Origin of the sequence: Micromonospora sp. NPDC050980, assembly GCF_040653835.1 — a bacterium.
Classification (GTDB): Bacteria; Actinomycetota; Actinomycetes; order Mycobacteriales; family Micromonosporaceae; genus Micromonospora.
Genome location: NZ_JBFAGS010000007.1, coordinates 57672 through 114907, shown reverse-complemented (window position 1 = coordinate 114907; position 57236 = coordinate 57672). Strand labels below are relative to the sequence as shown.

Genomic DNA, 57236 nt, shown 5'->3' with positions numbered 1-57236 from the left:
GGCCGGTCCAGCCGAAGAGCTGCGGATAGAAGCGTTTCGCGTCTTCCAGGCCGGGGGTGGCCAGGTCGGTCCAGCAGGGTGTGCCGGGCTCGACACCGTTCACGGTGACCCCTCTCGCCGGGAGCGGCCACGCCGGCCCGCCCTGCCGGCATCGTGGCACCGTGCGGTCGGCCAGCGGGCCGGAACCGGACAACTGGTCAGGTGAAGCGGCGTCCCTCGTCCCGCCGGTAGGCCCAACCCGCGACGGCGGCGAGCACCAGCACCCAGAGCACCAGCATCACCAGCGCCTTCGGGTCGGGCTGCCAGCCGGTGACCGCCGCCCACATCAGCTCCACGGCGCCCCGGGTCGGCAGGTAGGGGGCGACCACCCGGACGAAGCCGGGCGCGTCGTCCGGCCCGGAGAGCAGGCCGCCGCCGAAGGCCAGCGGGAAGAAGAGCACCTGTGCCACCACGATCGCGGCCTTGCTCGGCAGTGAATAGCCGATCGCCAGGCCGAGCAGGGTGAACGGCACCGAGATCACGGCGACCGCGCCGAGCCCGAGCAGGAACTGCGCCGCGGTCACCCGGGCCGCGGTGGCCACCGCGGCGATCACCACCACCGGCACCATCGACAGGTAGGTCAGGACCAGGCCGGCCAGGATCCGCCCGGCCAGCCGCGGCGCCGGCCCGGCCGGCAAGGTCCGGGTGTACGGGTTCCAGGGCTGGTCACGGTCCTCGGCGACACCCACGCCGTACTGGAAGATGTTGGCGCTCATGGTCGCGAACGTGACCATCGCGGCGGTGGCGTAGGTGGCCGCCGTGGGGTCGTCGCCGGCGAACGGCACCACGAAGAAGAGCATCGCCGCGGCGGGGAAGAACGCGCTGCCGACCACCGCCACCGGAATCCGGATGATCTCCAGGAGCTGGTAGCGGGCGTGGACGAGGGTGAGCGGCACGGCGGTCTCCTAGGCGGCTGCGGACGCGGGCCGGTCGTCGGCCGTGATGGCGAGGAACGCCTCCTCCAGCGAGGTGGGGCGCACCTCCAGGTCGCGGAACGTCGCACCGGTGGTGACCAGGTCCCGGACGAGCTGGTCGGCGTCGGTGGTGAGCAGGTGGACCCGCCCGTCCTTGCGTTCGGTGGCGACCACTCCGGGCAGCGCCGGCAGGTCGTCGGCGACCAGGCTGACCCGGCGTACGCCGACGATGCCGCGGACCGCCGCCACCGAGTCGTCGGCGAGCACGCGACCGTGGCCGATCACCACGACCCGCTGGGCCAGCGCCTCCACCTCCTCCAGGTAGTGGCTGCTCAGCAGCACGGTGCCGCCCTCGGCGTGGAAGCCGCGGATCGACTCCCAGAGCGCGTGCCGTGCCTCCACGTCCAGCCCGGTGGTCGGCTCGTCGAGCAGCACCAGCCGGGGCCGGCCGACGAACGCCAGCGCCACCGCCAGCCGGCGGCGTTGCCCGCCGGAGAGGCCGCCGGTCTGCCGGCGGACCTGGTCGGTGAGGCCGAAGCGGTCGAGCAGCTCGCCCCGGGGCACCGGGTCGGGGTGGTGCGCGGAGACGAAGTCGACCACCTCGCCGACGCGCAGCGTGCCGGGCAGGCCGGTCTCCTGCGGGGTCACCCCGAGCTGCCGCCGGCTGGCCGGGTCACGCGGGTCGCCGCCGAGCAGCTCGACCCGGCCGGCGGTCGGGCGGCGCAGCCCCACCAGCAGGTTGATCAGCGTGCTCTTGCCGGCGCCGTTCGGGCCGAGCAGACCGACCAGCTCACCGGCCCGGACGGTCAGGTCGACCCGGTCCAGTGCCAGCACCTCGCCGTAGCGGCGGCTGACCTGTTCGGCGCGGGCCAGGATCATCGTGGCTCCTCGGACGACGGGGCTTGCCGTCCCTGTCTACCGTGCCGATGCCAGCCTTGCCGCCCCAGGGCGCGCAGCCGCCGTCGCCGCCCGCCCCGCTGGGGCCGGCGGCGTCCGGGGATCGGGTGTACGCCGGGGCGGTGCTGTTCAACACGTCGAAGCCGGCGCGGGCGAACGCGCACGCCGGCGGGTCAGCCGGCCAGCGGGGCGGGCAACGGCTCCCGGTGCAGCACCGCCAGCCGGGAGACGGCCCGGGTCAGCACCACGTAGAGGCGGTGCAGGCCACGTGGCTCGGCGGCCACGATCGCGGCCGGCTCGACGACCACCACGTGGTCGTACTCCAGTCCCTTGACAAGCGTCGCCGGGACCACCGTGACCCGCGCCGCGGCCTCGACGTCGTCGGCGGTCGCGGTGTCGACGCCCGCCTCGGCGAACGCCGCGCGGAGCGCGTCCACCGTGTCGTCGGCGGCGATCACCCCGACCGAGCCGTCGTGCGCGAGCGCCGCCCGCACCTCGGACACCGTCGCGGCCGTCAGGTCCTCGACGGTACGCACGTCGAGCGCGCCGTCGTGGCGCAGCGACCGGGCCGCCGGCACGTCGACGGCGAGTGCGGGCAGCAGCCGGTTCGCGAACGCCACCACGGCGGCCGGCACCCGGAAGCCGACGCTCAGCGGCACCACCGCCGCGTCCGGCTTGCCCAGGTGCGCCAGGGAGTCGCGCCAGTCGGTCGCGGCCCAGGGTGCGGTGCCCTGGGCCAGGTCGCCGAGGAGCGTGAGCGAGCCGTGCTCGCTGCGGCGGGCGATGGCCCGGCACTGCATCGGGGAGAGGTCCTGTGCCTCGTCGACCACCACGTGGGCGAAGCCTGCGGGCCGTTCCAGCAGCCCGGCGGCCTCGTCGATGAGCACCGCGTCGGCGGTGGTCCACCGGGTCGCCTTCGCGGTCCGCCCGACCTTCCCGGCCCGGAACAAGTCCTGCTCCTCGGCGGTGAGCAGGCCGTCGGCGGCGGCGGCGAGCGCGTCCGCGTCGGTACGCAGCCGGTGCAGCAGCCCGTCCGGGGTGAGCGCCGGCCAGACCGCGTCGAGCAGGTCGGCGACCGGCCCGATCCGGCTCATCCGACGCAGCCAGGCGTCGCTCGGTGACTCGGCGCGGCGGGCCTCGGCCTGGCGTTGCAGCAACCCCACCACCCGCGCCCGGACCCGCTCCCGGCCGACGGCGTAGGGCAGGCCCTCCGCGCGGGTCTCGGCGACCACCCGATGCAGCGGGTCGAGGCCGATCCGCCAGCGGAAGGAGCCGTCCGAAACCATGATCGGCTCGGCCGGCGTACCGATGTGGGCCTCGACGGCGCGGCGCAGCACCTCGGCCATCCGGACGTCGTGCTTGAGCGTGGCGGCGGCCGGGTCGTCGACCGCGCGGACCGGCACCCGCGCGACCAGGTCCTCGACGGTGGCCTGCTCGACCTCGACCTCGCCGAGCGCGGGCAGCACCGCCGCGATGTACGACAGGAACGCCCGGTTCGGCCCGACGATCAGCACGCCGGACCGGCGCAACCGTTCCCGGTGCAGGTAGAGCAGGTAGGCGGCGCGGTGCAGCCCGACCGCCGTCTTGCCGGTGCCCGGCGCGCCCTGGACGCAGATCGAGTCGCCCAGGTCGGCCCGGACCAGCTCGTCCTGCTCGGGCTGGATGGTGGCGACGATGTCCCGCATCGGGCCGACGCGGGGGCGTTCGATCTCGGCGGTGAGGATCCGGCTGGCGGTGCCCAGCTCCTCGCCCCGGTCGAGGTGCTCGTCCTCGAAGCTGGTCAGCACGCCGGCGTTGAACCCGAACCGGCGGCGCACCGCGACGCCCTGCGGGTCGCGGGCGCTGGCCCGGTAGAACGACCGGGACACCGGCGCGCGCCAGTCCAGCACCAGCGGCTCACCCAGTTCGTCGGTGACGTGTCGCCGCCCGACGTGGTAGTCCCGCCCGGCGTGGTCCGGGTCGTCCGGCCCGAAGTCGAGCCGGCCGAAGAAGAGCGGGGTGCTCGGGTCGTCGGCCAGCTCCTTGACCCGGCGGGCCATGTGCCGGCCGAGCTGTTCGGCGGTGTACGCGTCGCCGGCCACCTTGTCGCCGGTGGCGAAGAGCGCCTCGGCGCGTTCCCGCATCCGGCGCAGCGCGGCGCGGGAGGTGTCCAGGTGGGCGCGTTCGGTGGCGAGTTCGGCGTCGAGGTTGGTGGTGTCGCTTTGCGTTGCGGGCACGGTGAACTCCCAGGCTCAACATGATGCTCGCTCGCGTGTCCGGGGCGGTTGGCCTGCTCCCGGCGCGGGGACGTCCGCTGCGGTGCATGCTCACCGCGGCCGTCGGGCGGTCAACCACTATACGGAGGCGCCGATCGGTGCCGCCACCGAATTAGACGGTGTGGCCTGAGCCGCCACGGCGCTGCCGCGGGTGTCCGTCGCCCGTCGACGCGGGATCATGGGGGCATGACCGAGGCGCGTCCGGAACAGCATCGGGTGACCATCAGCGACCCACAGGTGATGCGGGCGCTCGCCCATCCGGCCCGGATGGCGATCATGGAACATCTCAGCGCCGGGGAGGGTGGAGCGACCGCCACCGAGTGCGCCGAGATCGCCGGCCTCTCGCCCAGCGCCACCAGCTACCACCTGCGCGAGCTGGCGAAGTTCGGCCTGGTGCGGCAGGCGGCCGGCCGGGGTGACGCGCGGGAGCGGGTGTGGGAGGCGGTGAACCCGTCGTACTCCGTCGAGGCGGGGCCGGATGCCGACCCGGAGACGCACGCCGCCGAGGCGGCGCTGGTGGAGGCGCACCTGGTCCGGGACGCGCAGCGGGTCCGGGACTGGATGCGCCGGGCCCCGCACGAGCCGCGCGAATGGTACGAGGCGACCTGGTTCAGTGACAGCGTGCTGCTGCTGACCGCCGAGGAGTTGGCCGAGCTGAACGAATCGGTCCGGGCGCTGACGTCGCCGTACCGGCAGCGGAACCGCACGGACCCGCCGGCCGGGGCGCGGAAGGTGGCGGTGCAGTACCGGGCGATGCCGATCGACTGAGCGGGGCTTGCGTGCCCAGGTGTGAAGGATTATTTTCGAAGTATGTCCTTCACACCTGGGTCGTCGCGTTGGTCGGACGTCTGGCTCGCCACCACCGCCCGGGGCGTCTCCAGCTGCGGCGACTTCCTCGCCGCCACCGCGCTGACGCTGGCGCTCCAGTCCGCCGGGGCCGGTGGGCTCGCCGTCTCCGGGCTGCTGCTCGCCGCGACGCTGCCCCTGGTCGCGCTCGCCCCGCTTACCGGTCGCCTCGCCGACCGGGTGGACAGCCGCGTCCTGCTGGTCACCGCCGGCCTCGTTCAGGCCGGGATCTGCGTGGCCCTGGCGTACGCGAAGGATCCGGTCCTGGTCGTCGCGCTCGTGGCGCTGCTCGCGACCGGCCTCGCGGTCACCCAGCCGGTGCTCGCCGCGCTGGTGCCGGTGATGGTCCGCGCCGCGGACCTGCCCCGGGCCGGCGCGCTCAACCAGACCGCCGGCACCCTGGGCGCGCTCGCCGGGCCCGCGCTGGCCGGGCTGCTCGTCGGGCAGTTCGGCACCCGGGTGCCGCTGCTCGTGGACGCGGTCAGCTACCTGGCGTTGGTGGTGGCCGGGCTGCTCATCCGTACCCGCCGGGGTGGCCGTGGGGTGGCGGCCGACGTCGCCGGGGCGGCCACGCCCGGGTGGCGGCTGCGGCGCGACCCGCTGCTGTTGGTCATGGTCGGCAGCGTGGCCGCGGTGGTCGGCGCGGTCGGGGCGATCAACGTGATCGAGGTCTTCTTCATCCGGGAGACCCTGGACAGCTCCACCATCGTGTACGGCCTGGTCACCGGCTCCTGGACGCTCGGCATCGTGCTCGGCGCCTGGCTGTTCGCCCGGGTCGCCCGCCGGCTCGCCGACGACGGCGCGCTGCTCGGGGCCGGGCTGGTGCTGCTCGGCGGCTGCTGCCTGGCGGTGCTCGCCTCGGCGGCGGTGCCGTCGGCGTGGCTGCTGGTGCCGATCTGGCTGCTGGGTGGCGTGGGCAACGGCGGCAACAACGTCTTCGACCAGTTGCTGCTTGCCCGTCGGGTGCCGGAGGTAGCCCGGGGGCGGGCGTTCGCGGCCTTCGGCGCGGCGGTGCAGGGTGCCGGGATGGGCGGCTACCTGGTCGGCGGACTGCTGCTGGAGGTGGCCGACCCCCGGTCGCTTGTCGCCGCTTGCGGGGTGGTCGGCCTGCTGGTGGTGGTAGCGCTGGCCTGGCCGGTCCGCCGCGCGGTACGCGCCGAGCGCGCCCCCGCCACCCCCGCGCCGCACCCCGCCGCGCCGTCCCCGATGGGGGTGGGCGGTTAAGCGGGGCCCCCTCCTCTACCGAATGCGTTAATAAGGGGCCCCTCCTTTCATCCGGTGCGGGCGGGGATACGGTCGGGCCATGGCCGAACGCATCGCCCGCCCCCGGGTGGGGCACATCCAGTTCCTGAACTGCCTGCCCATCTACTGGGGGCTGATGCGGTCCGGCGCGCTGCTCGACGTCGACCTGCACAAGGACTCGCCGGACCGGCTGAGCGCCGACCTGGTCCGCGGTGACCTCGACATCGGCCCCATCACGCTTGTGGAGTTCCTGAAGCACGCCGACGAGTTGCTGCTCCTGCCCGACCTGGCGGTCGGCAGCGACGGCCCGGTGCTCTCGGTCAACATGGTCTCCACCCGGCCGCTCGGTGAGCTGAACGGCGCCCGGGTCGCGCTGGGCTCCACCTCGCGCACCGGGGTGCTGCTGGCCCAGGTGCTGCTCGCCGAGCGCTACGGGGTGCACCCGGAGTATTTCCGCTGCCCGCCGGACCTGACCCAGATGCTGCTGGAGGCCGAGGCGGGGGTGCTGATCGGCGACGTGGCGCTGCGCGCGCTCTACGAGGCGCCGGGCAAGGGCCTTGCGGTGACCGACCTCGGCGCGGCCTGGCACGAGTGGACCGGGCTGCCGATGGTGTTCGCCGTCTGGGCGGTCCGGCGCGACTTCGCCGCCGCCCACCCGGGCCTGGTCAAGGAGGTGCACGAGGCGTTCCTGCGCTCGCGTGACCTGTGCCTGGCCGAGCTGGACCAGGTGGCCGAGGCGGCGGCCCGGTGGGAGCCGTTCGACGCGGCGACGCTTGCCACCTACTTCCGTACGCTCGACTTCTCGTTGGGCGAGCGGCAGGTGGCCGGGCTGCGCGAGTTCGCCCGCCGGGCCGCCGCGTACGGCGAGGTGCCGGCGCTGCCGGCGGGCGGCCCGCAGTTCTTCCAGGGCTGAGCGCCCGGGGCGCGGGTCAATTCGCCGGGCGCAGCAGCGCCTCGGTGATCTGCTCGCAGGCCTTCATGCCGTAGTCCCACCCGCCGACGCTGAACGGGCTCTTGACCATCACGCCCATGGTCCAGGTGTCGCCGATCGCCAGGCAGTTGACGTGGTATTCCTTTTCCTTCTGCCGGTCGATCCAGCCGTTCTTGATCGCGATCTTCTGTTGCTGGGCGGCCGGGAACGCCTTGCGGATGCCGAAGTCACCGACGCCACGGACCAGGCGCATCTCGTTGAGCAGCCACTTCGTCCACTTCGGCCCGGCGGCCCGGCCGTCGTCGATGCAGAGGCCGAGTCGCGCGGTGTCCCGGGCGGAGAGCAGCGTCCGGCTCCAGCCGCCGTCGGCGGCGACCTTGCTGTCGGTCAGCTTGCAGATCGAGATCAGCCGTTTGATCGAGGCCGCGCTGCCCACGCTCTCGTAGAACTGCTGGGCCCGGGTGTTGTCGCTGTCGCGGATGATCTGGGTGGCGTCGGCGAGTTTCGCGTCGCTCGGCGTCCGGCCGTCCTCGGCGCTGCGACGCAGGTAGTCGGCGACGACCCAGGACTTGATCAGGGACGCGGTGGTGCTGGTCTCGCTCATGTTCGCCGAGCCGATGATCTTACCGGTGCGCTTGTCCAGCACGGACCAGGCGTACCAGCCCTTGAGGTCGAGATCGTCGAGATTCTGGGCCTGGAACGGCAGCGGCTCCAGCGACGGCGAGGGCACCGGCTCCGGGCGGGCGTTGCGGTCGGTGGGCTGCGCGGTGGACCGTTCGCCGGCCGGCTCGGGACGCGAGGCGGCGGTCTGCCGCAACGGCGACCCGGGGACCAGTCGCAGCGAGAGAAGCAGCAGGCCGACCAGGGCGACGGCGACGGCGATGAACGCGAGCGGGCGGTGACTGCTGCCGGGCCGACGCCGGGCCCCGGCCATCAGAGCTTCCCGACCGGCTGCTGCGGCACCTTGAGCGCGGCCCCGGGCTGCGGGGTGACGAGCTGCGTGGCGACGCTGGCGCACACCTTGGACCCGTAGGACAGGCCGGCGCCGCGCGGGTAGCGCATCATCACCGCGAGACTCCACTTGTCGGTGACGGCCAGGCAGTTGACGTGCCAGTTGCCGTCGTACACGAGTTGGGTCCAGCCGTTCTTGATGCTCACCGGGCCCTGGGACTTGATCGAGGCGGGCAGGCCGTCGACGATGCCCCACTTGCCGCCGCCGGACCTCGTCTGCTGGCTGTTGATGCTGCCCCGGACGTTCGCCATCTCGTCGAGCACCCACTTGGTCCACTTCGGCCCGGCGGCCTTGCCGTCGGCGATGCAGTCGCCGAGCCGGGCCGCGTCCCGGGGGGACATCCGGGTGAAGCTCCACCAGCCCTCGAACGAGGGCACGTTGCCGGGCTTGGTGTCGGTGAGACCGCAGATCTTGACCGCGCGCTGGAGCACCGGGTTGAGCTTGCCGCCGGGCTGCGGCTTGTAGGACCCGCCGGCCGCCCGGTAGACCCGGTTCGCGCCGTCGTCGTCGCTGTCCCGGATGGCCACGCTCGCCGCCTTCTTCAAGTCGGCGGTGGGCTCCTTGTCGCCGAGCTGGCGCAGGTAGTCCGAGACGATCCAGGTCTTCAGCATCGACTCGGTGGAGCTGGTCTGGCTCATGTTCTTCGCGCCGGTGACGACTCCGGTCTTGCGGTCCATCAGCGCCCAGGAGAAGAACTCGCCCTTGAAGTTCACCGAGACCGGCGCGTCGGCCAGCGTCGGGGGCGGCGGTGCGCTCGGGCTGGGCGCGGGCACCTGCTCGGCGCCGGCGCCGACGCCGCCGAGGCTGCTCAGGCCGGCCGGGCCGGAGAGCTTCGCGTACGCGGCGGGCACCAGCAGGCCACCGCCGACGAGGACCGCCACGACGGCGAGCCCCATGGTCACGCGAGGTCGCATGAGTGGGTGAACTCCAGATCTCTGGCCGGGGGGACCGGCGCTTGCGCATGTGTTCGGCCCGATCGCCGCGGGGCCGGGGGACGGTGGCCCGTAACGGTGGCGATCAACGGCAGCCGATCGGTGTGCCGGGGGAAGTCTACTTCCGGACCGGCCTTCCGCCAGATCCCGACACCCGGCAACTCGCCAGGTCGGCGGGATAATGAACCGCTATGCCATCCTTGGGGGGTTTCATCTTCGACAAGTGGTCGACGTCACATCCATTTGCGCAGGTCGGGAGTGACCACGGCGCGCGTTCGACCCTTCACCGAAGGTGTCTCCGGAATCCTGTTACACCCTCTGGTGTCATTCGGCGCGAGCTGTAACACTGGCTTCATGTATGGCAATGACTTCGCCCCGCCCGAGGACGCTCCGGGCGGCGGCCTGCTCGGCGAGGTGGAGGCCGCGGAAGCGGCGCTGCGCGAGGCGGCGGCGCGGGCCAGGCGGGGCGGTCCGCCACCGGACGACGACGCCGAAACCTACTTCGCCGACGTGATCGACGCCGACCAGAAGATCGAACCCCGGGACTGGATGCCGGAGGCGTACCGCAAGACGCTGATCCGGCAGATCGCCCAGCACGCCCACTCCGAGATCATCGGCATGCAACCGGAGGGCAACTGGATCAGTCGGGCCCCCTCGCTCAAGCGCAAGGCCATCCTGCTGGCCAAGGTGCAGGACGAGGCCGGCCACGGGCTCTACCTCTACGCGGCGGCCGAGACGCTCGGCATCAGCCGCGACGAGCTGGTGGACCTGCTGCTCGACGGCCGGCAGAAGTACAGCTCGATCTTCAACTATCCGACCCTCACCTGGGCCGACGTGGGCGCCATCGGCTGGCTGGTGGACGGCGCGGCGATCGTCAACCAGGTGCCGCTGTGCCGCTGCTCCTACGGGCCCTACGCCCGGGCCATGATCCGGGTCTGCAAGGAGGAGTCGTTCCACCAGCGCCAGGGCTACGAGATCCTGCACACGCTGGCCCACGGTACGCTGGCCCAGAAGGCGATGGCCCAGGACGCGGTCGACCGCTGGTGGTATCCGTCGCTGGCCATGTTCGGCCCGCCGGACGGCGACTCCACGCACAGCGCGCAGTCCATGGCCTGGAAGATCAAGCGCTTCTCCAACGACGAGCTGCGTCAGCGTTTCGTCGACATGTGCGTCGGCCAGGCGGAGGTGCTCGGGCTGAGCATCCCCGACCCGGGCCTGCGGTGGAACGACGACCGCCAGGCGTACGACTACACCCAGCCCGACTACGACGAGCTGATGCGGGTGATCAAGGGCAACGGGCCGTGCAACCGGGAGCGGATGGCACACCGGCAGCGGGCCCACGCCGACGGCGCATGGGTGCGGCAGGCCGCCGCGGCGTACGCCGCGAAGCGAGCGGAGCGGACGGACCGGAAGGAAGCGGTAGCGGCATGACCGAACGCACCGAGCGGAGCGAGGGCCGTGAGGGCATGCCCGACCAGCCCCGCATGACCAGCCAGTCCTCGCCCCTGTGGGAGGTCTTCGTGCGGGCCCGGCGCGGCCTGTCGCACACCCACGTCGGCAGCCTGCACGCCCCCGACGCCGAGCTGGCGTTGCGCAACGCCCGTGACCTCTACACCCGCCGCCAGGAGGGCGTCTCCATCTGGGTGGTGCCGGCGAGCGCGATAACCGCGTCCAGCCCGGACGAGAAGGACGCCTTCTTCGACCCGGCGGCCGACAAGGTCTACCGCCACCCGACGTTCTACGAGGTGCCGGACGGGGTGTCGCACCTGTGAGCAGCCTGTTCGATTTCACCCTCGGTCTCGGCGACGACGCGCTGGTCGCGGCGCAGCGGCTCGGCGAGTGGACCACCCGCGCGCCGGAGATGGAGGAGGACATCGCGCTGGCCAACATCGCCCTCGACCAGCTCGGCGCGGCCCGGCTCCTGCTCACGTACGCGGGGGAGTTGGAGGGCACGGGCCGGGACGAGGACGCGCTGGCCTATCTGCGCGACGACCGCGAGTTCCGCAACTGCCTGCTGGTCGAGCTGCCCAACGGCGACTTCGCGGTGACCATGGCGAAGCTGTTCTTCCTGGCCGCCTGGCAGTTGCCGCTCTACACCGCGCTGGCCGGCTGCGCCGACGAGCGGCTGGCCGCGATCGGCGCGAAGGCGCGCAAGGAGTCGGCCTACCACCTGGACCACGCCTCGCTCTGGATGCGGCGTCTCGGCGACGGCACCGACGAGTCGCACCGCCGCGCCCAGGACGCGGTCGAGCAGGTGTGGCCGTACGTCCACGAGCTGTTCGTCGCGGACCCGGCGGCGCCGGTCGACCCGGCCACCCTGCGGGCCGGCTTCGACGCCACCGTGGCCGCGGTGCTGGACGAGGCCACGCTGACCCGCCCGGAGACGGGCTGGGCGCCGGGCGGTGGCCGGGACGGCCTGCACACCGAACACCTCTCCTACCTGCTGGCCGAGATGCAGGTGCTGCACCGCGCCCACCCCGGGGCGACATGGTGACCACGGTGACCGACGCCAGGGCGGCGGTCGCGGCGGTGGTGGACCCGGAGATCCGGGTCGTCACCATCGACGAGCTGGGCATCCTGCGCGCGGTCGAGCGGGAGCCGGACACCGGCCGGGTGGTGGTCACCATCACCCCCACCTACACCGGCTGCCCGGCGATGGACGTGATCCGGGCGGACATCCGCCGGGCGCTCGCCGCCGCCGGGCATCCGGACGCCGAGGTCCGCACGGTCTATCATCCGGCCTGGAGTACCGACTGGATCTCCGACGCCGGCCGGGCCAAGCTGTCCGCCGCCGGCATCGCCCCGCCCGCCCGGCGCGGTGACGACACGGTGGTGCCGTTGACCCTGGCGGTCCGCTGTCCGCGCTGCGGCTCCCCGGAGACCACGCAGGTCAGCCGGTTCGGCTCGACCGCCTGCAAGGCGCTGTGGCGCTGCCGTTCCTGCTCCGAACCTTTCGACCACCTGAAGGCGCTGTGACTGTCACCATCACCCGCCCGGTCCGCCGTCGGCCGACCTTCCACCCGTTGCCCGTGGCCGCCGTCGACCGGCTCACCGACGACTCGGTGTCGATCACCTTCGCGGTGCCCGAGGAGCTGCGGGAGACGTTCGCGTTCCGGGCCGGGCAGCACCTCACGGTCCGCCGCCCGGCCGTCGCGGACGACCCGGAGGCCGAGGAGGCGCGGCGGTCGTACTCGATCAGCTCCACCCCGGACGAGCTGGCCCGGCACGGCCGGTTGCGGATCGGGGTGCGGGAGGTCCCCGGTGGGGCCTTCTCCGCCTACGCCTGCGGCGCGCTGCGCGGTGGCGACACCGTCGAGGTGCTGCCGCCGCTCGGGCACTTCACGTCCGCGTTCACCCCGGACCGGGTCCGGCGGTACGGCGCGGTGGTCGCCGGCTCCGGCATCACGCCGGTGCTCGGGCTGGCCGCGACCGCGCTGGCGGTCGAGCCGGAAAGCACGTTCACGGTGGTGTACGGCAACCGCACGGCGAACACGGTGATGTTCGCCGAGGAGCTGGCCGACCTGAAGGACCGCTATCCGACCCGGTTGCACCTGGTGCACGTGTTGTCCCGTGAGATGGGCGAGTCGGCGCTGCTCTCCGGCCGGATCGACGCCGACCGGTTGACCCGGCTGCTCGACACCGTGGTGCCGGGTGACGAGATCGAGGAGTGGTTCCTGTGCGGCCCGTACGGCATGGTGGAGGACGCCAAGGCGGTGCTGGCCGGGCGTGGGGTGCCGGACAGGGCGGTGCACACCGAGCTGTTCCACGTGGACCCGGCGGCGGAGCCGGCGCGCCGGCCGGTCGAGCGGCCCGGCGCCGGGGCCGGCACCGAGGTGACGATCGTGCTGGACGGGCGCTCGTCGAGCTTCACCATGGGCCGGGACGAGCGGGTGCTGGACGCGGCGTTGCGGGTGCGGGGCGAACTGCCGTACGCCTGCAAGGGCGGGGTCTGCTCCACCTGCCGCGCCCGGGTCACCGACGGTGCGGTGACGATGGCGCGCAACTACGCGCTGGAGCCGGACGAGGTGGCCGCCGGATATGTGTTGACCTGCCAGTCCAGCCCGGTGACGGACAAGCTGACGGTCGACTACGACGCCTGACTTGTGACCCACGGCCGGTGCCTGCTGGAGGCGGCGGAGGCGATGGGGCCGCCGGTGGCGAGCCCGGGGATGGGCTGACCCGGCGACTGGGGTCCTCGTCACCGAGCGGCGGAGTGGCGTGTCCGCCGTCGGGGCCGCGACGTAGGCTCGGAGGCGTGACGGTGAGCCGGGAGATCGACGACATCCTGCAGCGTGGCGCGGACGGCGGGCGGATCACGCCCGGGGAGGCCCTGCTGCTCTACACCGAGGCGCCCTTCCACGCGCTGGGCGAGGCGGCCGACGCGGTGCGGCGGCGCCGCTATCCGGACAACATCGTCACCTACCTGATCGACCGCAACATCAACTACACGAACGTCTGCGTGACGGCGTGCAAGTTCTGCGCGTTCTACCGGGCGCCCAAGCACGCCGAGGGCTGGACCCACCCGACCGAGGAGATCCTGCGCCGCTGCGGGGAGGCGGTCGAGCTGGGCGCCACCCAGGTCATGCTCCAGGGCGGGCACCACCCGGACTACGGCGTGGACTACTACGAGGAGTTGTTCTCCTCGGTCAAGCGGGCCTACCCGCAGCTCGCCATCCACTCGATCGGCCCGAGCGAGATCCTGCACATGGCGAAGGTCTCGGGCGTGAGCCTGGACGAGGCGATCGCCCGGATCAAGGCGGCCGGCCTGGACTCGATCGCCGGCGCCGGCGCCGAGATGCTGCCGGACCGGCCGCGCCGGGCGATTGCGCCGCTGAAGGAGTCCGGCGCGCGCTGGCTCGAGGTGATGGAGTTGGCGCACCGGCAGGGCCTGGAGTCGACCGCGACCATGATGATGGGCACCGGCGAGACCAACGCGGAGCGGATCGAGCACCTGCGGATGATCCGGGACGTGCAGGACCGCACCGGCGGGTTCCGGGCCTTCATCCCGTGGACCTACCAGCCGGAGAACAACCACCTGAAGGGCCGCACCCAGGCGACCACGCTGGAATACCTGCGCCTGGTCGCGGTGGCCCGGCTGTTCTTCGAGACGGTGCCGCACCTGCAGGCGTCCTGGCTGACCACCGGCAAGGACGTCGGGCAGCTCGCTCTGCACATGGGCGTGGACGACCTCGGCTCGATCATGCTGGAGGAGAACGTCATCTCCTCGGCCGGCGCACGGCACCGGTCCAACCTGCACGAGCTGATCGGCATGATCCGGTCGGCGGACCGGATCCCGGCCCAGCGGGACACGCTCTACCGCCGGCTCGCGGTGCACCACACCCCCGCCGACGACCCGAGCGACGACCGGGTGGTCTCGCACTTCTCGTCGATCGCCCTGCCGGGCGGCGGCGCCGGCCGGTCGCTGCCGCTGGTCGAGGTGAACTGACCGTCCGCGTGGGTCACCGCACGGTCGGTGACGCTCGGCACTCGGCCGAACGGTTGATGACCGCTGGGTGAAAGGGCCCTTCCGGCAGGCCGGTCGTCCGGCCGCCGGGAGGGGCGCAGGGGAGCAAGAGCGATCAATTCGGACCAGCTTTAAGCGATCCTTAGGTGTGCAGGTGGTGAACCCCTGTCGCAGGGGATGGCGAGGAAGATCGTGGACCGCTAATGTCCCCGCCCGTACGCTTTCCTGCACCCCACGGGGGGAACCACTTCCATGATCAACCGTAGTCGCGTGCTCGCCGGTGCCACCGGTGTCCTCGCCGCCGGCCTCTTCACCGCGCCGGCGATGGCCGAGCCCAACTCGGCCGACCTCGCCATCGAGGCCACCGGCACCACGATCGCCGTGGGCGCGCCCGGCAAGACCGCCGGCGTCTCCCTGCTGAACAAGAGCAAGGTGGACGTCAAGGGCATCCTCGTCGGGCTGGACATCAGCAAGCTCGACACCACCAAGGTGGACATCGACGAGTCCGGCTGCAACAAGCGCGAGGACGGCATCATCCTCTGCGGCATCCAGGGCGACACGCTCAAGGCCGGCGCGGACGTCGACTGGGGCTTCCCGCTGACGCGCAAGGGCACCGGGGTCGGCGACGCCGGCGAGATCAGCGCGATCATCCTGCACGACGGTCCGGACCCGGACGAGTCCAACAACGAGGTCACCGTCAAGGTCAAGGTCGAGGGCACCGGCCCGGACCTGACCGTGGTCGCCGCCGACGTGGACAAGGCCGTCAAGGTCGAGGGTGACAAGATCTCCGTGGTCGGCGACCTGCACGCCGGTGAGACCGCCCAGCTCATCTACACCACCTGGAACCAGGGCGACGCCACCGCGGCCGGCCTGAAGATCGCGGTCAAGCTGCCCAAGGGCGTGATGTTCGCCGAGGCCGAGCAGGGCTGCGTGGACGACGCTGCCAAGTCCTCCCGGGTCTGCACCTACCAGAACCTGGACCTGATTCCGGAGTCGACGGACAAGCCGGGCGACGACCAGATCGCCGGTGGTCGCTTCTACCACCTGCTCACCGTCGGCAAGGACGTCAAGGCCGGCAGCCTGAGCGGCGGCAAGGTCACCGTCGAGGCCCTGGGCGTCCAGTCGCTCACCGCCCGCACCCCCGGCCGCAGCGCCCTGCCGGCGAACGCCGAGGCCGCCACGCCCGTCGAGGTCGACGCCACCGACAACACCGACGCGTACGCTGTCGTGGTCGCCGCCGCCCCGGGTGGTTCCGGTGGCGGCTCGGGTGACGACGAGGGTGGCCTGCCGGTCACCGGCCCGCAGGCCGGCCTGCTCGGCGGCGTCGGCGTGGCCGTGCTGGCCGCGGGTGGCGCGCTGTTCCTGGCCGCCCGTCGTCGCCGTGTGGTCCTGGTGACCCCGGGTGACGAGAAGCCGGTCGCCTGACGATCGTCCTCCATCGGCCCAGGCGGGCCGTTCACATAACGCACCGCGGCAGGGGCGGGATGGGTGACCATCCCGCCCCCGCTGTTTGTCGAGGAAGACGGGAATCCCACCCGCCCAGCGCTGGCGCTACGCCGCGCCGCTCCGGTACCGTCCGTTCGTTCCCGTGCCTGATCGGCACGTCCCTACCCCCGGGGGAACCATGACCAACCGTTACCGAGCCACGCTGGCGCGCGCCGGCGTGGTGGCCCTCCTCTCCACCGCCGGCCTCGGCGCGGTCACCGGACCGGCGCAGGCCGCGGGCGAGGCGGAGCTTCAACTCATCCCGCTCAGCTACCAGTTGGCCAAGGGCGTCGACGAGGCCAAGGCCAAGCCGTTCAAGTTCCAGGTGAAAGACACCACCGGCACCGTCGACGCCAAGGACGTCCGGGTCACTGTGGAGACGAAGCGCCTCAAGCCCCACAAGGTGGGCGTGCTCGTCCCGGACGGCTGCGAGGTGACCGGCACCAGGTTCTCCTGCCTGCTCGGCGACCTGGCCGCCGGCACCACCGAGGACTTCGGCATCCCACTCTTCTCCACCGGCGCCAAGGGCGCGGCCGGCACGCTGAAGGTCTCGATCAGCGCGGCCAACGGCGACGGCGTCCTGGACTCCGTCGACCACGACATCACCGTCACCGCGCCCGGCTACGACCTCACCACCTGGGTGCAGGACGTGTACGCCGACGTGCAGGTCGACGGCGACTCCGTCGGCGAGGCGAACCTGCGTCCGGTCCGGCCGGGTGAGACCGTGCCGCTGGACTGGGCCGTCTTCAACAACGGCAGCCGCAAGGCCACCGGCATCACGTACGGCATCACGCTGCCGGCCGGCGTCACCTTCGCCGAGCTGCCCGAGGGCTGCGTCGAGCAGGTCCTGGGCACCGTGCAGGCGCTCTGCCAGGACCGTGGCGCGGTGCTCAAGCCCGGCCAGTACTACACCGCCGACGTGCAGGTGACGGTCGGCGCGGACGTGACCGAGAAGCTGCTCGGGCCGGGCTTCGTCTTCGCCGGGGGCATGGACTCCGCCGCCGGTGCGCCCGAGGAGGCGCCGCGGGTCGCCAGTTCGGCCCAGCGTCGCGCCTTCTCGGAGGTCGACGACGGCGACAACAGCGCCCAGTTCGACGTCTTCGTCGACCCGAGCGCGGAGCCGACCCCGGACCCGACGCCGACCCCGACCGCCACGCCGACGGCCGAGCCGACCCCGAGCGGCAGCGCGACCGCGGTGCCGACCCCGACCCCGACCGAGGGCGGTGGCAGCGGTGGCGGCTCCGGCGACGGTGGCCTGCCGGTGACCGGCATGCAGGTGGGCCTGATCGGTGGGATCGGCGCGGTGGTGCTCGCCGCCGGCGCGGCGCTGCTGATGCTGTCCCGGCGTCGCAAGGTGGTGCTGGTCTCGCCGACCGACGAGCGCACCGAGGACTGAGCCCGGAGCACCGGACACGGCCGGGGGCGAGGTGGGCGACCACCTCGCCCCCGCGCCGTACCCGGGGCGGCGTGGCTGGCAGAGTGGAGGGGTGACCAGTCGTTCCCCCCAGGGCCGGCGCGCCAGCCTGGAGAAGCAACCACACGAGGTCGCCGCCATGTTCGACGGTGTGGCGGCCCGTTACGACCTGACCAACACGGTGCTCTCCTTCGGACAGGACCGGTCCTGGCGGCGGGCCACCCGGGCGGCGCTCGGGCTGCGCCCCGGCGAGCGGGTGCTCGACGTCGGCGCCGGCACCGGCGTCTCCACCGAGGAACTGGCGCACTCCGGGGCGTACGCGGTCGGCGCCGACCTGTCGCTGGGCATGCTGCACGCGGGCAAACGCACCCGTCCGGCGGTGCCGCTGCTGGCCGGGGACGCGTTACGCCTGCCGTTCGCCGACGCCAGCTTCGACGCGGTGACCATCTCCTTCGCGCTGCGCAACGTGAACGACACCGACGCGGCGCTGCGCGAGCTGGCCCGGATCACCCGGCCGGGCGGGCGGCTGGTGGTGTGCGAGTTCAGCACCCCGGTCAACGCGGCGTTCCGGACGGTCTACCTGTCGTACCTGATGCGGTCGTTGCCGGCGGTGGCCCGGACCGTGTCGAGCAATCCCGACGCCTACGTCTACCTGGCCGAGTCGATCCGGGCCTGGCCGGACCAGGCGGCCCTGGCCGCCCGGGTCGGCGCGGCCGGCTGGGGCCGGGTGGCGTGGCGCAACCTGACCGGGGGCGTGGTCGCCCTGCACCGCGCCATCCGGCACTGATCACTCGGGCTGCTGCCCGCCATTTCGTGAATGTCCGACTTTCGGGTGCGGTGCGCCGTAGGCTCGCGGCCATGACCGGACCCGACCACGCCGCCACCGACGACGACGCCGCCGAGCTGATCGCGCAGCTCCGTGACCTGGCCGGCGCGGATCCCGCGGAGGTCCGCCAGGTGGTCGCGGAGGTGCTGGCGGCGCTGGACCGTGCGGCCGGCGGCGCGCTGCGCGACCACCTGCCCGAGACGATCCGGCTCGATGCCGGCCTGGGGCCGGCCGCGCCGGCCCGCTCGTGAGCGGCCCGCGCCCTCTTTCGGGCCGGTTTCCGGGAAGTTAGGCCCCCCTCAGCGCATACAGGTGTAACGCCGGTCATAGACTCCAACCCGATCGGCTTGTGAAGCATTTCACGAGCATGCGGGAGGAGGCGCGGATGACCGCGGTGGAGAACGACGCCGACGTCATCGTCGTGGGCGCCGGTCCCGGAGGATCGGCCACGGCATACCACCTGGCGCGGCACGGCGTACGCGTGCTGCTGCTGGAGAAGACGGAGTTTCCCCGGGAGAAGGTCTGCGGCGACGGGCTCACCCCCCGAGCCGTGCGGCAGCTCGTCCGGATGGGCGTGGACACCTCGCCGGAGGCCGGGTGGCTGCACAACAAGGGCCTGCGGGTGATCGGCGGCGGGGTCCGGCTGGAGCTGGACTGGCCCGACCTGGCCAGCTTCCCCAACTACGGCCTGGTCCGGACCCGGCTCGACTTCGACGACCTGCTCGCCCGGCGGGCCGTCGCCGCCGGCGCGGAGCTGCGCACCGGCGTCAACGTCCTCACCCCGGTGCTCGACGCCGACGACCGGGTGACCGGCGTGCAGGCCGAGGTCGGCCCGGGCAAGGAGCCGGCCACCTTCCATGCGCCGCTGGTGGTCGCCGCGGACGGCGTCTCCGGCCGGTTCCCGCTCGCGCTCGGCATGGCCAAGCGGGAGGACCGGCCGATCGGGGTGGCGGTCCGCCGCTACTACCGCTCGCCGGCCAAGCACGACGACGACTACCTGGAGTCGTGGCTGGAGCTGCGTGCCAAGGGCAACGACGCGCTCCTGCCCGGCTACGGCTGGATCTTCGGCCTCGGCGACGGCCGGGTGAACGTCGGCCTGGGCGTGCTCAACTCCTCCTCGGCCTTCGGCAAGACCAACTACCGCAGGCTGCTCACCGACTGGTTGGCCAACACCCCGGAGGACTGGGGGATGACCGACGAGGCCAACGCCGAGGGGCCGATCCTCGGCGCCGCGCTGCCGATGGGCTTCAACCGGGTCCCGCACTACAGCCGCGGCGTGCTGCTGGTCGGCGACTCCGGCGGCATGGTCAACCCGTTCAACGGCGAGGGCATCGCGTACGCGATGGAGTCCGGCGAACTGGCCGCGGAGGTCGCCGTGCAGGCGCTCGCCCGCCCGGCCGGCGCCGAGCGGGAGCGGGCGCTGCTGGCCTACCCGCAGGAGCTGAAGGCCCGCTTCGGCGGCTACTACCGGCTCGGCGGGGTCTTCGTGAAGCTGATCGGCCGCCCCGAGGTGATGCGGATGGCCACCAAGCACGGCATGCCGCACCCGATGTTGATGCGCTTCGTGCTGAAGCTGCTGGCGAACCTCACCGACCCGCGCGGCGGGGACGCGATGGACCGGGTCATCAACGCCATGACGAGGGTGGCGCCGGCCGTGTAGCAGACCAACGGTCCGCGGTCGACCGACCACGGAGCGGCGAGATCGACCCCCACCGACCGCTGTCGTCAGGGACGTGAATAGTGTGATTTTGGCCAACCACCGAGGTCAGGGAAGGACGAGCAGGGGACAACGATGACGCTCTCTCCTTATGCACCCATCATCGGGCTGTTCGCCCTCGCCGCGGGGTTCGCGCTGTTCTCCGTGGCCGCCGCCCGATTCGCCGGCCCCCGGCGTCTGAACAAGGCCAAGCTCGAGGCGTACGAGTGCGGCATCGAGCCGAGCCCGCAGCCGGTCGGCGGCGGCCGGTTCCCGATCAAGTTCTACCTGACGGCGATGCTCTTCATCGTCTTCGACATCGAGATCATCTTCCTCTACCCCTGGGCGGTCTCCTTCGACGCCCTGCCGATCTTCGGCTTCGTGGAGATGGTCATGTTCATCGTCGCGGTCTTCGTCGCCTACGCCTACGTGTGGCGGCGCGGCGGCCTGGACTGGGACTGAGGAGGTAGCAGATGGGCATCGAGGAGAAGCTTCCCTCCGGCGTCCTGCTCACCAGCGTCGAGAAGCTGGTCAACTGGTCGCGGAAGTCGTCCGTCTGGGGCGCCACCTTCGGCCTGGCCTGCTGCGCCATCGAGATGATGGCCGCCGGTGGCCCGCACTACGACATGGGCCGCTGGGGCATGGAGGTCTTCCGCGCCTCGCCCCGGCAGGCGGACCTGATGATCGTGGCCGGCCGGGTCAGCCAGAAGATGGCCCCGGTGCTGCGGCAGATCTACGACCAGATGGCCGAGCCCCGCTGGGTCATCTCGATGGGCGTCTGCGCCAGCAGCGGCGGCATGTTCAACAACTACGCCATCGTGCAGGGCGTCGACCACGTCGTCCCGGTCGACATGTACCTTCCCGGCTGCCCGCCCCGGCCGGAGATGCTCATCGACGCCGTGCTCAAGCTCCGCGAGAAGATCATGTACGAGCCGCTGGGCCCGAACGGCCGCAAGATGCTCGAGGCCCGCAAGGAGCGCGGTGACGTGCCGGTCGTGCCCTACGGCTCGATGCCGTCGTCGTACCGCAACGACAAGGCCCGACGTGCCGAGTGGACCAAGGCCGTCCGCGAGGGGCGCGAGGAGCAACTGCGGATCGAGAACTGGATGAAGGCGCAGAACCACCTCCAGACGCAGGGGGGACCGAAATGACCTCGCCGAACGACCGCGACGACGACGGCGGGGTGCCGGTGCCGACCACCCCGGTCGGCGCCAGCTCCACCGCGCCGGCCGAGTACCCGCCGGCCAGCCCGGCCGGCCGGGGCATGTTCGGCAACCAGGGCAGCGGCGACGTCTCCGGCTACGGCGGCCTGGTCCGCCCGCGCCGGCCGATCGGGGAGGCCGCCCGGCCGTACGGGAGCTACTTCGACGAGGTGCGCGACGCGCTGGAGGAGGCGTACCCGCAGTTCGGCGACGCGATAGAGAAGGTCGTGGTCGACCGGGGCGAGCTGACCCTGCACGTGCGCCCGGAGCGCATCGCCGAGGTCTGCCAGGTGATGCGCGACGACCTGTCGCTGCGGTTCGAGCTGTGCTCCTCGGTGTCCGGGGTGGACTACCTGGGCGCCGACGGGCGCCGGCTGCACGTGGTCTACCAGCTCACCTCGATGACCTACCGGCGGCTGGTCCGGCTGGAGGCCGCCGTCTCCGCCGAGGACCCGCACCTGCCGAGCGTCACCGCCGTCTACCCGACCGCCGACTGGCAGGAGCGGGAGACGTACGACATGTTCGGCATCGTCTTCGACGGCCACCCCAACCTGACCCGGATCCTCATGCCGGACGATTGGGAGGGGCACCCGCAGCGTAAGGACTACCCGCTCGGCGGCGTACCCGTCGAGTACAAGGGTGCGGAAATTCCCCCGCCGGACCGTAGGAGGTCCTACCAGTGACCACGTCGAACTACGCGACCGAGCGCGAGACCACCGAGGGCAAGGTCTTCACCGTCACGGGTGGGGACTGGGACCAGGTCGTCTCCGGCACCGATCCGATCAACGACGAGCGCATCGTCGTCAACATGGGCCCGCAGCACCCCTCCACGCACGGCGTGCTCCGGCTGATCCTGGAGCTGGAGGGCGAGACGGTCCGCGAGGCCCGCTCGGTCGTCGGCTACCTGCACACCGGCATCGAGAAGAACCTGGAATACCGCAACTGGGTCCAGGGCTCGACGTTCGTGACCCGGATGGACTACCTCTCGCCGATCTTCAACGAGACGGCGTACGCGCTCGCGGTGGAGAAGCTGCTCGGGGTGACCGACGACGTCACCGAGCGGGCCACCACCATCCGGGTGCTGATGATGGAGCTGAACCGGATCTCCTCGCACCTGGTCTGGCTGGCCACCACCGGCATGGAGCTGGGCGCGATCAACATGATGTTGTACGGCTTCCGCGAGCGGGAGTACATCCTCGACATCTTCGAGACCATCACCGGCCTGCGGATGAACCACGCCTACGTGCGGCCGGGCGGGGTGGCGCAGGACGTGCCGGACGACGCGATCCGCAAGATCCGCGACTTCCTCGCGCTGATGCCGAAGAAGCTCAAGGAGTACGAGAACCTGCTCTCCGGGCAGCCGATCTGGATCGAGCGCACCCAGAACGTCGCGGTGCTCGACACCACCGCCTGCGTGGCGCTGGGCATCACCGGGCCGGTGCTCCGCTCCGCCGGGCTCGCCTGGGACCTGCGCAAGACCATGCCGTACTGCGGCTACGAGACGTACGAGTTCGACGTGCCGACGCACACCGACGGCGACGTGTGGGGCCGCTACCTGGTCCGACTGGCCGAGATCCGCGAGTCGCTGAAGCTTGTCGAGCAGGCGCTCGACCGGTTGCGGCCGGGGCCGGTGATGGTCTCCGACAAGAAGATCGCCTGGCCGGCGCAGCTCGCCATCGGCGTCGACGGCATGGGCAACTCGCTGGAGCACGTCGCGAAGATCATGGGTCAGTCGATGGAGTCGCTGATCCACCACTTCAAGCTCGTCACCGAGGGCTTCCGGGTGCCGCCGGGCCAGGTGTACGTCGGCATCGAGTCGCCCCGCGGCGAGCTGGGCGTGCACGCGGTGTCCGACGGCGGCACCCGGCCCTACCGGGTGCACTACCGGGAGCCGAGCTTCGTCAACCTCCAGGCCCTCCCGGCGATGGCCGAGGGTGGCCTGATCGCCGACGTGATCGCCGGCGGCGCCTCGCTGGACCCCGTGATGGGTGGTTGTGACCGATGACCTTTACCGAAACGACTCGCGTGCGGGCGCGGGAGATCATCGCCCGCTACCCGGCGGACCGGTCCCGCTCGGCCCTGCTGCCGCTGCTGCATCTGGTGCAGTCCGAGGAGGGTTACGTCTCCCCGGCCGGCGTCGAGTTCTGCGCCGAGGTGATCGGGCTGAACAAGGCCCAGGTCGGCGCGGTCGCCACCTTCTACACCATGTACAAGCGCAAGCCGACCGGCGACTACCTGGTCAGCGTCTGCACCAACACGATGTGCGACGTGCTGGGCGGGCAGGCGGTCTACGACGCGCTCGCCGAGCACCTCGGCGTCGGGCACGAGGAGACCACCGCCGACGGGAAGATCACCCTGGAGCACGCCGAGTGCCTGGCGGCGTGCGACTACGGCCCGGTGATGACCGTCAACTACGACTTCTTCGACAACGTCGAGCCGCAGGGCGCGCTCGGCGTGGTGGCGGAGTTGCAGGCCGGCGGCCGGCCGATGCCGACCCGGGGCGCCCGGCTCTGCACGCTCAAGGAGATGGCCGTGCAGCTCGCCGGTTTCGCCGACGAGCGCGACGGCGCGGTGGCCGACGGCGGGCCGGGCGAGCCGAGCCTGCGCGGCCTGCGGCTGGCCGAGCAGCACGGCATCTCGGTGCCGGGCTACGACCCGAAGACGCCGATCCGCAGCAAGGCCGAGGCCGACCGGGCCGCCGCCGAGGCCAAGGCGAAGGCCGAGGCGGAGAAGCCGGCCAGCGGCAGCACCGCCCCGGACGTGAAGGCGCCGGACGACAAGTCGCCGCAGGTGCGTACCGCCGAGACCCGGCAGCCGGACGCGCGGACCCCGGTCGCGGACGCGCCCGGGACCAAGGTTCCCACGGACGGCCCGGCCCCGGCGTCCCGCGACGCGCGGGCGGCCGAGGCGGCCGGCGCGGCGGCGAACCCGCCGGCCGGTGACGGCAAGCCCGCCGGCGACGCGGCCGGCGCGCAGGAGCGCAACCTCAAGGACGCCGAGGCCGGTACGGACGCCGACGGCGCCGACCCGGCGGACGCGAACGGAACGGGGGTCCGCAAGTGACCACGCCTCGGCCGGAGACGCTGGCCAAGCTCACGCCGGTGCTCACCAAGCGCTGGCTGTCGCCGGACGCCTGGCGGCTCGGCACCTACGAGAAGCTGGACGGCTACGCCGCCCTGCGCAAGGCGCTCAAGGCGCACCCGGACGACCTGATCCAGCTCATCAAGGACTCCGGGCTGCGCGGCCGGGGCGGCGCGGGCTTCCCGACCGGCCTGAAGTGGGGCTTTATCCCGCAAGAGCCAAACGGAAAACCGCCGGGAAGACCTCATTATCTGGTGGTGAACGCCGACGAGGGCGAGCCGGGCACCTGCAAGGACCTGCCGCTGATGACCCACGACCCGCACGCGCTGGTCGAGGGCGTGATCATCGCGTCGTACGCGATCCGGGCCAGCCGGGCCTACATCTACATCCGCGGCGAGGCCGTGCACGCCGCCCGCCGGCTGCGCAGCGCGGTCGCCGAGGCGTACGCCAAGGGTTACCTCGGCCGCAACATCCTCGGCTCGAAGTTCGACCTGGACCTGGTGGTGCACTCCGGGGCGGGCGCGTACATCTGCGGTGAGGAGACCGCGCTGCTGGACTCGCTGGAGGGCTTCCGGGGCCAGCCCCGGCTGCGCCCGCCGTTCCCGGCGACCCACGGCCTCTACGCCAGCCCGACCGTGGTCAACAACGTCGGCACCATCGCCAGCGTGCCGCCGATCGTGCTGGGCGGCGCGGACTGGTGGAAGTCGATGGGCACGGAGAAGTCGTCCGGCCCGATGATCTACTCGCTCTCCGGCCGGATCGCCAACCCCGGCCAGTACGAGGCGTCGATGGGCATCACGCTGCGCGAGCTGATCGAGCTGGCCGGTGGGATGAAGCCCGGGCACGAGCTGAAGTTCTGGACCCCGGGCGGCTCCTCGACGCCGCTGCTCACCGCCGAGCACCTGGACGTGCCACTGGACTTCGAGGGGGTGGCGGCGGCCGGCTCGATCCTGGGCACCACGGCCACGCAGATCTTCTCCGACCAGGACTGCCCGGTCTACGCAACCTACCGGTGGCTGGAGTTCTATCACCACGAGTCGTGCGGCAAGTGCACCCCGTGCCGGGAGGGCAACTACTGGATGGTCCGGGTCTACCGGCGCATCCTCGCCGGCCAGGGCACCCACGAGGACCTCGATACCCTGCTCGACACCTGCGACAACATCCTCGGCCGCTCGTTCTGCGGTCTGGGTGACGGTGCGACCAGCTCGGTGACCTCGTCGCTGAAGTACTTCAAGCAGGACTACCTCGACTACATCGAGGGACGTACCGCTCCGAAGCTGTCGGAGAAGACCCTGGTAGGGGCGCACTGATGACCGACGTAGCCAAGCAGACCGAGACCGTCACGCTGACCATCGACGGCGTCGAGGTCACCGCGCCCAAGGGGGCGCTGCTGATCCGGGTCGCCGAGCAGATGGGCACCGAGATCCCGCGCTTCTGCGACCACCCGCTGCTGGCCCCGGCCGGCGCGTGCCGGCAGTGCCTGGTGGAGGTGGAGGGCCAGCGCAAGCCGGTCGCCTCCTGCACCCAGACCGTCGCCGACGGCATGGTGGTGCGGACCCAGCTCACCTCGCCGGTCGCCAAGAAGGCCCAGGAGGGGGTGATGGAGCTGCTGCTCCTCAACCACCCGCTGGACTGCCCGATGTGCGACAAGGGCGGCGAGTGCCCGCTGCAGAACCAGGCGATGTCCACCGGCCGGACGGACTCCCGGTTCCACGAACACAAGCGGGAGTACCCGAAGCCGCTGCCGATCAGCACCCAGGTGCTGCTCGACCGCGAGCGGTGCGTGCTCTGCCAGCGGTGCACCCGGTTCTCCGAGGAGATCGCCGGGGACAAGTTCATCGACCTGATGGGGCGCTCCTCGCACGAGGAGATCAACATCTACCGGGACGACGCGTACGGCGAAGAGGGCGACGACGGGGATGTTCCGTTCAACTCCTACTTCTCCGGCAACACCGTGCAGATCTGCCCGGTCGGCGCGCTCACCGGCGCGCAGTACCGCTTCCGCTCCCGCCCGTTCGACCTGGTCTCCTCGCCCAGCGTCTGCGAGCACTGCTCGGCCGGCTGCGCGCAGCGCACCGACTGGCGGCGGGGCAAGGTGCTGCGCCGACTGGCCGGCGACGACCCGGCGGTGAACGAGGAGTGGAACTGCGACAAGGGCCGCTGGGGCTTCCAGTACACCCGCGCGTTCGACCGGCTCACCACCCCGCTCGTGCGCGACGACAAGACCGGTGAGCTGCGCGAGGCGTCCTGGAGCGAGGCGTTCACCCGGGCCGCCGAGGGGCTGCGCGCGGCCCGCGACGCCGGCGCCGGCACGGGCGTGCTGACCGGTGGCCGGCTCACCGTCGAGGACGCCTACGCGTACGCGAAGTTCGCCCGGGTGGCGCTGCACACCAACGACATCGACTTCCGGGCCCGCCCGGTCTCCCGCGAGGAGGCCGACTTCCTGGCCAGCAACGTCGCCGGGACCACCGACGTGACCTACGCGGACGTGGAGAACGCACCCGCCGTGGTGCTGGTCGGCCTGGAGCCGGAGGAGGAGTGCCCGATCCTCTTCCTGCGGCTGCGCAAGGCGTACCTGAAGAAGACGCTCACGGTGTACGCGATCGCACCGTTCGCGACCCGCGGCCTGGAGAAGCTCGGGGCCAAGCTGGCCCGGGTGGTGCCGGGCGAGGAGGCCAGCGTGCTGGCCGAGCACGCCACCGTGGCCGAGGCGCTGGGCCAGCCCGGCGCGATCCTGATCGTCGGCGAGCGGCTGGGCGCGGTGCCCGGTGGCCTGTCCGCCGCGGCGGACGTGGCCCGGCGTACCGGCGCCCGGCTGGCCTGGGTGCCGCGGCGCGCGGGTGACCGCGGCGCGGTCGACGCGGGCTGCCTGCCCAACCTGCTCCCCGGCGGCCGGGTGGTCACCGAGCCGGCCGCCCGCGCGGAGCTGGGCGAGGCGTGGGACCTGCCGGCCGGGGCGATCCCGAGCCAGGCCGGTCGCGACACCGACGGCATCCTCGCCGCGACGGCCGACGGCAAGCTCGGCGCGCTCGTGGTGGCCGGCGTCGACCCGGCCGACCTGGCCGACCCGCGCCGGGCCGAGGAGGCCCTGGACGCGGTGCCGTTCCTGGTCAGCCTGGAACTGCGGATGAGCGCGGTGGCCCGCCGGGCGGACGTGGTCTTCCCGGTCGCCCCGGTGGTCGAGAAGGCCGGCAGCTTCCTCGACTGGGAGGGCCGGCTGCGGACCTTCGAGCGGGTGCTGGACACCGGCGCGATGACCGACGGCCGGGTGCTCGACACGATCGCCGCGCAGCTCGACGTGCGGCTCGGCACCGGCGACGTGGCGAGCGTGCGCCGCGAGCTGGGTACGCTGCCGCGAACCCGGACGTCTCGACCGTCCGCGCCCTCGGTGGAGCCGGCCGCCGTGCCGCAGCCCGGCCCGGGTGAGGCCGTGCTGTCGACCTGGCACCAGCTCGTCGACCTGGGCAGCCTCACCGACGGCGACGAGCACCTCGCCGGCACCGCCCGCCCGCCGGTGGTCCGGCTGGGCAAGGGCACCGCCGAGGCGCTCGGCGTGGCCGACGGCGACCCGGTCACGGTCGGCACCGACCGCGGCGCGGTCACGCTGCCGGCGGCGATCAGCGAGATGCCGGACGGCGTCGTCTGGCTGCCGACCAACTCACCCGGCTCGACCGTACGGCGCAGCCTCGGCGCGACGTCCGGTCGGGTGGTCAAGGTGACCGCCGGCTCTATCGCCGGGCCGGCCGTTCCGGCCGGACGCGTTGCCGCGGACGCCGCCGCGCGTCCGGGTCCGCTCCTCAACGCAGGGGGTGTCTCCGAGTGAATACCGTCGTCCTCGCGGCGCAGGACCCGACGCTCGCCGACTTCGGCAAGGACCCGTGGTGGCTGGTCCTCGGGAAGATCGTCTTCGCGTTCGCGTTCGGCCTGCTGGCCACGCTGCTCGGCGTCTGGTTCGAGCGGCGGGTGGTCGGCCGGATGGCGGTCCGGCCCGGCCCGAACCAGGTCGGCCCGTTCGGTCTGCTCCAGACGCTCGCCGACGGCCTGAAGATGGCGTTCAAGGAGGACATCCTCCCGCGCGCCGCCGACAAGGTGGTGTTCTTCTTCGCGCCGACCATCTCGGTGATCTCCGCGGTCACCGCGCTGTCGGTCATCCCGTTCGGCCCGAGCGTGAGCATCTTCGGCCACTGGACGCCGCTCCAGGTCACCGACGTGCCGGTGGCGGTGCTGGTGATCCTGGCCTGCTCCTCGATGGGCGTCTACGGCATCGTGCTCGGCGGCTGGGCCTCCGGCTCGACGTATCCGCTGCTCGGCGGCCTGCGCTCCAGTGCCCAAATGATCTCCTACGAGGTCGCCATGGGGCTGAGCATCGTGGCCGTGTTCATGACCGCCGGCACCATGTCGACGAGCGGGATCGTCGCCGCGCAGGGCGACGCCACCCGGCTGAGCATCGGCGGGTTCGAGCTGCCCACCCCGGGCTGGTACGCGATCCTGCTGCTGCCCAGCTTCATCATCTTCTTCATCGCCATGGTCGGTGAGACCAACCGGGCGCCGTTCGACCTGCCGGAGGCGGAGTCGGAGCTGGTCGCCGGCTTCATGACGGAATACAGCTCGCTCAAGTTCGCGCTGTTCATGCTCTCCGAGTACGTGGCCATGGTGAGCATGTCCGCGGTCACCACGACGCTGTTCCTCGGTGGCTGGCGGGCGCCGTGGCCCATCACGCTGTGGTCGGGCGCCAACGACGGCTGGTGGCCGATGCTGTGGTTCTTCGGCAAGGTGATCCTGCTGGTCTTCGTCTTCGTCTGGCTCCGCGGCACGCTGCCCCGGCTGCGCTACGACCAGTTCATGCGCTTCGGCTGGAAGGTGCTCCTGCCGATCAACCTGGTCTGGATCCTGGTGCTCGCCGGGCTCCGCTCGATCGAGGACTGGCAGACCCGGGACCGGCTGCTCGTCACCGCCATCGGCGCGGGCGTGCTGCTGCTGGCCACGCTCTTCTGGCCGAGCCGCAAGAAGGAGCCGAAGCCGTCGCTCCAGGAGCAGGCGGACAGCCGGCCGTACGGCAGCTTCCCGCTGCCACCGATGGATCTTCAAGTCCCGCCGAGCCCGCGCACGAAGCGCGTGGTCGCCGAGCGGGAGCCGGCAAACGTCGTCGCCGGCTCCGAATCCAGGGAGGTGTGACGTGGGCGCGATCACCGGAACGTTCAAGGGCTTCGGGGTCACCTTCTCGCACATGTTCAAGAAGGTCGTCACCACCGACTACCCGTTCAAGCCGCCGGTCTCGGCGCCGCGCTACCACGGGCGGCACATCCTCAACCGGCACCCGGACGGCCTGGAGAAGTGCATCGGCTGCGAGCTGTGCGCCTGGGCCTGCCCGGCCGACGCGATCTACGTGGAGGGTGGCGACAACACCGAGGAGCAGCGCTTCTCCCCGGGTGAGCGGTACGCCAGCATCTACCAGATCAACTACGCCCGGTGCATCTTCTGCGGGCTTTGCATCGAGGCATGCCCGACCCGATCGCTCACCATGAGCAACGAGTACGAGCTGGCCCGGGACAACCGGCAGGACCTGATCTTCACGAAGGAGCAGTTGCTCGCGCCGCTGCTCGAAGGCATGGAGCAGCCGCCGCACCCGATGCGGCTGGGTGACAGCGAGAAGGACTACTACGTCGGGGCGCTGACCAACCCGGGCACCTCGGCCGGCGCCGAGCACTCGCCGATGGGCCCGGGCCGGTACCAGGTAGAGGAGCACCCCGGCGTGACCTTCCCCGGCGCCGAGCAGGCCGCGCAGCGCGCCGAGGCGGGCGAGGGAGCAGGGGCATGACCACTTCTACGGTGCTCGCCGCGGCGGGCGACGTGTCCGGGGGTGAGGAGGTCACCTTCTGGATCCTCGCCCCGCTGGCCCTGATCGGGGCGCTGGGCATGGTGTGGGCCCGCAACGCGGTGCACTCCGCGCTGTGGCTGGTGCTGACCATGCTCTGCCTGGGCGTGTTCTACGTGCTCCAGGCCGGGCCGTTCATCGGCATGGTGCAGATCATCGTCTACACCGGCGCGATCATGATGCTCTTCCTGTTCGTGCTGATGCTTGTCGGTCGCGACGCCTCCGACTCGCTGATCGAGACGCTGCGCGGCCAGCGGGTCGCCGCGGTGGTGCTCGGGCTCGGGTTCGCCGGCCTGGTCGGCGCCGGCCTCTACCGCGCGCTCGACGGCGTGCAGGCGGCCGGGCTGGAGCAGGCCAACGCCGAGGGCAACGTGCAGGGCATCGCCCGGCTGCTCTTCACCAAGTACGTCTTCGCCTTCGAGCTGACCTCGGCGCTGCTGATCACGGCCGCGGTGGGCGCGATGGTGCTGGCGCACGTGGAGCGGCGCAAGGAGGACCGGATGGACCAGGTCGCCACCATGAAGGCGCGGTTCCGTCCCGGCAACTACCCCGGCCCGAAGCCAGGTCCGGGCGTCTTCGCCACCTCCTCCTCGGTGGCCACCCCGGCCCGCCTGCCGGACGGCCGGCTGACCGACCGCGGTATTCCGGAAATCATGCCGGTACGGGAGTTGACCTCCGAGGAGACCGCCCTGAAGGGGACCGACAAATGACGCCGGACAACTACCTGATCCTCGCGGCGGTGCTGTTCACCATCGGCGCGGTCGGCGTGCTGGTCCGCCGCAACGCGATCGTGCTGTTCATGTGCGTCGAGCTGATGCTCAACGCGGCCAACCTGACCCTGGTCACGTTCAGCCGGATCAACGGTGACCTGAACGGCCAGATCATGGCGTTCTTCGTGATGGTGGTGGCGGCGGCCGAGGTCGTGGTCGGGCTCGCGATCATCATGGCGATCTTCCGGACCCGGCGCTCGGCCAGCGTCGACGACGCCAACCTGCTGAAGTACTGAGGGGTCTGCGGTGGAACAGACTGTGGAATTCGCTACTGCGGATGGCCTGCTCGGCAGCGTCTGGCTGCTGGTGGCGATCCCGCTGGTCAGCGCGGCGGTCCTGCTGCTGCTCGGCAGGCGGGCCGACCGCTGGGGCCACTGGCTGGGCGTGGCGGCCATCGGCGCCGCGTTCGTGCTCGGGCTGACCTACTTCTTTCAACTGCGTGGCCTGGAGAACAAGCAGGTCCAGTCGAGCCTCTGGCAGTTCATCACCGTCGGCGACCTGAAGGTGGACTTCGGTCTGCTCTTCGACCCGCTGGCCGCGGTGTTCGTCCTGCTGATCACCGGGGTGGGCTTCCTGATCCACCTCTACGCCGTGGAGTACATGGCGCACGACGACGGCCGGCGGCGGTTCTTCGGGTACTTCAACCTGTTCGTCGCCGCGATGCTGCTGCTGGTGCTCGGCAACAACTACGTGATGCTCTACTTCGGCTGGGAGGGCGTCGGCCTGGCGTCGTACCTGCTGATCTCCTTCTGGTACGGCCGGCCGAGCGCGGCCACGGCCGGCAAGAAGGCGTTCCTGATGAACCGGGTCGGCGACGCCGGCCTGGCCATCGGCATCTTCGTCATGTTCGCCATGCTCGGCACCACCCAGTACGACGAGGTGTTCAACGGCGTCGGCTCGCTGACCTCGACCACGGTGCTGGTGCTCGGCCTGCTGCTCCTCCTGGGCGCCGCCGGCAAGTCCGGCCAGTTCCCGCTCCAGGCGTGGCTGCCGGACGCGATGGAGGGCCCGACTCCGGTCTCCGCGCTCATCCACGCGGCCACCATGGTCACCGCCGGCGTCTACCTGATCGCCCGGTCCAACCCGATCTTCTCGGCCAACTCCACGCTCCAGCTCGTGGTGGTCAGTGTCGGCGCGCTCACCCTGCTGATGGGCTGCGTCATCGGCGCCGCGAAGGACGACATCAAGCGGGTGCTGGCCTGGTCCACGGTGAGCCAGATCGGCTACATGTTCCTCGGCGTCGGCCTCGGCGGCGGCGCGTACGCGCTGGCCATCATCCACCTGCTGGCGCACGGCTTCTTCAAGGCCAACATGTTCCTCGGCGCCGGCTCGGTCATGCACGGCATGAACGACCAGGTGGACATCCGCCGCTTCGGCGGACTGTCGAAGTACATGAGGATCACCTGGCTGACCTTCATGATGGGCTGGCTGGCCATCATCGGCATCCCGCCGCTCTCCGGCTACTTCTCCAAGGAGCCGATCATCGCGTCGGCGTTCGAACGGGAGGGCTGGACGGCCTGGCTGTTCGGCATGGCCGCGCTGCTCGGCGCCGGGCTCACCGCGTTCTACATGACCCGGCTCTTCGTGCTCACGTTCCACGGCCCGAAGCGGTGGACCGAGGACATCGAGCACCCGCACGAGTCGCCGAAGCTGATGACGATCCCGCTGATCCTGCTCGCCGCCGGCTCGGTGGTGGCCGGTGGCCTGATGACGCTCAACGACAGCGTGGTGTCGTGGTTGACCCCGGTGCTCGGCGAGGAAGCCGGTGGCGAGGCGCACGGCGTGCTCCCGCACGCCGCGATCACCATCCTCTCGATCCTCGTCACCGTGCTCGGGGCCGGGCTGGCCTGGTTCCTGTTCCGCACCGGCACGGCTACCGAGCCGCAGCCGGCCGGGGTGGCGGTCACCGCCGCCCGCAAGAACCTCTACACGGACGCCTTCAACGAGGCGGTCTTCGAGAAGCCGGGCGTCTTCCTCACCCGGGCGCTGGTCTTCCTCGACAACCGGGGCGTCGACGGGCTGGTCAACGGCCTCGCCGCCGCGGTGGGCGGGGGCTCGGGTCGGCTCCGGCGGCTCCAGACCGGCTTCGTGCGGTCGTACGCGACCTCGATCCTGACCGGGGCGCTGCTCGTGGTGGCGGCGTTCCTGGCGGTGCAGGCGGGGTGGCTGGCGTGATCGACAGCAACGCGGCCGCCCCCGCCGGCGGGCCACGCAGTCACGACGGAGGTAAGGCCGAATAATGTCCAACTTCCCGTTCCTCTCGGTGCTGACCGTGGCGCCGCTGGTCGGCGCCCTGCTGGTGGCCCTGCTGCCGCGCAGCCGGCCGGACCTGGCAAAGCTGGTGGCGTTCGGCTGGTCGCTGCTGGTGCTGGTGCTCTCGGTGGTGATGTGGTTCGCCTTCTCCGCCGACGGCGACCGGTTCCAGTTCCGCGAGTCGTACCCGTGGATCCCGAACTGGGGCGTGCGGTTCACCTTCGAGGTGGACGGCATCGCGCTGGTCATGCTGATGCTGATCGCGATCCTGGTGCCGCTGGTGATCCTGGCGTCGTGGCACGACGCCGAGTCGTCCAAGCGCTCGGTGCCGGTCTACTTCGCGCTGCTGCTCGTCCTCGAATGCACGATGATCGGCGTGTTCGCCGCCGCCGACGTCTTCCTGTTCTACGTGTTCTTCGAGGTCATGCTGGTGCCGATGTACTTCCTGATCGGCAGCTACGGCGGCCACCAGCGGCAGTACGCGGCGGTGAAGTTCTTCCTCTACTCGCTGGTCGGCGGCCTGTTCATGCTGGCCGCGGTGATCGGGCTCTGGGTGGTCGGCGGGAAGACGTTCGACTGGCAGACGTTGAGCCAGGCGGAGTTCGCCACCAACACGGCCCGCTGGCTGTTCCTCGGTTTCTTCCTCGCGTTCGCGATCAAGGCGCCGTTCTTCCCGTTCCACACCTGGCTGCCGGACGCCGGTGGCGCCGCCCCGGCCGGCGCCGCCGCGCTGCTGGTCGGCGTGCTGGACAAGGTCGGCACGTTCGGCATCCTGCGCTACTGCCTGCCGCTGTTCCCGGAGGCGTCACGCTGGTTCGCGCCGTGGGCGCTGGCGCTCGGCGTGATCGGCATCATCTACGCCGCGTTGCTGGCGGTCGGGCAGAACGACCTCAAGCGGCTGGTCTCGTACACCTCGATCGCGCACTTCGGGTTCATCGGCGTCGGCATCTTCGCCTTCACCACCCAGGCCGGCACCGGCGCGGTGCTCTACATGCTCAACCACGGGCTCGCCACCGGCCTGCTCTTCCTGGTGGTCGGCATGCTGATCGCCCGCCGCGGCTCGGCGTTGATCAGCGACTTCGGCGGCGCGGGCAAGCTGGTGCCGGTGCTGGCCGGTGTGCTCTTCTTCGCCGGTCTGGCCTCGCTGGCGCTGCCCGGCACCGCGCCGTTCGTCTCCGAGTTCCTGGTGCTGATCGGCACGTTCACCGTCAACAAGCCGGTCGCGGTGATCGCCACGCTCGGCATCATCCTGGCGGCGGCGTACGTGCTGTGGATGGTGCAGCGCACCACCCAGGGCACGCTCAATCCGGCGCTGACCGAGGTCGAGGGCATGCGCCGGGACCTCAGCCTGCGCGAGAAGGCCGTGGTGGCGCCGCTGATCGCGTTGATCGTGCTGCTCGGCTTCTATCCCAAGCCGGTCACCGATGTCATCAACCCCGCCGTCCAAGCGACCATGCAGGACGTCGGCAAGTCCGATCCCGCCCCTGAGGTCGGGAGCGTCCAGGAGGCAGCCCGGTGAGCGCGAGGAGTGAACGAGCGGAGCGAGTGAGCCCCGCAGTCGCGGACGAAAGGCGGCACTGCCGATGACCGAGCTCAAGCTGCCGTCGATCGACTACGCGGCGCTCGCTCCGATCCTGATCATGCTGGGCGCCGCCCTGCTGGGCGTCCTGGTCGAGGCGTTCGTGCCCCGCCGGCTGCGCAACGCGGTGCAGCTCGGGCTCGCTCTGGTGGCCGTGCTCGCCGCGATCACCATGGTGATCCTGAAGGCCGAGAGCCGGCTGATCACCGCCGGCGGCGCCCTCGCGGTGGACGGGCCGACGCTCTTCCTCCAGGGCTCGATCCTGGTGCTGGCCGCGATGGCGTTGCTGCTCGTCGGCGAGCGCACGGTGGAGCGGGGCGGCGCGTTCGTGGCGCACGCCGCGGTCACCGCCGAGTCGCCGGAGGACCGGAAGCAGGCCGAGGGCGTCGGCGGGACCACCGAGGTCTATCCGCTGATGACGTTCGCGATCGGCGGCATGCTGATCTTCGTGGCGGCGAACGACCTGCTGACCATGTTCATCTCGCTCGAGGTGTTCTCCCTGCCGCTCTACCTGCTCTGCGCGCTGGCCCGCCGCCGGCGGCTGCTGAGCCAGGAGGCGGCGATGAAATACTTCCTGCTCGGCGCGTACGCCTCGGCGTTCTTCCTGTTCGGTGTCGCCCTGATCTACGGCTTCACCGCGGGGATCCCGGGCCGCGCCGCGGGCGTCGACTTCGCCACCGTGCACGCCGCGGTCGGCGAGTCCGCGTCCAGCCAGGTGCTGCTCTTCGCGGGCATGGCGCTGCTCGCCATCGGCCTGCTGTTCAAGGCCGCCGCCGCCCCGTTCCACGTCTGGACGCCGGATGTCTACCAGGGCGCGCCGACGCCGGTGACCGGCTTCATGGCCGCCTGCACCAAGGTCGCCGCGTTCGGCGCGCTGCTGCGCGTGTTCCACGTCGCGTTCGCCGGGGCCTCCTGGGACTTCACGCCGGTGATCGGCGTGGTGGCGGTGCTGACCATGCTGGTCGGCGCGGTGCTGGCGGTCACCCAGACGGACATCAAGCGGCTCCTGGCATACTCGTCGATCGCGAACGCCGGTTACCTGCTGGTGGGTGTGCTGGCACCCAGCCGGGAGGGGCTGTCCGGCACGATGTTCTACCTCGCCGCGTACGGCTTCTCGGTGCTCGCCGCGTTCGCCGTGGTGACGCTCGTGCGCGACGCCGACGGCGAGGCGACCCACCTGTCCCGCTGGGCCGGCCTGGGCCGCCGCTCGCCGTTCTTCGCGGCGATCTTCACGTTCATCCTGCTGGCCTTCGCCGGCATCCCGCTCACCAGCGGATTCACCAGCAAGTTCGCGGTCTTCGGTCCGGCGCTGGAGGCGAACCAGGCCTGGCTGGTGATCGCCGGTGTGCTGACCAGCATGGTGCTGGCGTTCCCGTACCTGCGGGTCGTGGTGATGATGTGGCTCTCCGAGCCGGGCGAGGCCACCCCGACGGTGACCGTGCCGGGGGCGCTCACCTCGGCGGCCCTGGTCATCGGTGTGCTCGCCACGCTGGTTCTCGGCGTGGTCCCGGGGCCCCTGCTCGACCTGACCACCGGTGCCGCCGAATTCGTTCGATGACAGCTGTGGTTCCACCGGGGGTCGGCACGCCGTGGCGTGCCGGCCCCCGGCCCGTATCCCCCTCACCGAGCAGGTCGAACGGGTGTGGCATGGTTGAAGACGTGGTGAACCCGGCTGGCGAGCGTTCAGGTCAGTTCGGCGCGCTCGGCCTGCACCTCGCCGACCCGCGCGTCGAAGCCTCCGTGCTGGGCGTGCTCGACCGGGTCGAGGCGGAGTTGCGCGCCACCGTGACCAGCGCCGACCCGCTGGTCACCGAGGCGGCCCGGCACCTGATGGAGGCCGGCGGCAAGCGGTTCCGCCCGTTGCTGGTGGCGTTGGGCGCCCAGTTCGGCGATCCGGACACCGCCCAGGTGGTGCCCGCGGCGGTGGTGATGGAGCTCACCCACCTGGCGACGCTCTATCACGACGACGTGATGGACGAGGCGGCCGTGCGGCGGGGCGCCCCGAGCGCCAACTCCCGCTGGGCGAACTCGGTGGCCATCCTGGTCGGCGACTTCCTCTTCGCCCGGGCCGCCGACGTCGCGGCCGACCTGGGCCCGGAGGCGGTGCGGTTGCAGGCGCGCACGTTCGCCCGCCTGGTGCACGGCCAGATAGCCGAGACGGTCGGCCCGCGCGACACCGACCCGGTCGCACACTATCTGCACGTCATCGCCGAGAAGACCGGTTCGCTGATCGCCACCTCGGCCCGCTTCGGCGGCATGTTCGGCGGTGCGTCCCCCGCACACATCGAGGCCCTGGCCGGGTACGGCGAGATCATCGGCGTCGCGTTCCAGCTCTCCGACGACCTGCTGGACATCGCCAGCGAGTCGGTGCAGTCCGGCAAGACACCCGGCACCGACCTGCGGGAGGGCGTGCCCACCCTGCCGGTGCTCTACGCGCTCGGCAGCGACGACTCGGACGCGGCCAGCGTACGCCTGCGGGAGATCCTGGCCACCGGCCCGCTCGCCGACGACACGCTGCACGCCGAGGCGCTCACTCTGCTCCGTGAGTCCCCGGCGCTCAAGCGGGCCCGGGAGACGGTGCGCAGCTACGCCGAGGACGCCCGGGCCCGCCTGGCCCCGCTCCCCGGAGGGCCGGCCCGCCGCGCCCTGGAGTCCCTCTGCGACTACATCGCCGACCGCACGAGCTGACGTCCCGCCGGCCTCGGCCGCGGTCCGGCTCGGCACCCCCCCCCATCGAGCGCGGGACAGGGCGGGCGCAAGGCGCGGGGCGGGCGAGGATCAGGCGGGGCGAGCCAGGCGGTGGGCGCCGAGGAGCATGAGCAGCGCGGCCAGGAGCATGGCCAGGGCCGCGGTCAGCCACATCGTCGGATAGCCGGCGGCGCCGGCCAGCGCGCCGAGGCCGAGCGGGCCGAGGCAGCCGCCCGCGTACACGCCGGTCTGGGTGATCGAGGTGGCGGCGGCCGGAGCCTGCGGGTGGAGGCGGACCACCGCGAAGTTGAGCAGCCCCGGCCAGGACCAGCCGAGCCCGAAGCCGAGCACCACGCCCGCGACAAGCGGCACGGGACCGGCCACCGCGAGCAGGAGCAGCCCCACCGAGCCCGCCAGCAGCAGCCCGGCGACGACGCCGACGTGGCCCCCCGACCGGCGGTCGGCCAGCCAGCCGACGCCCACCCGGGCCAGCACGCACACCGCGCTGCCGAGGGTCAGGGTGAGACCGGCCAGGGCGGGTGGGAGCCCTCGACCGGCGGACGAGTCGACCAGGAACGTGGCCAACGCGTTCGCCGCGCCGGCCGCCAGCGTCGCGGCCAGCCCGACCACCACGAGCGCGGCCGTACCGCCGCCGCGGCCGGTCGAGGCGGACCGGGTCCGCCGGTCCCCGCCGGCCCGGGGCACGGCCGCGAGCGCGGCCAGCGCGGCCCCGGCTGCCGCCACGAACGCCCAGCGCCAGCCGGCGGTCAACGCGACGGTCGGCACCGCCACGCCGGCCAGCAGCGTGGAGACGGGGATGGCGGCCTGCTTCACGCCGAAGGAGAGGCCCTGGCGGTGGGCGGGCACGTGCTCGGCGAGCGCGGCGTTGCTGGCGAGTTGACCGAGGGCGTTGGCGGCGGCGCTGAGCGCCAGCAGCGCCACCAGCACCGGGTAGGACCGGGCCAGGCCGGCCACGGCCAGCAGCGAACCGGCGGAGAGCCCGATGGCCACCCGGGCGATCGGGGCCGGGCCGTACCGCTCGACCAGAGCGCCGGAGGGCACCGAAGCGAGCGCGCTGGTCCCGAAGTAGACCGAGACGGCCAGACCCAGCCCGGTCGGGCTGAAGCCGAACTCGTCGCCGAGTTGGACGGCGAGGCCGCCGACCAGGAAGACCGGCAGGACGCAGGCGATCGTGGTGATGGTGGCGCCGGCGCCGACCCGGACGGCCCGTCCGGTCGCCGGTGGGCTCGATCGCGAAATTGTTTCGGTCATCGTCGGCCAACCTACGCCGACCACGTTTCCGCTGCTGAACGTGTCTGTCGGTGCACGGTCTGTGTCCGGTGATCTGGCATCCTCGACCCGAACAGGCATTTCGCACTCGGACTCTTTTTCATATGGTGTATGTCCCCGGCGTCGGAGGTGGCTGTGCGCGACCCCCTGGCGGAACCTTCGGACCTGATCCGGAGCGTTTCCCGCGCGCTTCGAGTGCTCGAATCGGTCGGCCGTGCGCCGAGGGGCCTCACCGTGAAGCAGATCGCCCGCCGCTGCGAGTTGACCGTCGCCACCACCTACCACCTGGTACGCACGTTGGCCTACGAGGGCTACGTGATCCGTCGTGAGGACGGGACCTACATCGTCGGGCTGGAGATCGCCGACCGCTACCGCGAGTTGGTCACCGCGTTCCGGGGGCCGCCCCCGGTCGGCGAGGCACTGCGCCGGGCCGCTGCCGACACCGGTTGGAGCCACTACCTCGGCCGCTTCGTCGGCGGGCAGGTGGCGGTGACCGCGTGCGCCGAGGGCCCGCGCTCGCCCTACCTGGAGGAGCTGGTCCCGGGCTTCGACGAGGGTGCGCACGCCACCGCGCTCGGCAAGGGCCTGCTCGCCACGCTCACCGCCGAGCAACGCTTCCGCTACCTGCGCGAATACGGCATGCGCCCGTTCACCACCGCCACCCTGACCACGGTCGAGGCGTTCGAGGCCGACCTGGCCGCCGGTGACCGGCGCGGCATGCAGTTGGAGCTGGGACAGTTCCGGCAGGGCGTGGCGTGCGCGGCGGTGCTCGTCGCGCCGGACAAGGACATCGAGCGGCGGGTGGTGCTGGCCTGCGCGTTGCCGGCCAGCGAGATGATGACCTCCGCGCGGGTGGTCCGGGCGAAGCTGCTGACCACCGCCCGGGCGATCGCCGACGGGATCGCCAGCGAGAACTAGGAGGGCCACCACCCCGGCTCGGGTGATGGCCCTCCAGCGGGCGGTCCAGCGCCGGACCGCCCCGGGGATGGCTCAGCTACCGACCGCGCCGCCGTCCAGGCGCCAGGTGACGACCACGCCGGGCTTCGCGAAGTCGCCGTCCGGCCAGGTGGAGGCGGGGTTCTCCACCGACGCGCCGGAGATCTCACCCGGGTGCTGCACGGCCACGAACACCGACCGGTTGTCCTTGGTGATGAACGGCCCGCAGGTCTCCGCACCGAGCGGCACGGTGAGGAACTGCTTCAGGTGGCCGCGCTCCGGACCCTCGACGGCGGTGGCGAAGAGCCCGTCGTTGCTGCCCAGCGCGTTGCCGTCGGTCGAGATCCAGAGGTTCCCGGTGGCGTCGAACGCGACGTTGTCCGGGCAGGAGATCGGGGACACCTTGGTCTTGTCGTAGCCGGCGAAATAGGTGGCGGCGTCGGCCGGGTCACCGCAGACGATCGGCAGCGACCAGGCGAAGGTCTCCGCCGTGTTGTCGCCCCGGTCCTCGACCAGCTCCAGGATCTGCCCGTGCTTGTTGAGGTTGCGCGGGTTGGCCTCGTCGGCGGGCGCCTTGCCCTCCTTGCCCCGGTCGGAGTTGTTGGTCAGGGCCACGTAGACCTTGCCGGTGAGCAGGCTCGGCTCGACGTCCTCCGGACGGTCCATCTTGGTCGCGCCGACCTTGTCGCCGGCCAGCCGGGTGAAGATGAGCACGTCCTCCGCGGTCATCCCGTCGACGAACGACTTCCTGCCACTGACCAGCTTGATCCAGCGGCCCCGGCCGTCGAACGCGCCGTCGCTGGGGAGCGTGCCGCTGCCGTCGATCTCGCCGGCCGGGCTGTCGCCCTCGATCTTCGCGACGTACAGCGTGCCGGACTCCAGCAGCGTCAGGTTGTGCTTGCGGGCCACCCAGGAGTTGCCCGGCATGAACTTCTTGTCCGAGACGAACTTGTAGAGGTAGTCGAACCGCTCGTCGTCGCCCATGTACGCGACCACGTGCCCGCCGCGGGCCACGATGACGTTCGCGCCCTCGTGCTTCACCCGGCCCAGCGCGGTGTGCTTGCGCGGCCGGGACTCCGGGTCGAACGGGTCGATCTCGACGACCCAGCCGAACCGGTGCGCCTCGTTGGGGTGCTTGGCCAGGTCGAAGCGCTCGTCGGCCCGGTCCCACTTGCGGCTGCCGCTCGGGTAGCGCACGTCGGTGGGGATGCCGTAGCGGGCCAGCTTCGGCTTCAGCTCCTGCGGCGCGCCGTCGCCCCCGACGAAGTACTGGTTGAAGTTCTCCTCGCCGGAGAGCACCGTGCCCCACGGGGTGACGCCGCCCGCGCAGTTGTTCAGCGTGCCGATCACCGTCCGGCCCTTCGGGTCCGCTGCGGTGCGCAGCCAGGCCGAGCCGGCGGCCGGGCCGGTCAGCTCGAACTTCGTGGCCAACGCGGTGACCCGGCGGTTGTACTCCCGCCGGCCGCGCCGTACCGGCCGCCACTGCCCGGAGTTCTCCACCCGCTCCAGTTCCACCACGGACATGCCGTGCGCGGCCATCGCCACCCGCACCTGCTCCACGGTCAGCGCGTCCTGGCCGGTGAAGCCGGGGAACATCAGGTCCTCGTTGGTGTACTCGTGGTTGACCACGAGCAGCGCGCGCCTGCGGTCGATCGGCAGCACGCCGACGAAGTCGTTGTTGTAGCCGAACTGCTTGGCCTGGGCGGCGGCGCTCTGGTGGCCGATGTGGAACGCGGGCGCGCCGGGGACGACCTCGTCGCCCCACTTGATGACGACGGCGTGGTCGTACCCGTTCGGCACGACGAGCGTGTCCAGCTTGTTCGGCGGGATCGGCTTGAAGGTCAGCGCCCCGCTGCCCGGGCGGCCGAACGCGGCGGCGGCCTCGTCCGCGCCCGGGGCGGTCGGGGTCGCCGGCGCCGCGGCGGCGGGTGCGCCGCCGGCGAGCGCGCCGGCGGCGGCACCGCCGAAACCGAGCACGAGCGCGCCGACCGCGCCCGCCCGGACCACGCCGCGCCGGGAGACCTCGGCGTCGACCAGGTCGCCGAAGTACGGGTTGTCGGAGGAGTTGGGCACCGGGTGGTCGCACGCGTTACCGCACCGGTAAAGACAGGTCATCGCGTCGCGGCTGCCGTGGCGGGTGCCAGTCAGCAGCGGAAGCAGGCGAGGACGGTCGCTCATGAGGTGGAGCCTCCTGATCGGACGTCGAAAGGCGCGCCCGGACGGTCGGCCCGGGCGCGTACCTGCCGGACGCTGCCAGGATGCGGTGAGCGGCGGTCGGCCCGAATGTGAACCGGGCGTGAACAGCTTCGGCTTGACCTGCGGCTGAACCGTCCGGCGTCACCGCACGTATGGAAGGGCGGACGCATCGCCGGTCTCCCCGCCGCCGGAAGCGAGGTACCGCCATCAGTGACCACGACGCCCAACTGCTGCGCGCGCTGCACGACGAGCACGCCGACGCGCTGTTCGCGCATGCCCTGAGGCTGGTCAACGGCGATCGGCCGCGGGCCGAGGACCTGGTCCAGGAGACGCTGCTGCGGGCCTGGCGGCATCCGGAGTCACTGGATCCGCGCCGTGGCTCGGTCCGCGCCTGGCTCTTCACCACCGCCCGGAACCTGGCCATCGACGCGTGGCGTCGCCGCTCGGCCCGGGTCGGCGAGGTCTACACCGACGAACTGCCCGAAACCGCCGAGACGGTCGACGAGACGGAGCGCGCGGTGGAGGCGTGGACGGTGGCCGAGGCGCTCAACCGGCTGAGCCCGACCCACCGGGAGGTGCTGGTCGAGTGCTTCTATCAGGGGCGGTCGGTGGCGGAGGCGGCGGCCCGGTTGGGCGTGCCGCCGGGCACGGTGAAGTCGCGCACCCACTACGCGCTGCGCTCGCTGCGGTTGGTGCTGGCCGAGATGGGGGTGACCGGATGACCCGCTGCGAGTTCGCGCACGACGACGGGGCCTACGTGCTGGGTGCCCTTGCCCCGGCCGAGCGGGTCGCCTACGAGCGCCACCTGGCCGGCTGCGCGCAGTGCCGGGAGGCGGTGGCCGAGATCGCCGTGCTGCCCGGCCTGCTGGGCCGGCTCGACCCGGCCGGGCTGGAACAGTTCCTGGAGGTGGGGCCGGAGTCCTCCCGGGTGCCCGCGCTGCTCGACGCGGCACGGGAGCGGCGGCGCCGGGACCGGTCGCGCTCCCGACGGCGGTACGCGGTGACCGCGCTGGCCGCCGCCGCGCTCGCGGTGCTGGCCGGCGTCGGGGTGGCCGTGGTCCGGCCGCCGGCCGAGCCGGCCACCCGCCCGGTGGCGCTCACCTCCATGCGGCCGGTCGCCGGCACCGCCCCGGTGCACGCCGAGGTGGGGCTGACCGAGACACCGTGGGGCACCGAGGTCACCATGCACTGCGGCTACGACCGGCGGGCCGGGCACCGCGAGGCGTACACGTTCCGGCTGGTGGCGCACGGCCCGGACGGCGCGACCGAGCAGATCGGCTCCTGGCTGGCCGCCCCCGGCGACGACCTGCGCTTCGCCGGCGTCACCCGCTTCACCCGCGGCGAACTGGTCCGCCTGGAACTCCTGCGCGCCCCCGACACCCCCCTCCTCACCTACGACCTCCGCTAACCCCACCCACCCCCCACCCCTCACCCCCTCGGCGCGCGCTGATTCACGGAAAGAGTGGCCATTTCGCGCCGCACACCCACTCTTTCCGTGAATCAGCGCGGGAGGGGGGTGGGGAGGCGCGGGCGGGGGCGGGGGAGGGCGTCGACGGTGAAGACCGCTAGGGCCAGCCAGACCAGGGCGAAACCGGCCAGCCGGGCCGGTGGCATCGGCTCGTGGAACAGCAGCACCCCGCAGCCGAGTTGGAGGATCGGGGCGAGGTACTGCAGCATGCCGAGGGCGGACAGCGGGAGCCGGTTCGCCGCGCCGGCGAAGAACAGCAGCGGGATCGCGGTGGCCGCGCCGGCCAGCACCAGCAGCGCGGTGTGCCCGGCGGAGACGTGCCCGAACGCCAGACCGCCACGCGCCGACAGCCAGCCCAGGTAGGCCAGGGCGGGCAGCGCCAGCACCGCCGACTCGACGAAGAGCCCCTCGGCGGCCGGCAGGCCGAGCCGCTTCTTGACCAGGCCGTAGCCGGCGAAGCTGAACGCGAGCGTCAGCGCCAGCCAGGGCAACCGCCCGTAGTCGACGGTGAGCACGGCCACCGCGAGCCCCCCGACGCCGAGCGCCGCCCACTGCGCCGGGCGCAGCCGCTCCCGCAGCGCGACGACGCCGAACAGCACCGACACCAGCGGGTTGATGAAGTAGCCGAGCGCGGTCTCCACCACCCGGTCGGAGTTCACGCCGTAGATGTAGGTGCCCCAGTTGACCGCGATCAGCACGGCGGCGAACGCGATGCCGGCCAGCGCCCGGGGCCGTCGGGCCAGGGTCCGCAGGAAACCGACGTGCCGCATCGCGGCCAGCAGCAGCGCCACGAACGCCACCGACCAGACGATCCGGTGCGCGAGGATCTCCACCGGCCCGGCGGGCCGGAGCAGCTTCAGGTAGATCGGGAAGAAACCCCAGAGCAGGTACGCGCCGATGCCGTAGAGGTAGCCGAGGCGGAGCTGGTTCACTGCTCCACCGTAAGTGGCGAAGCCGGCTATTGGTCCTTTCCGGTGACCGGCGTCACGCGCTGGTCCAGCTCCATGTACCGATCCGCCGCCACCGGCTGGAAGCCGAGCTTCGCGTACACCCCGTGCGCGTCGCGCGTGGCCAGCAGGATCCGGCGTACGCCCAGCTCGGCCAGGTGGTCGCGGACGCCGCCGGCCAGCCACGAGCCCAGCCCGCGACCCCGCTCGGCCCGGTCCACGTAGACGTCGCACAGCCAGGCGAACGTGGCCCGGTCGGTCACCACCCGGGCCACCGCAACCTGCCGGCCGTCGCCCGGCCGGTAGACGCCGAAGCCGATCGAGCCGGCGAAGGCGCGGCCGACCGTCGCCCGGTCCCGCCCGAGCGCCCAGTAGGCGTCGGTGGTGAGCCAGGTGTGCACCCGGTCGAGATCGAGGCGGTCCGGGTCGGTGCTGAGCCGGTAGCCGTCGGTGCGGGTCAGGGTGAACACCCGGTCGAGGGTAGTGCGGTGCCCGGGGCGTACACCTGCTGGTTTCCCGCTTGCTGGACCCGGCCGGTCGCCGGACGGGCGGCGACCGGCCGGGACCGGTCAGTCGCGGTCCAGGACGGCGCCGAGGATCCAGGTCACGATGCCGACGAAGAGCGCGCCCAGCACCGCCGCCGGCCAGAAGCCGTCCACGTGGAAGGGCAACCCGGCCTCACCGGCGATCCAACTGGTGAGCAGGAAGAGCAGGCCGTTGACCACGAGCGCGATGAGGCCGAGCGTGAGCAGGTAGAAGCCGCAGCCCACGGTCTTGATGACCGGCTGGAGCACGGCGTTCACCACGCCGAAGATCACCGCGACGAGTACCAGCGTGGTCACCGTCTCGGTGGCCGACTCGGAGTCGAGCGAGATGCCCGGGATGAGCAACGTGGCGAGCCAGAAGGCCACCGCCGTCGTGGCCACCCGGATCAGAAGACCCTTCAGAAAACCCATGGCCGGGATCGTGCCACGCCGCCTCCACCGACGGAACCCTGCCGGCTCAGTGTCGGGCCGGGCGACCGACCAGATGCGACTCCACCGGGGTTGGCGAGAGCAGCGCCCACCGCAGTGCCCGGCGGTTGACCACCGCCACCATGTCGTCGCGGATCCGGGTGAGCCAGTCGGCCGAGGGGCCGAGACCGAGCGCCGTGCCGGCCAGCGCGGCCTCGGCCGGATCGAGCGGTTGCAGGACGGCCAGATCGGCCCGGGCCAGCGCGGGCGCGTCGGCCGGTGTCAGCTCGTCGCGAACCACCAGCACGGACTGCCAGGCCGCCGCCGGACCGACCTCCGGCGGCACCGGACCGGCGTCGACCACCAGCAGCAGCGGCTGCACCGGCGACCCGGGCGGACCGCCGGCCGGCCGCCCCGGCGCAAGCAACGGCAGCGGTGCCCCGACCCCGCGCGCGAACGCCTCCCAGGCCCGCGGCCGGGCGGTCTGCACCGCCACCCGCGCGCCGAGCGCGAGCGCCCGCAGGACGATCAGTTGCGCGGCCGGCACGCCGCCGACCAGCAGCACCCGGGTCGTCGCCGGCCGGAACAGCCGGAGCGTGAGCGGGCCGCCGCGCCGGTTCGCGCCCACCATCAGGCCGGCCCCACCGACCGGCAGGTCCGGCGCGGCCGGCGGCGTGCCGGCCGGCGGCGCGCCCGCACCGGTCACCGCCAGCGGCAGGGTGGCGGCGAGCCCGGTCAGCTGCTCGCCGTCGAGGCGGCGCAGCTCCGCGCCCACGGCGGCGGCCACCCGGCCCAGCGCCCGCTCGGCCGCCGCCAGTTCCGCCGCGCCCCCGGCGGCCACCCGGACGGTCAGCTCGGCCGGAACCGGCCCCGAGTCGGGGCGGGGGCCGACGCAGAGGGCGACAGTGGTGGTGGTGGCCGGCACCGCCAGCAGCCGGGGCACCACGGAGCGGGCGGCCTCGCCCCGCCCGTCCGGCCACCGGCGCAGCCGCCAGGTGGCCTGCGGCAACCCGCCCACGCTGAGCCGCGGCCAGGTCTCCCGGACCGGCGCGCCGGCGTCGTGGTGGGCCAGTTCGCCGATCACCCGCAGCGCCGCCGGGACGCCCAACGGTCGGCCGGTGAGCGGACCGAGCCGGCGGACGATCCGCCGGACCGTGCCGGAGAGCGCCCGCAGCAGATCCTCGTCCGGCCAGCCCTCGGCCCGCACCACCCGGACCGCGAGCACCACCCGGGCACGCCCGGCCACCCGGCCGTCGGTGAGCTGGCGGTAGGACGTGCCGGCCGGACCGGCGGCGACGGCCGGCGCGGGCGCGGGGGACGCCGAGAAGATCAGTTGGAGCCGGACCGGGGGGCTCTCCGGGCCCGCCGGCGCAAGCAGCTCGAGCGGAGCCGGCAGCGCGTGCGGCCGGTCACCGAGCAGGTCGTCCGGATCGCCCAGCTCCAGCAACGCGGTCAGCCCGGCCGGGTCGTGCAGCACGGCGGCCGGACCGCCGGCCAACTCCGCGGCGTGCACCACGGCACCCGGCCCGACCAGCTCCAGCAACGCCGCCGGATCGGCCGCCGGGAGCAGGGCGCGACGGCGGGTCAGGTACGCCGCGGCGACGGTGAGCCACTCGTGCAACCACCGGCCCCGGAACCGGACCCATGCGGCCGGCAGCAGCAGCGTCGCGGTCAGCAGCGCGACGGCGGTGGGCGCCACGCCACGCCCCGCGGCGGCCACCAGCACGGCGCCCGCGACCTGTGTCGTCACCACCTGGCCGGCGCGCACCCCGACGGTCGGCCGCGCCCTCCACTGTGGAAGTGGAGAGCGCCCGGCGGTGGACCGGTCGGTAGTGGTCGCGCTCACCGCACCTCCTCGCCGGCCTGCCGGTGACACCGCCGTGGCTCATCGTAGTGGCACCGCTGTCCACAGGGGAGACGCGGGGGGTAGCAGAACCGCACTCGGACGGCTACCGTCAGCGACGAAAATCGTCGCGCGTGCGCCCGCCGTCTCCCTCCCCCTCCGGCGGCCGCGAGCGCCGCGTCGACGAGTCCACGGTGGTCACGTCGGTGACCAGCCACGACCGAGGAGACGAGGTGGCGTCCCGGATGTCCCAGACCCAGGCAGAAGCCGCGGTGATGCAGCAGACCGCCGCGAAGTTCGAGCAGGTCGACCAGTCGCTGCAAACCATGCTGAGCGGCCTGATGGCCGAGCTGGAGGTGCTGCAACAAGCCTGGCGGGGCGCCGGTGGGCGCTCGTTCACGCAGGTCAAGCAGCAGTGGGCGCAAGACCAGGCGGCCCTGCAACGGGCGCTGCGCGAGACCGCCAGCGCGATCCGCAGCGCCGGCCGGCACTACGACGTCTCCGACACCGAGGCCGCCGGCCGGGTGGCGGGCACCAACCGCGGCATCCAGCTGCCGCTCTAGAGCATCGGAAGGGATCGAACCCATGGAACACGGTGTGCTGGTCGTCAACTTCGCCGCCCTGCATCAGGCCGGCGCGGACATCCAACGGGCGCTGACCACTCTCGAAAGCCAGCTCGGGCAGCTCGAACGCGACGCCGCGCCGCTGGTGGCCAACTGGACCGGTGAGGCGCGCGAGGCGTACGAGCAGCGGCAGTCCCGGTGGCGGGCCGCCTCGCAGGACATGCAGGCGATGCTGCGTGACATCAAGCTCGCCGTGGAGGACTCCGCGGCCGACTACCTCGACACCGAGAAGCGCAACGCCAACCTGTTCCACTGAGCCGGGCGCGGCCCGGGTGCCCCACCCGGGCCGCCTCCGCCGGTCAGGTCGGGCCGGCCGGAAGCCAGCGGCGACGCGCCCCCCGGGGCAGCACCACGGCCAACAGCGCCACGAGCACCGCCACGCCGCCGGTCGCCCCGGACAACAGCAGCGCCCGGCGTCGGTCCGCCGCCCGGCGGGACTCGCGGGCCCGCGCGGCCGGGTCCGGCCGGTTCGCCGGGAGCGCCGCCTCGACCCGGGGTCGGGCGTCCACGCCGCCGGGCGACTCGGTCACCGCACGGTACGGGTTCAGCACCCCCGCGCCGTAGCCCTCGCCCCGACCCGGCGCCGGGTCGGTCCCGGCCACGATCCGCGCGGCGACCTCGGCCGCGTCCAGCTCCGGGCGATACTCCCGCAGCAACGCCGCGGTGGCGGCCACGAAGGGCGTGGCATAGCTGGTCCCCTCCGCCCGGTGATGGCCCTGCCGGGGCGCCGCCATCAGCACCTCGCCGCCCGGCGCGACGAGGTCGACGTACGCGCCGGTCTGGGAGAAGGCGGCACGCACCCCGTCCGGCCCGATCGCGCCCACCCCGAGCACCCCGTCGTACGCCGCCGGGTAGGGCCGGGGATCACCGTTGTCGTGCAGGTTGCCGGCGGCGGCCACCACCACCACGTCCCGCCGCACCGCGTAGGCCACCGCGGCGCGCACCGCCGGATCGTCCGTGTAGAGCACGACCGAAAGGTTGAGCACGTCCGCGTCGTGGTCCACGGCCCAGCGGACGGCCCGGGCGAATCCGGCCGCGTCGACCGTGCGCCCCGACTCCCGCCCGTCCACCACCTGCTGCTCGCTCACCCGTACCGGCAGGATGCGCGCTCCCGGCGCGAGCCCGCGGAACGCGACGCCCGGTCGCGGCGCCGCGGCGATGAGGCTCGCCACGCCCGTGCCGTGCCCGGCACAGTCCCGGGTGCCGTCCCCGCCCGGGTCGAGGAAGTCCGCGCCCGGGAGCACCCGGCCGGCGAGTTGTGGATGGGACCGGTCCACCCCCGAGTCGACGACGGCCACCACCACACCGGCGCCGGTCGCGAGCGGTGCGAGCCGGTCCGGCGCGTACCGTTGCTGGGGCCACGGCTGCTCGGCCACCGGACGGGCCGGCGCGGGCGGCGCGGCGCAGCCGGACGGCGCGCGGGCCGTCGCCGGGGCGGCCGGCAGGCCGGTGACGAGGAGGGTGGCCAGAGCGGCCAGCGCCGGGCGCGCGAGTGGCCGAGCCATCGACGACCTCCGTAATGTGGCAACTCCGGAACGGGATGTTAACGCCTCGCCGACGGCACGGCCGACCGTCGATGGCCAGGCATTGTGATCTTGTTGCCACCTTGTAGGTTGTAGGCGATGCCTGTGGCCTGTTCACGGAAGGAGAGGTGGCCGTGACCGGATGGGAGCCGGCCACCGAGGCCGAGGTGGCGATGCGGGACGCGCTGCACGCGCAGGACCAGCAACAATACTTCCGCGTTCTGACCCGCGTCGATCTGGTGCTGCCGGTCGCCGCCGGCTCGGCCGCGGGCTGGGGCACCTGGACCTCCGGGGGACGGACGCACGTGCTGGCGTTCACCTCCGTCGCCGCGCTGCGCGCCAGCCTGGGCGAGAACGCCGGTGCCACGCGCCGCCTGCCGTTTGTGGACCTGGCCGCCGGCTGGCCCAACCAGGACTGGTGGTTGGCGGTCAACCCGGGCCTGCCGGTCGAGGGCTACCTCCCCGCCTGGTACGTCACGCAGCTCGCCCTGGGCGACGTCCGGCTGCCCGGCCGGACCATGGGCGCCCGGGCCCGCCTGGAACGGGTGCAGAGCGCCGTCCGCAATGGCGTCACCGGATCCGCCCACGCCGATCCGACCGTCCCGGTTCCCGCTGCCGCCCCGCCTCCGCCCCCGGTTCCGCCGCGCCGGGGTGGCCCGGTGGCGGAGCCCGACCAGCCGGCGACCGTGCCGAAGCGGATCGTCCCCGTGCTGGGCCGTCGCGTCCCGACCACAGCGCCCCGCCGCCCGGCGCCGGCGGCCGGCGAGCGGGGACGTGTCGCGCCCGACGACGGACCCGCCCCCGACGCGCTCGACGGCTGGCTCACCGATCTGCGGCCCCGCCCCGACGAGGCGGATCCGTTCGCCGCCGGTCGAGCCGCGCCGGCCGCCGAGACACCTGTGGTCCCGCCGCCACCGCCGGCCCGGTCCTTCTTCGAACCCACCTCCGGGCGGGCGCCCCGGCGGTCCTCACCGCTGGACGCGCCGCGACGCTCCGCCGAGCGGGCCACCCCGCCGTCCCGGTTCGCCGGCGGTCAGCCGTTCCCACGGCGCCGGCCCCTCAACGAGCCGGTGCGCGAGGACCCGACCCGGGCGTTCGGGGTGGGGCCGGAGCAGCCGGCACCACCTGCCCAGCCGACCGGGGAGGCCACGCCGTTCCAGCCGGCCCGCCCGCCCGAGGACGCCAGCCGGACGCTGCCCCGCCGGCACGCCGGCCCGGCCGTGCCCGCACCGGACGGGTGGGCCCCGACTGCCACGGAGCGCGACGACCTGGGCCGGCGCGCCCTCGACCAGCCGGTGGAGGCGGAGGAGGTGCCGTCGATCGCCGAGCCGGTGTCCGCCCCGCCCGCGCCGTCGCGTCGCGACTTCACCCCGATCGTCATCGAGGGCACCGTCATCGAGGCCCGCGTCCTGACCGATCCCGCGCCGGCCTGGTCGCCGCCGGGCACCGACGAGTACGCCGCCGGCCCGGCCGTCGACGAGCGGGCACCGTCGGCGGGCTCCACCGAGCCGCTTGCCGACCTGGCCGCGCCGGCCGAGGGGACGGCCACGCCGGCGGACGGGTCGGACGACGTCACGGTGCGACTCAACCGACCGGCCGCGTTCGACGGGCCGCCGGCGGTGTCGCTGTTCGAGCCGGTCACCTCGCCGACGCCGGACGAGCCGTCCCCGGCGGCTACCCCGGCCTCGTCGCTGTTCGAGCCGCGTTCCGCCATGGAGCCGGCCGTGGAGCCGGTGGCCCCGGCCGAGCCGACCGTGGCCTTGTTCGGGCCGACGTCCGCGGACGAGTCGACCACCGAGTCCCCGGCCCGGGCCGAACCGACCGTGTCGCTGTTCGAGCCGGTGACGCCGGCCGAGCAGACGACGGCGTTGTTCGCGCCGGCACCCTCGGACGAGTCGACGACGGCGTTGTTCGACCTGGCACCGGCGGAAGCCCCGGCCGGGCCGGAGCGGGCGTCGGCGCCCGCCGGCTCGGCGGCCCCGGCGGGTGAGCCGGACTTCGAGCCGGCGAACGAGGTGGAGGAGGAACTGCTGGCCGCGGCGGGCAGCGGGAACACGGACGGCTTCCTCACCACGCTGCTGCTGGCCCGGGTGCTGCTGCCGGTCGCGTTCGACTCGGCGGCGGGCAGCCGCCCCGGGGACCCGGGTTTCTCCTGGCGCACCGAGACGGTGGACGGGGTGCGATTCGTGGCGGTCTACACCTCACCGGAGCGGCTCGCCGAGCACGCCGAGGGCCCCGTCGACACGATCCGGGTCAAGTTCGTCCAGCTCGTCCGGCGCTGGCCGGACGAAAACTGGTCGTTCCTGGTCAACCCGGGCAGCCCGGTCGGGGCGGCCTACCCGGGGGAGCAGGTTCTCGCGCTCGCCAACTGGGCCGCCGAGGTGGGGCTCGGCGACGACCCGGAGACCGAGCCGGAGCCGGCGGCCACCGCGCCGGCACCGTCGGCCCGGCCCCGGACGGACGCGCCGGCGGCGCAACCGAACCGGCCGGTGACGATGCAGAAGGCGATCGCGGCGAGCCAGCTCTCCTACTATCTGGAGCGGGGCTACGACCGGGTATCCGGCTTCGTGCACCGGGCCGGTGAGCTGGCCCACCTGCGTACCCCGGCGGAGCTGTACGACGCCCTCGGCCTCGGCCACCCCGGTTCCCCGTTTTCCCGCGACGACGAGGAGCTCTACCTGCTGCGCTGGCCGGCCCACCGGCCGAGCCTCTACCGGATCCCGTACGGCGGGCAGAACGAGGCCGCGATGCGCGCGATGGAGGGCTGGGTGATCGAGCGGCCCCCGTTCCGCGGCAACGGCTTCGCGCCGGGCGAGAGCAGCGACGTGGTCGCCGAGTTCAAGGTGGACAGCGCCCGGCTGCCGCACGGCGCCGAGCTGTGGCGGGTCGGTGCCGACGGCGACGCCCGGCTGGTCGCGGTGCTGGACAGCGACGCGCTGCTCTGGCGGAAAGAGGCCGAGACGTGACCCGCGACGGCTACGTGGCCCGCTGGCACGGCCGGGAATACCAGGCCAGCCCGGACGGCGACGACGTCCGCCTCTACCAACCGGAGCCGGGCGAGGGTTTCACCGAGGTGCGCCCCGGGCGGCACGTCCGGGTGGTGCCGGCGGCCGAGGTCGACGACCTGGCGTACGTGCGGACCACCTGCACCTGGCAGGGCCAGCCGTTCATCGTGCTGGCCGAGCACGAGGGCTGGTTGCGGGTGGAATACACCGGTGGGCGCTGGCCGGTGGCGGAGGCGATGGGGTTGGAGGCGTTCGACTTCGGCGTCTATCAGGGCTGGGCGCCCGCCACCGAGGTGGCCGGGCTGGGCGAGCAGCGGGTCTGAGTCAGGACTTCGCCCACCGCAGGATCTCGCCGAGCACCAGTTCCCGGGCTTCCACGTGCGGGAAGTGGCCGACGTCGTCGAGCAGCCGCCACTCGTAGGGCGCGCTGACGTAGCGGCCGGAGCCCTGGGCGGTGCGCGGCAGTGACGCCTCGTCGAGCGCGCCGTGCAGTTGCAGCGTCGGGGTGACCAGCGGCTTCTGCATCAGCTTCACGAACCGGTAGCCGTGCAGCCGCAGCGCCGATCGGAACGCCCACCGGTAGCCCTCCAGCGCGCAGAACGCGGCCTGCGGGATCTGCATCGCCACCCGGCAACACCTGGCGTAGTCGGCGAAGTCGGGCCCGGTCACCCAGCGCGGCCCGCCCCAGCGGCGCAGCATCTCCTCGACCTCGGCGGCGCCGTCGCGGGTCAGCACGTGCTCGTAGCGGGGAAGCTGGAACTTGAGCGTCGCGGTGGCCGACGCGAACTGGCCGCGCGGGTCGGCGACGATGGCGGCACGCAGCCGGAGCGGATGCGGTGCGCCGAGCACGACGAGCCGCCGGACCAGCGTGCTGTGGAACGAGGCGGCGGTCCAGCCGATAAGGCCGCCCGCGCCGGTGCCGACCACCGTCGCCGAACGCTCACCGAGCGCCCGGATCAGGCCGGCCACGTCGGCGGCGAGGGTGTAGCCGTCGTACCCCCGGGGTGGCTTGTCGCTCGCGCCGTAACCGCGCAGGTCGACGGCGACCGCGCGGAAACCGGCGTCGGCGACCGCGGGCAGCATCTCGTGCCAGGCGTACCAGTATTCCGGGAAGCCGTGCAGGAAGAGCACCATCGGGCCGGTGCCCGCCTCGACGACGTGGAACCGGCTGCCGTTGGCACCGACGAACCGGTGCGTCCACGGCCCCTCGGGCAGGACGCAGGACTCGTCGGCGGGCCCGCCGCGCTGGTCGGTCATGAGGCACAGCCTAGGGCCGGCGGTCGCTCGCCGGCCCCGCAGGTGCGCAGGATCAGGGGTTTCTCCGGGACGGCCGGAGCGCCGGTCAGGCCACCCGTTCGATGCGCAGCAGGCCGACCGGTCGGGCCGAGCCGCATTCGACGCCAGCCGGCGCCGGGCCGACGGTGACCCGGACCCAGGTGCCGGCGGGCCAGGTGCCCTTGTCCCGGCCGTACAGCGCGTGCTCCCGGCCGTCGTCGGTGACCAGCGTGTAGCAGGGGCCGTCACCGCCGTGGCTGATCCGCCCGGCGAGGACGTTGGGCTTCAACTGGTCGGTCGGGTGCCGTGGCGGCCCGGTCGGCGGCCGGAGCGTCGGCAGGTCCGTGGTGGAGAGCGGGGGCCGGCCGGAGGAGGCGGCCGGGGTCGGCGCCGCCGGGGTGGGTGGCGTCGGCGACGGTTCGGGGGTGGACGCGGCGGACCCGGTGGGCTCGGCGGGACGCTCGGACGCGGGCACGTCTGCTCCTTCCTGCCGGTCGGCGCAGCCGGCCAGGGCCAGGGCCAGGGCCAGGGGCAACGAGAGGACCGCGGCCAGGCGGCGGTCGAGGGTGGTGGTCACCTGACTGGGACGCGCCGCGGGCCGTCACGGTTCCCATCCGGCGCACAACGGGCGAGGCCCGGGCAGGTGACCTGCCCGGGCCTCGCCGGTGGTGTTGCCTCGATCAGCGGATCAGGAGATGCGGATCTTCATCGAGGTGCCGTTCTGCTCCAAGACCTTGATCTTGGTGCCGGTGGCCGGAACCTTGACGCCGTGGTTCGGCAGCTCCGGGTACCAGTACTGCTTGGTGTCGTTGAACAGCGGCTGCGCGGCCTGACCGCGGACGTACTGCGGCTGGCTGTTGATGTGCAGCGTGAACGAGTCCGCCTTCTTCAGGCTGAACGGCGCGTCGTAGACCTGGACGCGGGCCCGCCAGGGGTTACCGGTCAGGTTGTACAGCGGCCGCGGGTGAGCGTCGATGATCATGTTACGACCCTCGCCCGGGTGCGCGAACGTGTCGTTGTCCGCCCACCGGAGGTTCCAGTAGGAGATCAGCAGACCCTCCTGGTACGCGTAGTGGTCCACGTAGTCCGGGCGGGTGTTCGCGTAGCCGAAGTAGTACGGGCCGGTCTTGAGGTACTTGTCGTACGAGACGTACGACCGGTTGCCGGCGATGTAGTAGTTGTCGAACGCACGGGTGTAGGTCTCCTCGACGATGCTCCAGCCGGTGAGGGCCCAGTCGCCCGCACCCGCCTCGGCGCCGTCGCTGAGCAGCGTCTGCCCGTCGGCGGTCACGGTGATGGCGTCACCGTAGAAACCACCGGAGGAGACGCCACCGTCCGTCTGGTAGCGGAGCCGGAACTGCACGACCTGGCCGGCGACCGCGTCCATCGGGATGTTGACGTCGACCCACTCGTCGTTGCTGGAGCCGTCCAGGGCGAAGCGCCCGGGCGAGATCTCCTTGAGCGCCTTGCCGTTGGCCGTACCCGGGAGCGTGCCCCAGGTCTGGCCACCGTCGGTGGAGGCCTCGAAGAAGAGGTAGTCGTAGTCCTCTTCGATGTTGTAGCGACCCTTCATCGACAGCGCGGCGGTGGTCTTCCCGGTGAGGTCGATGGTCCGCGTCATCGTGGTGTTCAGGTCGTCCGCGTTGCCCGAGAAGTACTGCTTAGTACCCTCGAACGGCGCGCCGTTCTGGAACGTGTACTCCCGCTTCGGCAGCACGACCACGGCGGCCTGCGCCTTGGCCGAGTTGTACTCCTGCGGCCCGAGGTTCAGGGTCCGCTTCTGGCCGGCGACGACCGTCTCGTAGTCGAGCCAGCCGAGCTGGAGCTTGTTCCAGGCGCCCAGGTCGCCACCGCGCTCGCCGATGCCACCGTCGTTCTTGGCGCCGAGCCGGCTCTGGGCCATCAGGGTCCAGTGCTCGTTGTTGTTGTCCCCACCACTGGTGACGTTGTAGTCGTCCGGCAGACCGAGGTCGTGGCCGTACTCGTGGTAGAAGACGCTCCGGCCACCGTTCTCCGGCTGGATCGTGTAGTCACCGATCCAGACGCCGGTGTTGCCGATCTGGGTGCCGCCGGCCGGGAAGTTCTCCGGGCCGGTGCTGCCCTGGTCGCTGGCGAACGCGTACCAGCGGTGGCTCCAGATGGCGTCCTCACCCTGGATCGGGTCACCGTCGGCCTGGTCGCCGCCGGCGTGGACGATCTGGAAGTGGTCGATGTAGCCGTCCGGCTCGTTGAAGTTGCCGTCGCCGTCGAAGTCGTAACGGTCCCACTCGTCCATCGACTTGACGTCGGCGGTGATCTCCGCGTCGGAGCGGCCCTGTGCCTTCTGGTCCTCGACCCACTGGTTGGCGGCGTCGCGGACCAGCGCCCAGGTGTTGGTGCAGACGTTCGAGGCGCACGGGTAGCCGTCGGAGCGGCCGTAGCGAGCCTCGTTGTACTTCACCTTCACCCAGTTGGTGACCTCGCCGTCGACGCTGTACCGACCCGAGGACTGGGCCTCGTAGTACTGCTTCAGCGACTCGTCACCGGGGTTGGTGCCGAAGTAGAGCTGCCGATAGTGGTCGGCGCTGTAGTCCGGCTGCCAGACCGTGGAGTTGTCCACCGCCCGGTTGGGCTGCGGGATCTGGTTGACGCGCGGCCCGTCGAACCGGGTCGGGCCCGGGGTGTCCGGGTCGGTGTCCTGGTCCGGGTAGTTCGGGTGCCGCTCGTCGCCGAACTCCGCGAGGATGACGAAGATCTTGTCGGTCTTCTCGCGGGAGAGCTCGACGTACTGGTCCTTGGTCGGACCCTTGCCGGCCTTGGTGCTCTTGGCGGACCTGCCCGCCGCGGCACCCTCGGCAGCCTGCTCGCCAACCTTGACGACAGTGCTGCCGTTGATCTTCTTGGCCTTCGCCCTGCCGGACAGGACCTCGCTGAGGCCTTCCTGGCGCAGCGCGCGCCGCTTGTCCTCGAGCGGGTTGGGCAGGTCGTGGTCAGCCTGCGCAGGCTCGGCCACCGACGGGGCGGTGGTCGGCAGCTTCGGCGTCGGCGCGGCGCTGGCGGACGTACCTGCCATCAGCCCCGTCGCGGTCAGCGAAAGCCCGAGCAGACCCACTGCGACTTTGCGCACGTGGTACCTCCGGTGTGAGGGAACCGGCCCCTCGGGGGTACGGGGCCGGTGGAACGTCCCACAAGTGGGACCCCTGGTGAACATAGACACTGCTGGGACCGGTGGGAAGATGCCCGCGTCGATTTGTAGCAACTTTTTGTTGGCGACGTCTTTCCCCGTCACACCCCGGCCGGTCGTCACGGCGCTGACCAGGGCGGATGTCCGGCCCGCGAAATGCAGCGACACTGATGGATATGCGGAAGGGTCGGGAGCGCTGCGGCTCCCGACCCTTACCTCATCCGGTCCCTTCAGCCCATTTTCCGGTCATTCCGGTTCCGGTTTCGCGCGCTCGATCAGCTCCGCGGCGGGACCACGAACACCGAGGCGTACGCGTTGTCCCGGGCGGCCTTCACGATCACGATCGAGGTGCCGTACCCGACGCCCGCGTCCCGCGGGTTGCCGGTGCCCAGCACGATCGCGCCGCCGCCCAACTCCTCGCCGTACCAGTCGGTCGCCGGAGAGCCGTCCGGGTTCACCACCCGGGTCGTGTACTGCTGGTTGCCCTTCGACGGGACCACCACCGAGGCGTCGTTGTCCCGCGCGTACGGCGCACCGTCGCGGATCTCGATGCCCGGGTACCAGCCCTTCGCGTCGGTGAAGGCCCGCACCGGCGCCTGCGCGCGGAACTTCG

General features: G+C 72.4%; 53 protein-coding genes (2 of these 53 cut by a window edge). 36 read left to right on the top strand and 17 right to left on the bottom strand.

Annotated elements, in window-relative coordinates:
• From AB0H28_RS13705 to AB0H28_RS13690, 4 genes are all read right to left on the bottom strand, one after another.
• A protein-coding gene (locus tag AB0H28_RS13705; protein ID WP_358038518.1) for a VOC family protein crosses the window boundary here: on the bottom strand, positions 1-103 show its 5' portion. 656 nt of this gene lie to the left of the window's left edge; the window shows 103 of its 759 coding nt (coding positions 1-103); the start codon lies at positions 101-103; its stop codon lies beyond the left edge, outside the window.
• A gap of 94 nt (positions 104-197) precedes the next feature.
• Complete coding sequence (locus AB0H28_RS13700) at positions 198-935, bottom strand: ABC transporter permease (RefSeq protein WP_358038515.1); 738 nt, start codon at positions 933-935, stop codon at positions 198-200.
• Positions 936-944: 9 nt separating this feature from the next.
• Positions 945-1832: an ABC transporter ATP-binding protein gene (locus AB0H28_RS13695; protein ID WP_358038512.1), complete on the bottom strand. Its 888-nt coding sequence runs from the start codon at positions 1830-1832 to the stop codon at positions 945-947.
• Between the two features lie 191 nt (positions 1833-2023).
• Positions 2024-4066, bottom strand: coding sequence for an AAA family ATPase (locus tag AB0H28_RS13690; RefSeq protein ID WP_358038509.1), 2043 nt, complete (start codon positions 4064-4066; stop codon positions 2024-2026).
• A 225-nt stretch (positions 4067-4291) separates the two neighbouring features.
• Here AB0H28_RS13690 and AB0H28_RS13685 point away from each other — a divergent pair, with 225 nt between their 5' ends.
• From AB0H28_RS13685 to AB0H28_RS13675, 3 genes are all read left to right on the top strand, one after another.
• Complete coding sequence (locus AB0H28_RS13685) at positions 4292-4873, top strand: metalloregulator ArsR/SmtB family transcription factor (RefSeq protein ID WP_358038506.1); 582 nt, start codon at positions 4292-4294, stop codon at positions 4871-4873.
• A 42-nt stretch (positions 4874-4915) separates the two neighbouring features.
• Complete coding sequence (locus AB0H28_RS13680; protein ID WP_358038502.1) at positions 4916-6175, top strand: MFS transporter; 1260 nt, start codon at positions 4916-4918, stop codon at positions 6173-6175.
• Positions 6176-6254: 79 nt separating this feature from the next.
• Positions 6255-7106: a menaquinone biosynthesis protein gene (locus AB0H28_RS13675; RefSeq protein ID WP_358038499.1), complete on the top strand. Its 852-nt coding sequence runs from the start codon at positions 6255-6257 to the stop codon at positions 7104-7106.
• A 16-nt stretch (positions 7107-7122) separates the two neighbouring features.
• On the opposite strand, the gene AB0H28_RS13670 is transcribed toward AB0H28_RS13675, so the two are convergent.
• Together AB0H28_RS13670 and AB0H28_RS13665 are read right to left on the bottom strand one after the other, a co-directional pair.
• Positions 7123-8058 carry a hypothetical protein gene (locus AB0H28_RS13670; protein WP_358038496.1) on the bottom strand — a complete coding sequence of 312 codons (936 nt, stop codon included), beginning with the start codon at positions 8056-8058 and terminating at the stop codon, positions 7123-7125.
• On the bottom strand, positions 8058-9050 hold the full coding sequence (locus tag AB0H28_RS13665; protein ID WP_358038493.1) for a hypothetical protein: 993 nt from the start codon (positions 9048-9050) through the stop codon (positions 8058-8060). Before AB0H28_RS13665 ends, AB0H28_RS13670 begins: the two co-directional genes overlap by 1 nt.
• Before the next feature lie 372 nt (positions 9051-9422).
• Between AB0H28_RS13665 and paaA the strand changes: the two genes are divergently transcribed.
• The 26 genes from paaA to AB0H28_RS13535 all read left to right on the top strand — a co-directional run bounded on the left by paaA (position 9423) and on the right by AB0H28_RS13535 (position 37401).
• The gene (gene paaA / locus AB0H28_RS13660; protein WP_358038490.1) at positions 9423-10499 is read left to right on the top strand and encodes a 1,2-phenylacetyl-CoA epoxidase subunit PaaA; all 1077 of its coding nucleotides are present in this window, start codon (positions 9423-9425) and stop codon (positions 10497-10499) included.
• Between the two features lie 53 nt (positions 10500-10552).
• Positions 10553-10840 (top strand): 1,2-phenylacetyl-CoA epoxidase subunit PaaB, encoded by a 288-nt coding sequence (gene paaB, locus AB0H28_RS13655; protein ID WP_358039030.1) that lies wholly within the window; start codon positions 10553-10555, stop codon positions 10838-10840.
• Entirely contained in the window at positions 10837-11562 is a 726-nt protein-coding gene (gene paaC / locus AB0H28_RS13650; protein WP_358038487.1) for a 1,2-phenylacetyl-CoA epoxidase subunit PaaC, read from the top strand. The genes paaB and paaC overlap by 4 nt, the downstream gene beginning before the upstream one ends.
• A 5-nt stretch (positions 11563-11567) precedes the next feature.
• Positions 11568-12044: a 1,2-phenylacetyl-CoA epoxidase subunit PaaD gene (paaD, locus tag AB0H28_RS13645; protein WP_358038484.1), complete on the top strand. Its 477-nt coding sequence runs from the start codon at positions 11568-11570 to the stop codon at positions 12042-12044.
• Entirely contained in the window at positions 12041-13168 is a 1128-nt protein-coding gene (gene paaE, locus AB0H28_RS13640) for a 1,2-phenylacetyl-CoA epoxidase subunit PaaE (RefSeq protein WP_358038481.1), read from the top strand. Before paaD ends, paaE begins: the two co-directional genes overlap by 4 nt.
• A gap of 155 nt (positions 13169-13323) precedes the next feature.
• Entirely contained in the window at positions 13324-14514 is a 1191-nt protein-coding gene (mqnC, locus tag AB0H28_RS13635; RefSeq protein WP_358038478.1) for a cyclic dehypoxanthinyl futalosine synthase, read from the top strand.
• Positions 14515-14784: 270 nt separating this feature from the next.
• Complete coding sequence (locus tag AB0H28_RS13630; protein ID WP_358038476.1) at positions 14785-15957, top strand: hypothetical protein; 1173 nt, start codon at positions 14785-14787, stop codon at positions 15955-15957.
• A 199-nt stretch (positions 15958-16156) separates the two neighbouring features.
• Complete coding sequence (locus tag AB0H28_RS13625; protein WP_358038473.1) at positions 16157-17413, top strand: cell wall anchor protein; 1257 nt, start codon at positions 16157-16159, stop codon at positions 17411-17413.
• A gap of 91 nt (positions 17414-17504) precedes the next feature.
• Positions 17505-18218: a demethylmenaquinone methyltransferase gene (locus AB0H28_RS13620; RefSeq protein ID WP_358038470.1), complete on the top strand. Its 714-nt coding sequence runs from the start codon at positions 17505-17507 to the stop codon at positions 18216-18218.
• A 71-nt stretch (positions 18219-18289) separates the two neighbouring features.
• The gene (locus tag AB0H28_RS13615) at positions 18290-18508 is read left to right on the top strand and encodes a hypothetical protein (protein ID WP_358038467.1); all 219 of its coding nucleotides are present in this window, start codon (positions 18290-18292) and stop codon (positions 18506-18508) included.
• A gap of 134 nt (positions 18509-18642) precedes the next feature.
• Complete coding sequence (locus AB0H28_RS13610) at positions 18643-19917, top strand: geranylgeranyl reductase family protein (RefSeq protein ID WP_358038464.1); 1275 nt, start codon at positions 18643-18645, stop codon at positions 19915-19917.
• Positions 19918-20049: 132 nt separating this feature from the next.
• Complete coding sequence (locus AB0H28_RS13605; protein ID WP_089154551.1) at positions 20050-20415, top strand: NADH-quinone oxidoreductase subunit A; 366 nt, start codon at positions 20050-20052, stop codon at positions 20413-20415.
• An 11-nt stretch (positions 20416-20426) separates the two neighbouring features.
• Positions 20427-21104, top strand: coding sequence for an NADH-quinone oxidoreductase subunit B (locus tag AB0H28_RS13600; RefSeq protein WP_091062855.1), 678 nt, complete (start codon positions 20427-20429; stop codon positions 21102-21104).
• Positions 21101-21838: an NADH-quinone oxidoreductase subunit C gene (locus AB0H28_RS13595; RefSeq protein WP_358038460.1), complete on the top strand. Its 738-nt coding sequence runs from the start codon at positions 21101-21103 to the stop codon at positions 21836-21838. The genes AB0H28_RS13600 and AB0H28_RS13595 overlap by 4 nt, the downstream gene beginning before the upstream one ends.
• Positions 21835-23160, top strand: coding sequence for an NADH-quinone oxidoreductase subunit D (locus tag AB0H28_RS13590; RefSeq protein WP_358038457.1), 1326 nt, complete (start codon positions 21835-21837; stop codon positions 23158-23160). Before AB0H28_RS13595 ends, AB0H28_RS13590 begins: the two co-directional genes overlap by 4 nt.
• Positions 23157-24218, top strand: a complete 1062-nt coding sequence (nuoE, locus tag AB0H28_RS13585; RefSeq protein ID WP_358038454.1) for an NADH-quinone oxidoreductase subunit NuoE — start codon at positions 23157-23159, stop codon at positions 24216-24218. The genes AB0H28_RS13590 and nuoE overlap by 4 nt, the downstream gene beginning before the upstream one ends.
• Complete coding sequence (gene nuoF, locus AB0H28_RS13580) at positions 24215-25546, top strand: NADH-quinone oxidoreductase subunit NuoF (protein WP_358038451.1); 1332 nt, start codon at positions 24215-24217, stop codon at positions 25544-25546. Before nuoE ends, nuoF begins: the two co-directional genes overlap by 4 nt.
• Positions 25546-28059, top strand: coding sequence for an NADH-quinone oxidoreductase subunit G (locus AB0H28_RS13575; protein WP_358038448.1), 2514 nt, complete (start codon positions 25546-25548; stop codon positions 28057-28059). The genes nuoF and AB0H28_RS13575 overlap by 1 nt, the downstream gene beginning before the upstream one ends.
• Positions 28056-29411, top strand: coding sequence for an NADH-quinone oxidoreductase subunit NuoH (gene nuoH, locus AB0H28_RS13570; protein ID WP_358038446.1), 1356 nt, complete (start codon positions 28056-28058; stop codon positions 29409-29411). Before AB0H28_RS13575 ends, nuoH begins: the two co-directional genes overlap by 4 nt.
• A gap of 1 nt (position 29412) precedes the next feature.
• The gene (gene nuoI, locus AB0H28_RS13565; RefSeq protein ID WP_358038443.1) at positions 29413-30054 is read left to right on the top strand and encodes an NADH-quinone oxidoreductase subunit NuoI; all 642 of its coding nucleotides are present in this window, start codon (positions 29413-29415) and stop codon (positions 30052-30054) included.
• Positions 30051-30821, top strand: a complete 771-nt coding sequence (locus AB0H28_RS13560; RefSeq protein WP_358038440.1) for an NADH-quinone oxidoreductase subunit J — start codon at positions 30051-30053, stop codon at positions 30819-30821. The genes nuoI and AB0H28_RS13560 overlap by 4 nt, the downstream gene beginning before the upstream one ends.
• Positions 30818-31117 carry an NADH-quinone oxidoreductase subunit NuoK gene (gene nuoK / locus AB0H28_RS13555; RefSeq protein WP_358038438.1) on the top strand — a complete coding sequence of 100 codons (300 nt, stop codon included), beginning with the start codon at positions 30818-30820 and terminating at the stop codon, positions 31115-31117. The genes AB0H28_RS13560 and nuoK overlap by 4 nt, the downstream gene beginning before the upstream one ends.
• A 10-nt stretch (positions 31118-31127) precedes the next feature.
• Positions 31128-33056, top strand: a complete 1929-nt coding sequence (gene nuoL / locus AB0H28_RS13550) for an NADH-quinone oxidoreductase subunit L (RefSeq protein ID WP_358038435.1) — start codon at positions 31128-31130, stop codon at positions 33054-33056.
• Between the two features lie 64 nt (positions 33057-33120).
• On the top strand, positions 33121-34653 hold the full coding sequence (locus tag AB0H28_RS13545; RefSeq protein ID WP_358038432.1) for an NADH-quinone oxidoreductase subunit M: 1533 nt from the start codon (positions 33121-33123) through the stop codon (positions 34651-34653).
• Positions 34654-34717: 64 nt separating this feature from the next.
• A complete protein-coding gene (gene nuoN / locus AB0H28_RS13540; protein ID WP_358038429.1) occupies positions 34718-36271 on the top strand; it encodes an NADH-quinone oxidoreductase subunit NuoN in 1554 nt (517 codons plus the stop codon).
• Positions 36272-36360: 89 nt separating this feature from the next.
• Positions 36361-37401 (top strand): polyprenyl synthetase family protein, encoded by a 1041-nt coding sequence (locus AB0H28_RS13535; protein ID WP_358038426.1) that lies wholly within the window; start codon positions 36361-36363, stop codon positions 37399-37401.
• Positions 37402-37491: 90 nt separating this feature from the next.
• On the opposite strand, the gene AB0H28_RS13530 is transcribed toward AB0H28_RS13535, so the two are convergent.
• The gene (locus tag AB0H28_RS13530) at positions 37492-38673 is read right to left on the bottom strand and encodes an MFS transporter (RefSeq protein ID WP_358038423.1); all 1182 of its coding nucleotides are present in this window, start codon (positions 38671-38673) and stop codon (positions 37492-37494) included.
• A 153-nt stretch (positions 38674-38826) separates the two neighbouring features.
• Here AB0H28_RS13530 and AB0H28_RS13525 point away from each other — a divergent pair, with 153 nt between their 5' ends.
• The gene (locus AB0H28_RS13525) at positions 38827-39609 is read left to right on the top strand and encodes a helix-turn-helix domain-containing protein (protein WP_358038420.1); all 783 of its coding nucleotides are present in this window, start codon (positions 38827-38829) and stop codon (positions 39607-39609) included.
• A gap of 72 nt (positions 39610-39681) precedes the next feature.
• On the opposite strand, the gene AB0H28_RS13520 is transcribed toward AB0H28_RS13525, so the two are convergent.
• Positions 39682-41805, bottom strand: a complete 2124-nt coding sequence (locus AB0H28_RS13520; protein ID WP_358038417.1) for a PhoX family phosphatase — start codon at positions 41803-41805, stop codon at positions 39682-39684.
• 170 nt (positions 41806-41975) lie between these two features.
• Between AB0H28_RS13520 and AB0H28_RS13515 the strand changes: the two genes are divergently transcribed.
• Positions 41976-42545 (top strand): sigma-70 family RNA polymerase sigma factor, encoded by a 570-nt coding sequence (locus tag AB0H28_RS13515; RefSeq protein ID WP_358038414.1) that lies wholly within the window; start codon positions 41976-41978, stop codon positions 42543-42545.
• On the top strand, positions 42542-43231 hold the full coding sequence (locus AB0H28_RS13510) for a zf-HC2 domain-containing protein (RefSeq protein ID WP_358038411.1): 690 nt from the start codon (positions 42542-42544) through the stop codon (positions 43229-43231). The genes AB0H28_RS13515 and AB0H28_RS13510 overlap by 4 nt, the downstream gene beginning before the upstream one ends.
• 92 nt (positions 43232-43323) lie before the next feature.
• Here AB0H28_RS13510 and rarD read toward each other — a convergent pair whose 3' ends face one another.
• The 4 genes from rarD to eccE form a co-directional block, all read right to left on the bottom strand.
• The gene (gene rarD, locus AB0H28_RS13505) at positions 43324-44223 is read right to left on the bottom strand and encodes an EamA family transporter RarD (protein ID WP_358038408.1); all 900 of its coding nucleotides are present in this window, start codon (positions 44221-44223) and stop codon (positions 43324-43326) included.
• A gap of 26 nt (positions 44224-44249) precedes the next feature.
• On the bottom strand, positions 44250-44708 hold the full coding sequence (locus AB0H28_RS13500; RefSeq protein WP_358038405.1) for a GNAT family N-acetyltransferase: 459 nt from the start codon (positions 44706-44708) through the stop codon (positions 44250-44252).
• Positions 44709-44807: 99 nt separating this feature from the next.
• The gene (locus AB0H28_RS13495; RefSeq protein WP_358038402.1) at positions 44808-45194 is read right to left on the bottom strand and encodes a phage holin family protein; all 387 of its coding nucleotides are present in this window, start codon (positions 45192-45194) and stop codon (positions 44808-44810) included.
• Between the two features lie 46 nt (positions 45195-45240).
• Positions 45241-47037, bottom strand: coding sequence for a type VII secretion protein EccE (gene eccE, locus AB0H28_RS13490; protein ID WP_358038399.1), 1797 nt, complete (start codon positions 47035-47037; stop codon positions 45241-45243).
• A 242-nt stretch (positions 47038-47279) separates the two neighbouring features.
• Between eccE and AB0H28_RS13485 the strand changes: the two genes are divergently transcribed.
• Positions 47280-47597, top strand: coding sequence for a WXG100 family type VII secretion target (locus tag AB0H28_RS13485; protein WP_358039027.1), 318 nt, complete (start codon positions 47280-47282; stop codon positions 47595-47597).
• 22 nt (positions 47598-47619) lie between these two features.
• Positions 47620-47913 (top strand): WXG100 family type VII secretion target, encoded by a 294-nt coding sequence (locus AB0H28_RS13480; RefSeq protein ID WP_358038396.1) that lies wholly within the window; start codon positions 47620-47622, stop codon positions 47911-47913.
• 43 nt (positions 47914-47956) lie between these two features.
• Here the strand turns inward: AB0H28_RS13480 and mycP are convergent, their stop codons facing one another.
• Complete coding sequence (gene mycP, locus AB0H28_RS13475) at positions 47957-49162, bottom strand: type VII secretion-associated serine protease mycosin (RefSeq protein WP_358038393.1); 1206 nt, start codon at positions 49160-49162, stop codon at positions 47957-47959.
• A gap of 152 nt (positions 49163-49314) precedes the next feature.
• Here mycP and AB0H28_RS13470 point away from each other — a divergent pair, with 152 nt between their 5' ends.
• Together AB0H28_RS13470 and AB0H28_RS13465 are read left to right on the top strand one after the other, a co-directional pair.
• Positions 49315-52146 carry an SseB family protein gene (locus AB0H28_RS13470; protein ID WP_358038390.1) on the top strand — a complete coding sequence of 944 codons (2832 nt, stop codon included), beginning with the start codon at positions 49315-49317 and terminating at the stop codon, positions 52144-52146.
• A complete protein-coding gene (locus AB0H28_RS13465; protein ID WP_358038388.1) occupies positions 52143-52508 on the top strand; it encodes a hypothetical protein in 366 nt (121 codons plus the stop codon). The genes AB0H28_RS13470 and AB0H28_RS13465 overlap by 4 nt, the downstream gene beginning before the upstream one ends.
• Before the next feature lies 1 nt (position 52509).
• Here the strand turns inward: AB0H28_RS13465 and AB0H28_RS13460 are convergent, their stop codons facing one another.
• The 4 genes from AB0H28_RS13460 to AB0H28_RS13445 all read right to left on the bottom strand — a co-directional run.
• Positions 52510-53442 (bottom strand): alpha/beta hydrolase, encoded by a 933-nt coding sequence (locus tag AB0H28_RS13460; protein ID WP_358038385.1) that lies wholly within the window; start codon positions 53440-53442, stop codon positions 52510-52512.
• Positions 53443-53527: 85 nt separating this feature from the next.
• Entirely contained in the window at positions 53528-54037 is a 510-nt protein-coding gene (locus AB0H28_RS13455) for a hypothetical protein (RefSeq protein ID WP_358038382.1), read from the bottom strand.
• Between the two features lie 111 nt (positions 54038-54148).
• Positions 54149-56551, bottom strand: coding sequence for an immune inhibitor A domain-containing protein (locus AB0H28_RS13450; protein ID WP_358039024.1), 2403 nt, complete (start codon positions 56549-56551; stop codon positions 54149-54151).
• A gap of 347 nt (positions 56552-56898) precedes the next feature.
• Positions 56899-57236 carry the end of an immune inhibitor A domain-containing protein gene (locus AB0H28_RS13445; protein WP_358038379.1) on the bottom strand. It continues 2446 nt past the right edge of the window, so 338 of the gene's 2784 nt are visible here — the last part of the coding sequence; its start codon lies beyond the right edge, outside the window — the gene reads right to left on this strand; it ends in the stop codon at positions 56899-56901.

Excerpts from the sequence above, each read along its gene's own strand:
- AB0H28_RS13630 (WP_358038476.1), top strand. The coding sequence starts at position 14,785 with ATGATCAACCGTAGTCGCGTGCTCGCCGGTGCCACCGGTGTCCTCGCC.
- AB0H28_RS13605 (WP_089154551.1), top strand. The coding sequence starts at position 20,050 with ATGACGCTCTCTCCTTATGCACCCATCATCGGGCTGTTCGCCCTCGCC.
- paaA (WP_358038490.1), top strand. The coding sequence starts at position 9,423 with ATGTATGGCAATGACTTCGCCCCGCCCGAGGACGCTCCGGGCGGCGGC.
- AB0H28_RS13545 (WP_358038432.1), top strand. The coding sequence starts at position 33,121 with ATGTCCAACTTCCCGTTCCTCTCGGTGCTGACCGTGGCGCCGCTGGTC.
- AB0H28_RS13520 (WP_358038417.1), bottom strand. The coding sequence starts at position 41,805 with ATGAGCGACCGTCCTCGCCTGCTTCCGCTGCTGACTGGCACCCGCCAC.
- AB0H28_RS13595 (WP_358038460.1), top strand. The coding sequence starts at position 21,101 with ATGACCTCGCCGAACGACCGCGACGACGACGGCGGGGTGCCGGTGCCG.
- AB0H28_RS13665 (WP_358038493.1), bottom strand. The coding sequence starts at position 9,050 with ATGCGACCTCGCGTGACCATGGGGCTCGCCGTCGTGGCGGTCCTCGTC.
- nuoE (WP_358038454.1), top strand. The coding sequence starts at position 23,157 with ATGACCTTTACCGAAACGACTCGCGTGCGGGCGCGGGAGATCATCGCC.
- paaB (WP_358039030.1), top strand. The coding sequence starts at position 10,553 with ATGACCAGCCAGTCCTCGCCCCTGTGGGAGGTCTTCGTGCGGGCCCGG.
- AB0H28_RS13510 (WP_358038411.1), top strand. The coding sequence starts at position 42,542 with ATGACCCGCTGCGAGTTCGCGCACGACGACGGGGCCTACGTGCTGGGT.
- nuoK (WP_358038438.1), top strand. The coding sequence starts at position 30,818 with ATGACGCCGGACAACTACCTGATCCTCGCGGCGGTGCTGTTCACCATC.
- AB0H28_RS13610 (WP_358038464.1), top strand. The coding sequence starts at position 18,643 with ATGACCGCGGTGGAGAACGACGCCGACGTCATCGTCGTGGGCGCCGGT.
- AB0H28_RS13675 (WP_358038499.1), top strand. The coding sequence starts at position 6,255 with ATGGCCGAACGCATCGCCCGCCCCCGGGTGGGGCACATCCAGTTCCTG.
- AB0H28_RS13680 (WP_358038502.1), top strand. The coding sequence starts at position 4,916 with ATGTCCTTCACACCTGGGTCGTCGCGTTGGTCGGACGTCTGGCTCGCC.
- AB0H28_RS13535 (WP_358038426.1), top strand. The coding sequence starts at position 36,361 with ATGGTTGAAGACGTGGTGAACCCGGCTGGCGAGCGTTCAGGTCAGTTC.
- AB0H28_RS13495 (WP_358038402.1), bottom strand. The coding sequence starts at position 45,194 with ATGGGTTTTCTGAAGGGTCTTCTGATCCGGGTGGCCACGACGGCGGTG.
- AB0H28_RS13695 (WP_358038512.1), bottom strand. The coding sequence starts at position 1,832 with ATGATCCTGGCCCGCGCCGAACAGGTCAGCCGCCGCTACGGCGAGGTG.
- AB0H28_RS13560 (WP_358038440.1), top strand. The coding sequence starts at position 30,051 with ATGACCACTTCTACGGTGCTCGCCGCGGCGGGCGACGTGTCCGGGGGT.
- AB0H28_RS13615 (WP_358038467.1), top strand. The coding sequence starts at position 18,290 with ATGACCGGACCCGACCACGCCGCCACCGACGACGACGCCGCCGAGCTG.
- AB0H28_RS13480 (WP_358038396.1), top strand. The coding sequence starts at position 47,620 with ATGGAACACGGTGTGCTGGTCGTCAACTTCGCCGCCCTGCATCAGGCC.
- nuoN (WP_358038429.1), top strand. The coding sequence starts at position 34,718 with ATGACCGAGCTCAAGCTGCCGTCGATCGACTACGCGGCGCTCGCTCCG.
- AB0H28_RS13685 (WP_358038506.1), top strand. The coding sequence starts at position 4,292 with ATGACCGAGGCGCGTCCGGAACAGCATCGGGTGACCATCAGCGACCCA.
- AB0H28_RS13625 (WP_358038473.1), top strand. The coding sequence starts at position 16,157 with ATGACCAACCGTTACCGAGCCACGCTGGCGCGCGCCGGCGTGGTGGCC.
- AB0H28_RS13670 (WP_358038496.1), bottom strand. The coding sequence starts at position 8,058 with ATGGCCGGGGCCCGGCGTCGGCCCGGCAGCAGTCACCGCCCGCTCGCG.
- AB0H28_RS13515 (WP_358038414.1), top strand. The coding sequence starts at position 41,976 with ATGGAAGGGCGGACGCATCGCCGGTCTCCCCGCCGCCGGAAGCGAGGT.
- AB0H28_RS13485 (WP_358039027.1), top strand. The coding sequence starts at position 47,280 with ATGTCCCAGACCCAGGCAGAAGCCGCGGTGATGCAGCAGACCGCCGCG.
- AB0H28_RS13460 (WP_358038385.1), bottom strand. The coding sequence starts at position 53,442 with ATGACCGACCAGCGCGGCGGGCCCGCCGACGAGTCCTGCGTCCTGCCC.
- AB0H28_RS13600 (WP_091062855.1), top strand. The coding sequence starts at position 20,427 with ATGGGCATCGAGGAGAAGCTTCCCTCCGGCGTCCTGCTCACCAGCGTC.
- mycP (WP_358038393.1), bottom strand. The coding sequence starts at position 49,162 with ATGGCTCGGCCACTCGCGCGCCCGGCGCTGGCCGCTCTGGCCACCCTC.
- AB0H28_RS13530 (WP_358038423.1), bottom strand. The coding sequence starts at position 38,673 with ATGACCGAAACAATTTCGCGATCGAGCCCACCGGCGACCGGACGGGCC.
- AB0H28_RS13575 (WP_358038448.1), top strand. The coding sequence starts at position 25,546 with ATGACCGACGTAGCCAAGCAGACCGAGACCGTCACGCTGACCATCGAC.